Raw genomic sequence first — 57,671 nt, forward strand, 5'->3', positions numbered from 1 at the left:
ATCGGCCCCTGTCGCTGAAGCGCGCCGCGAACGGTTTCTACTACGTCAACGGGACGCCGACCGACTGTGTGCATCTGGCGGTCACCGGCATGTTCGACGAGTTGCCCGACATGGTCGTCTCGGGAATCAATATTGGCGCCAACATGGGCGACGACACGATCTATTCGGGAACCGTCGCCGCAGCCACCGAGGGCTTCCTGCTCGGCATTCCGGCGCTGGCGGTTTCGCTGTGCAGCAAGGCCGGCGAGCATTACGACAGCGCGGCACGGGTGGCCCTCGAGCTGGTCGCCATGCTGCAGAAACAGACGCTGCGCGAGCCGGTGCTGCTCAACGTCAACGTCCCCGACGTGCCCTACGAGCAGTTGCGCGAGCGGGTCGTCACCCGCCTTGGCAAACGGCACAAGGCGGAGCCGGTGGTGCGCACGCTGTCGCCACGCCACGAGACGGTTTATTGGGTGGGCGCCGCGGGCGAGGCGCAGGATGCCGGCGAGGGAACCGATTTTCACGCCGTGCTGAACAATCAGGTGTCGCTGACGCCGCTGCAGGTCGATCTGACCCACAATGCCCAGTTGTCGCTGGTGCGCGGCTGGCTGGTAGAATGAATCGCGTCGTTTCCGGGGTGGGCATGACTTCGCAGCGCACGCGGGCGCGAATGATCGAGCGCCTGCGCGAGCAGGGAATCGACGACGAGGACGTGCTGGCGGCGATTGCCGCCGTGCCGCGGCATGTATTTGTCGAAGAGGCGCTGGCTTCGCGGGCTTACGAGGACACCGCACTGCCGCTGGGTTTTTCGCAGACGATTTCGCAACCCTATGTGGTGGCGCGGATGATCGAGGCGCTGTGTGCCGGCGGCCGCCGGCTCGGCAGGACGCTGGAGATCGGCGCCGGCTGCGGCTATCAGGCGGCGGTGCTGGCGCAGTTGACGGACGAGGTCTTTGCCGTCGAGCGCATCGCCCCGCTGCTCGCCAAGGCCAAGCTCAACCTGCGCGCGATCAAGCAGCTCAAGGTGCGCTTGAAGCACGCGGACGGTCGCCTGGGGCTGCCGGAAGCGGCGCCCTTTGACAGCATCATCGTCGCCGCGGCGGCGGCGCGCGTCCCCGCTGCGCTGGTGCAGCAACTCGCACCCGGCGGGCGCATGATCATGCCGCTGGGCGTGGCGACGCAGCAGCTGACGCTGATCGAGAAGCAGGGTGAGACTTTTGTCGAAACCCGTCTCGAGGCGGTGCGTTTCGTTCCGCTATTGACAGGAGTCGAATGAACGATCAGGGCTTTTTCTGTGGCTACGGGGCAGTGCCGGGACGCGCGGGGTGTCTGGCCGTGCTCGCCGTGCTCTTGCTCGTCGGTTGTGCCAGCAAGCCGCCGGCGGCGGTCAGCACGGGCGCGACCGCCGCCGTCGGCAAGGACCTCTACGTCGTCAAGAAGGGCGATACCCTGCATTCCATCGCCGCTGCGCATGGCCTGGATTTTCGCAGCCTGGTGATCTGGAACGGAATCGAGAATCCGAATCACATTCTTGTCGGCCAGGCGCTGCGCACGCGGCCGCCCGGATCGTCGTCGTCGGCTTCTGCGTCGGTTTCGTCGTCCGCGTCCTCAGCTTCCTCAGCGTCCAGCGAGGGGACGGTGGTGCGCCCGATAGACACTCCCTCGGCGGTCGAGCAGCGCAACCTCGGCGGCGGTGGCGAGACGCTCAAGCGTGAGCCGCAGGTGGGCAAGGAAGCCTATTCCGAACAGACGCTGGCGCGGGCACGCGCGCAGGTCCAGCAGCCTGCGGCAGCCGGCGCGGCGCCGACGCCAGCGGCAGCGGCCAGGGAAGAAAGCAGGCCGGACGCCACGGAGCGGGCGGACAGCAACTGGATCTGGCCGGCCAGCGGCAAGGTGGTCGGCACCTTCAGCGAAGGCGGTGCCAAGGGCATCGACATCTCCGGCAAGGCGGGCGACCCGGTGCTCGCCGTCAGTGGCGGCAAGGTGGTGTATAGCGGGACGGGCTTGCGCGGCTACGGAAAACTGGTCATCGTCAAGCACGACAGCACCTACCTGACGGCCTACGCGCATAACCAGAGCATCCTGGTGAAGGAAGGCCAGAGCGTCGCCAAGGGGCAGAAGATCGCCGAAATGGGCAATACGGACGCCGACCAGGTCAAGCTGCACTTCGAGGTCCGGCAGCAGGGCAAGCCGGTCGATCCACTGAAGCATCTGCCGCAGCGCTGAGCATCGATGTCGGCGCCCTTCGATTCCGATTCGGATCACGCGGACCGCCTGGAGAACTATCTCGACGAGCCCGAGTTCGCGGCTTCCGAAGGTCTGCCCTTCGCCGCCGCGGAGCCCGAAGAGGCCTTTCAGTCGCCTGAAGCCGAACTGCTCAATGACGTCACCCAGCACTACCTGAACGAGATCGGCGCCAAGCCGCTGTTTTCGCCCGCCGAGGAGGCGGACTGGGCGCGCCGCGCCAGGGCCGGCGAGTTCCCGGCGCGGCAGAAGATGATCGAGCACAACCTGCGCCTGGTGGTGAACATCGCCAAGCACTACCTCAACCGCGGCATGCCCCTGCTCGACCTGATCGAGGAAGGAAACCTCGGGCTGATTCACGCGATCGAGAAGTTCGACCCCGACCGCGGCTTCCGCTTCTCGACCTACGCCACCTGGTGGATTCGGCAAGGCATCGGGCGGGCGATCATGAATCAGGCGCGGACGATCCGCCTGCCGGTGCATGTGGTCAAGGAAATCAACGTCGTGCTGCGCGCCATTCGCCACCTCGAAGCGGCGAACGGGCGGGAAATCTGCCTTGAGCAGATTGCCCACCTGATCGACCGGCCGGTCGACGACGTGCGCCGGGTGATGGCCCTCAACGAGCGCATCGCTTCGCTTGACGCGCCGCTGCAGGTGGACCCCAGCCGGACCATCGGCGAGGTGATCGCCGACGACAGCCTGGTCGATCCTGACGAGCTGTTGCAGAGCAGCGAGATCGGCGACCTGCTGCGCACCTGGGTCGGGCAGCTCGGCGAGAAGCAGCAGCAGGTGCTCCTGCGCCGCTATGGACTGGGCGGTGGCGAGACGAGCACGCTCGAGGAAATCGCGCTCGATCTCAACCTGACCCGCGAACGCGTCCGCCAGATCCAGATCGAAGCGCTCGATCAGTTGCGCCGCATCATCCGCCGCGGCGGCGTGACGCGCGACAATCTCCTCTAGCGTTGCACCGTCTTGACGAGACGCGCTGCGCTGCCGAGAGCAGCGTGAACCGCGCGGGTTGGCTGGATTTCACCCGCTCCCCACCGCTGTCCTCGTCGCCAAAGCGCCTCCTCGCAATGACGTGCAGGCGGGTGGGGCGCCGCTTTTCGATGCGACTTTCAGCCAGCCGGACAGCGGCTTGAAACCATGCCGTCGCGGGAATTCCTAGCTTCCATCGTGCGTGCAACGCCACCCTAGCGCGTCGCCGCCAGGCGGTTGTTGCGCACTTCGCGGAGCACTTCGGCGAGCTGGAAGACCGACATGGCGTAGAAGCTCGAGCGGTTGTAGCGGGTGATCACGTAGAAGTTGTCGAAGCCCAGCCAGTATTCGGTCGCCTGACCCGGCGTCTCGAGATCGATCAGCGCTGCCGCGCGCTGCGGGTCATCGTCGGCGGCACTGAAGACGCCGCGCGCGAGCAGTTCCTTGACCGTCAGCACGGGTTTGATTCCGGCCGCGATGAGTGCCGCGGGGTCGCCGTTGACGCGCGCCGGCACGGCCACCGGCGCGCCCTTCTGCCAGCCGTACTGCTGCAGGTAGCGGGCGACGCTGCCGATCGCGTCGGCGGTACTGTTGCGCAGGTCGACGCGATTGTCGCCGTCGAAGTCCACCGCGTAGCGGCGCTGGCTGCTGGGCATGAACTGCGGGATGCCCATGGCGCCGGCGTAGGAGCCCTGGACGGCGAGCGGATCGACACCGTTTTCGCGCGCCAGGAGGAGAAATTGTTCGAGCTCGCCGCGAAAGAATTCGGCGCGCGGCGGGTAGTCGAACGCCAGCGAGGCGAGGGCTTCGAGAACGCCGAAGTTGCCGGTGTTCTGTCCGTACTCGGTTTCGACACCGATGATGGCGACGATTATTTCGGCCGGTACGCCGTAGATCGCTTCGGCGCGCTGCAGGAGCGCGCCGTTCTCGTCCCAGAAGCGCTGCCCGGCCGCTTCGCGGCGCCCGTTGACGAAGCGCGCGCGGTAGCGTTGCCACGAACGCTGCTTGCTGGGGCTGGCCGGCGGGCGGATCAGGCGCAGGACGGTGGCGTTCGAGTGAATGGCCGCGAACTGGCTGGTCAGGTGGCTGATGTCGAAGCCGTGCTGCTCGTGCATGGTGGCGATGAAGGCCTGCACCTCGGCCTGCTCGCTGAACGGGGGGCCCTGCTGGGCGTGGCCGGAGACGGGCAGCAGGGTGGTGAGCAGACCCGTGAGCAGGGCGCAGAGCAGGCCGGTGAGTGTTCTTTTCAAGAGCGTTTTCTCCTTCGCGGTGGCAGGCGGCGTACGCATTGTTGCAGGCAGCGCAGTTTATGGTCCCGACCCTCGCCGCGCGCGTAGCGCAGCTCGGCATAATAGCCCGCCGCTTCGTCGGTGAGGGCGGCAAGATCAGGTCTTTCGCGCGCCACCCGTTGCGCGAAAGCGAGCGGCCCTTCCCAGTCGGCGCGCGCGATTCCGCGGCGTTTGAGCTCGGCGCAGTATTTCAGCCAGGCGCGCTGTACGGGATCCACGGCGAGTCGGCGCGGCAGTGTCCACAGCGTGACGACGAGCAGGGCGATGCCACAGAGGAACGCCAGCGATGCGCTCATGCTGCGCCAGTCGGGGTCGCGCCAGCCGAGGCGCGAGAGCACTTCGCGCTGGCGTTGCGGATTGTAACCGAGGACCCACTGGTTCCAGCTGTTGTTGGCGGCTTCCCAGCGGTTGCGCAACTGGCGCAGCCAGTCGCTGTCGAGACGGACGAGAATCGGCAGGGGCTCGCCCAGCGGCAGGGCGGCGACGATTCCCTGCTCGATGCGCGAGGGCGCGACCGCGGCGGTCGGATCGAAGCGTACCCAGCCTTGTCCGGAGAGCCAGATTTCGGCCCACGCGTGGGCGTCGGACTGGCGCACGACGAGATAGCCGTCGACCGGGTTGACCTCGCCGCCCTGGTAGCCGGCGACCACCCGTGCGGGAACGCCGGCGGCGCGCATGAGGAAGACGAAGGCCGAAGCGTAGTGTTCGCAGAAGCCGCGGCGAGTGCTGAAGAGAAACTCGTCCATGGCGTTGGCGCCGAGCAGGGGCGGCTGCAGTGTGTAGTAGAAATCCTCGTTGCGAAACATCGCCAGCGCCGCTTCGGCGATCTTTTCGGGGGGGCGCGCCGCCCACTCGCGGGCCAGCGCGCGGGTGCGCGGATTGATCTCGTCCGGCAGGGCCAGCGCCTGTTGCAGGATGGCCGGCGCCTCGTTCACGTTGGCCCGATAGTCGATCGCCGAGGCAAAGGAAAAGCGCGCACGCACGCGCAGCGGTTCGCGCGCCAGGGCCTGCAGCGTCGGTGCCAGCGTGCTCTCGGGCGGCAGTAGGGTGGCGACGTCGAGGGCCAGCAGCCAGCGCTGGTTGTGCGCTTCGAGGATGCTGCTGTAGGCAAGCGGCTCGCCGATGCCCTCGACGACCGGCGGCTGCCTGGTCGCGCTGGCCGGCAGCGCGCGCGCGCGCCAGGTCTGGCCGTCGTACTCGTCGAAGACCGGTCCGCGCCAGTAGAGGTCGGCTTTCTCCGGCGCTTCGCCGGCGAAGCGGCTGCGGAAGGCGATCGCCCCGGAGACGATCAGGCCGCTGATCGAACCCGGCGACATTTCGTCGGAGAGGCCGCTGAGTCCGGAGTAGGCGTCCTGCGGCAAGCCCCACAGCGGCCCGGAAACGCGTGGGAAGAGGAGGTAGAGAATGAGCATGAAGGGCAGGGCCTGGGCGAGCAGCAGGCCGGCATGGCGGAGCACGGCGGCGACCGGCTGGGGGCCTCCGTGCAACCGGATCAGGGCGCCGGTGAGCAGGCCGATGGCGGCCAGCAGCCAGGCGCCGGTGGGGATGCTCTGCGAGTACAGATAGTGGGTGAGGAGGAGGAAGTAACCGAGCATGACGACCACCAGCGCGTCGCGCCGGCTGCTCATTTCCATCGGTTTGAGGGCCATGAAGACGACCAGCAGGGCGACCCCCGCGTCCTTGCCGAGCAGGGTGCGGAATTGCCAGGCAATGGCCGCGATGCTGCCGACGACGAGCAGCGCCAGCGCCCAGCGCGGCGGCAGCGCGCGACGTCGTTGCCATAGCCAGGCGCGCCACAGCAGCGTGCCGCCGACCTGCAGCGACAGCCACCAGGGCAGGTGCGCGAAGTGCGGCCCGGCGGTGGCCAGGGCGACGGCGAGCAGCCAGGGCACGGCGCCGTGTTCGAGCGCGGCGCCGGACCACGCGGCAGCGCTACTGCGGCCGATCGTTTTCAGCTTTCTCGCCATACAGCGCCAGGGCTTGCAGGCAGCTCGCCCGGTGCGCGTCGCCCTGCCCGGCGGCGATCCGGACGCCCGGCAGGGCGAGGCCGTAGCGCGCCTGTTGCTCGTCGGCGGCGAGGACCCAGCCGGTGAGTATCGACAGGCGTTCTTCGGCGCCGCACCCGGCCGGGGTGAGCGACCAGGCCAGCCACAGTTCTTCGCTGGCGCCGCCGGCGAACTGCTTGACCAGATGGGGCTGCTCGTCCGTGCGCCGGGCAACCGCCTTCCAGGCAATGTGCCGCGTCGAGTCGCTGATCTGACGTGGCCGCAAGCCGGCAAAGTCTTCCTGGCCGTTGTCGCCGTGCAGACGATCGGCGTGCGCGGTCGGCGAGGGCGCCGGCAGCGGCGTGCGGATGGGCTGCGGATAGACCACGCACGACCAGTGCGGGTGCGGATAGCTCCAGGCACGAAAGAGTCCGAGCGGATAGCGCGTGGCCAGCGTCACCCGGCCCGGGTCGAGGCGACCACGGCGCTGCGTCGCGCAGCTGACGGCGACGGCAGCGCGTCCGTGCGCCGGCAGGTGGACGCTGCTCGCGGGTTGCCCGGCAAAGGAAAACTCGAGCGCGCGGCGCGCCTGCCGGCGCGGGTTCTCGAGCTGCAGCGGGAAGTACGCCGGATCGCCGGCGAAAACCGCTGCCACCCGCCCCGGGGTCAGGCGCAGGCCAAAGAGGTTGTGAAAGGTATGCACCATGGCCACGATGCCCAGGCCGGCGAGGAGAAAGATCAGCGCGTGGCCGAGACTCAGGTTGTAGTTGATGGCCCCGACGAGCATGACCACCAGGACCAGGGCGAAGAGGAGGCCGGCGCGCGTCGGGACGATGAAGATGCGCCGCTGGCCGAGGACGATCGGTAGCTGCTCGTCACGCGCGAGGCGAAAGAGCCAGCGCTGCAGGGAGGCCAGCGCCGGCATCAGGGCAGTGGCACGGCGCGGATCAGCGCGGCGATGTCTTCTGCGCTGGCGTGGTTGCCGCTGAGCAGGCGCAGCCGGTGGCGCGCCACCGAAGGCAGGACGGCCTGCACGTCTTCGGGCAGGACCATCTCGCGGCCTTCGGTAAACGCCCAGGCGCGCGCTGCCGCGAGCAGTGACAGCGCGGCGCGCGGACTCAGGCCGTGCACCAGGCGGGCGTCCTGACGGGTCGCACCGACCAACAGCTGCAGGTAGTCGAGAACGGCGGCCGAGGCGTGCACCGCCCCCGCCTGCCCTTGCAGGGCGGCAAAATCGCCGGCATTCAGGCGCGAAGTCAGCGTCGGCAACTGCTCGCGACGACCGCCGCTTTCGAGCAGCGCGCGTTCGGCACCATGGTCCGGGTAGCCGAGTTCGATGCGCATGAGGAAGCGATCGAGTTGCGATTCGGGCAGGGGGAAGGTGCCAATCTGGTTCGACGGGTTCTGCGTGGCGATGACGAAGAACGGTTGCGGCAGGGGGCGCGTTTCGCCCTCGGTGGTCACCTGTCCCTCTTCCATGGCTTCGAGCAGCGCGCTCTGCGTCTTCGGCGTCGCGCGGTTGATTTCGTCGGCGAGCAGGACCTGCGCGAAGACCGGGCCGGGCAGGAAGCGGAAGTCGCCGCGCTCGCGGTCGAAAACCGAAACGCCGAGGATGTCCGCCGGCAGCATGTCGCTGGTGAACTGGACGCGTGAGAACTGGAAACCGAGCAGGCGAGCCAGGGTATGCGCCAGCGTCGTCTTGCCGACGCCGGGCAGGTCTTCGATAAGCAGGTGCCCCCTGGCGAGCAGGCAGCACAGGGCCAGGCGGGTCTGCCGGCTCTTGCCGAGAACGACCTGGTTGGCGGCGGCAAGGATTTCGTCGAGCGGGGATTGTCGGGTGAGGGGTCGCATGGCTTGTCGTGGCGGCGCAATTGCGACGATAATAAACCATCATCAGATAACTTGATTTCCCGCAGATCCCGGTGCCCGTGGCCAGCCCCGATTGCGGTAGAGAGGCAACAGTGACCAGTACCGCATTCATCAGCCATCGAGATTGCCAGTTGCACGACATGGGTTCGTATCATCCGGAGTGTCCGGAGCGCCTCACCGCGATCAGCGATCACATGATTGCGCAGGGTCTGGATTCGTACTTTGCCTACCACGATGCGCCGCTGGCGAGCTTCGAACAGCTGCGCCGGGTGCACTCGGCTGCGCATCTGGAACGTGTCAAGCGTGCCTCGCCCGAACTCGGCATCGTGCACCTCGACCCGGACACGGCCATGAACCGGCATACCTGGAAAGCGGCGCTGCGTGCGGCCGGGGCGGGAGTGCTGGCGGTCGATCTGGTGATGGCCGGCGAGGTGCAGAACGCTTTCTGTGCGGTCCGTCCGCCCGGCCACCATGCCGAGCGCGCGGCGGCGATGGGCTTCTGCTTCTTCAACAACATCGCCGTTGCCGCGGCGCATGCGCTGGAAGCGCATAAGCTGTCGCGGGTGGCGGTGATCGATTTCGACGTGCACCACGGCAACGGCACCGAGGACTGCTTCAAGGGCGATCAGCGCGTGCTGATGGTGAGCACTTTCCAGCATCCCTTCTACCCCTACAGCGGGACCGAGAAGCCGGCGTCGAACATGCTCAACGTGCCGCTCAGCCGGGACACCGACGGCGAGGAGTTCCGGAACGTGGTCAGCGAGCTGTGGATGCCGCGCCTGCGCGAGTTCCAGCCGGAGATGATCCTCATTTCGGCCGGTTTCGACGCCCACTACGAAGACGAGATGGGCGGCTTGCGGCTGCTCGAAAAGGACTACGCCTGGGTCACCGGACAGCTTACCGAACTCGCCGACGAGTGCGCACAGCGGCGGATCGTGTCGATGCTCGAGGGCGGCTACGCGCTCTCCGCGCTGGCGCGCAGCGTGGTCGCCCACCTGCGGGTGCTGGCTGATTTCTGACGCGGTTTTTCCGCCAAGCGGTGCTTTGCATTCTCCGGTCCGAGGCCATTCCCATGGCCAAGGCGCTTGCCTTCGGGTAAAATTGGAAGCTTGATTTCCCACGGCCGAATGCTTTCGGCTATTGCTCGGGCGCTCACCCATGACCATGATTACTGGATCGATCGTCGCGATCGTCACCCCCATGCACGCCGACGGCAGCCTCGACTTGCCGGCCCTGCGCCGCCTGGTCGACTTCCACGTGCACGAGGGGACGGACGCCATCGTCATCGTCGGGACGACCGGCGAGTCGCCGACGGTCAATGTCGACGAACACTGCGAACTGATAAGGCTGACCGTCGACCAGGCCGCCGGTCGCATCCCGGTGATTGCCGGCACCGGTGCCAATTCCACCGCTGAAGCCGTCGCGCTGACCCGTTTCGCCCACCAGGCAGGTGCCAACGCGGCGCTTTCGGTGGTGCCTTACTACAACAAGCCGACGCAGGAAGGCCTCTATCGCCACTTCCGGGCGGTCGCCGAAGCCGTCGATATCCCGGTCATCCTGTACAACGTGCCGGGTCGCACCGTTGCCGATCTGGGCAACGACACCGCGCTGCGCCTGGCCGAAATTCCGAATATCGTCGGCATCAAGGACGCCACCGGCAACATCGAGCGCGGGACCGACCTCATCGCCCGCGCGCCCGAGGGCTTTGCCGTGTATAGCGGCGACGATGCCAGTGCCTGTGCCCTGATCCTGATGGGCGCCCAGGGCGACATCTCGGTGGTGGCCAACGTCGCGCCGCGTTTGATGCACGAGATGTGCGCCGCGGCGCTGGCCGGCAACGCCGTCGTCGCGCGCGCGCTGCACGCGCGCCTGCTCGGGCTGCACCAGCAGTTGTTCTGCGAGGCGAACCCGATTCCGGTCAAGTGGGCGTGTCAGGAACTGGGCCTGATCGAGGCCGGATTGCGGCTGCCGCTGACGCCGCTATCGGTGAATTGTCACGAGCGGGTTCGTGTTGCCATGCGCCAGGCCGGCGTACTCGTCTAGATGCGGGGTTGCCAAATGCCTTCTATCGTTGTGCGCGTTCGACTGCTCGGCCTGCTCCTGGCGCCGCTGCTGCTGCTGGCCTGCGGCACGACCTTCGAGACCAAGAAGATCGACTACAAGACGGCGTCCAAGAGCCAGGTCCCGACACTCGAAATACCGCCTGACCTGACCTCGCCGACGCGCGATGATCGTTATGCCATCCCCGACACCGGTGGCGGCAAGGGCACGGCGACCTACTCGGCGTACAGCGCCGAACGTTCGCCACAGGCGCAGGCGCAACAGAAGAGCGACGTCCTGCCGGAGGTCGACAACGCGCGCATCGAACGCGCCGGCAACGAGCGTTGGCTGGTGGTCAAGGGTTCTCCCGACAAGCTCTGGGGACCGGTCAAGGACTTCTGGCAGGAATCCGGTTTCGTCATCAAGCTCGACTTGCCCGACGCCGGTGTGATGGAGACCGACTGGGCCGAAAACCGCGCCAAGATATCGCAGGATTTCATCCGCAACATCCTCGGCAAGGTGATCGATTCCGTTTACTCGACGGCCGAGAGGGACAAGTTCCGCACCCGTCTCGAGCCCGGCATCACGCCCGGCACGACCGACATCTTCATCAGTCATCGCGGCATGTACGAGATCTTCATTTCCGAGGGCAAGGACCAGACCAAGTGGCAGCCGCGCCCGGCCGATCCGGAGCTGGAGGCCGAGATGCTGCGTCTGCTGATGATTCGCCTGGGCAGCGACGAGAAGCGCGCCACCGCAGCCATTCAGGCGGCCAAGGAAAAACCGGTCGAGCGTGCGACCCTGTCGCGCGGCACCGACGGCGCGGGCACGCTGGACGTCGATGAATCCTTCGATCGTGCCTGGCGGCGAGTCGGCCTGGCGCTCGATCGGGTCGGCTTTACGGTCATCGATCGGGATCGTTCCCGCGGCCTGTACTTTGTTCGCTATGTCGATCCCGAAACGGACGGCGAGAAGGCGGCGGACGGCTTCTTCTCCAAGCTGAATCCGTTCAAGTCCAGTCCGACGGAGAAGCAGCAGATCCAGTACCGTATTTTCATCAAGGAAGCAGGGAGCCGGTCTGCTGTCCAGGTGCTGAGCCCCGAGGGGGGCGTAGACCAGTCGCCGACGGCAAAGAAAATTCTCAATCTGCTTTACGATCAGTTGAAGTAGGCTCCATGCTTGTCCGGCGTCGTTCGGACTTTCTCAAAAAAACCCGTTTTTACGGGTTTTTTTGTGCTCTTGCGTCCAGGGGCGTACACTTCTATCCGGGCATTCTTGAGTAGCTAAGAGTGTAGCTTAGGCGATAGCTACTCACCGGTTGGTTCTGAGGGTTGGCCTAGCTACTCACTGGAGGCTCTATGGCACGATTGACAGGGGTTCTTACGGACATCCAAGTACGACATTGGATCAAGGCGGGGGCGCCCGTTGCCAAATCCGACGGGGCGGGTCTGACCTTCACGCTATCGAGTACGGGCGCTGCATCTTGGGTTCTGCGCTACCGCATCGGCGGCAAGCAGAAGGAGCTTACCCTTGGCAACTACCCCGACATGACGTTAGGCAAGGCTAGGCAACTGGCTTCAGCAAAACGTGTGGCGGTGCAGCAGGGCGTGGATGTCGCCGTGGTCAAGCAGGAGCAGAAGGTTGCACTATCCGCTGCGGGCTCCGTGAAGGAACTCTGCGAAGAGTACTTCGAGCGGACGGTGAAAGGCCGGATCAAGCGGCCTGACCTAGTCAAGGCCATGCTCGACAAGGATATCGTTTGCATGCTGGGGAAGTTTCGGATCGCTGATGTGAAGCCGGTCGACGTGGATCGTATGGTGGCTGGTATCGTCAGGCGTGGATCGCCAGTTATGGCGAACAGGGTTCTTACGACAACAAAATCGGTTTTCGACTACGCCATTCGTCGCCACTGGATTGAGCACAACCCGGCAGCAGCATTTACCCGACGCGACGCTGGCGGTGAGGAAAGTCCCCGAAGGAGAGCTCTGGAAGATGCAGAGATTACTGTGCTGCTCAAAGCGTTTAGCATCGCCGGGCCCGTGTTTCGTCCGTACGCGCTAGCGGTTCGGCTGTTGCTCCTTACCGCTGTTCGCCGTTCCGAATTGGTGCACGCTCCTTGGTCAGAGTTCGACTTCGAACGCGCTCTGTGGGTCATTTCATCAGTACGTCAAAAGACTGGCGGCAAGTCCGGTGGAGGGGATTTCACTGTGCCACTCACGCCACTAGCACTTGCGTGGCTAAATGAGTTGAAGATGATTGGCTGCGGGAGTGACTATGTCTTCCCGGCAAAGCGGCGTGGGGTGCGGGTGACCTTGGCACCGGAGACGCTAAATTGGGCCTTGGCTCAGATCGACCATGGGCTTGAGCACTTTACGATTCACGATCTGCGTCGTACGGCGCGCACACATTTGGCAATGCTTGGAGTTAAGCCTCATATTGCAGAACGATGCCTAAATCATCGACTGCCGGGTATCAATGACGTCTACGACCGACACGATTACCTTGACGAGCGACGCGACGCTATGCTCCTTTGGGAGAGCAAGTTGCGCGCGTTGGATGCTACCTCCCTGGTTTGTTATCAGGAATCAGTGGCCGCCGTCAGGGCTTGACCATACCCGCGGAGGCAGCTACCGATGAGTTTGCTTCGATTGGGCTGGCGGCCGTTACCGAGGTACGCTGCCGTGATTTTGCACGTTGTCCCCAAGATAACTGCCGGGATGACAGCCACTCTGCGTTTCTGCGTCCTCCTGAGAAACGGCTACATGCATGATCTCAGGACTCTGGGCTTCCGTTCATCATTTCTTGCCATAGTTAGACGACGATGAGCGAATTATCGGCGACACAGGTGGAGTACAGATTCGGGAAGAGGGCCACCGGCCGATCAATGGCGACAGCAGATAGTTTTCAGCAGCACATGCCTGGCTGTAGTCGGATGTTTGCCGACGGAACGCTTGCGAGCGCCTGTTTTGGGGACGGGCTACACCCCGTTTACTCGCTTTCAGGCAGGTCGGTGGCTGTATCGAGTGTCAAGCTCTCAACGTCCGCACTCGGAGGCACACTTCCCTCATCCACCATTTTCCCCGTCTCCTTCCGCCGTGCCGCCAGTACCGCGCGCGTGGCCATCTGCCGGATCTGTCCGGCCAGACGAAGGATCCGCCGCTTCCATTCATAGACCCCGCGCGCGTATTGGCTGTCGGTGATGACGCATGACAGCCAGAGCGCATCCAGGTGGGCCATCATCGCGTCGAACTCGCGGATGATCGCCAGGTACTTGATCGAACGCGGCGAGGTGATCTGCACATCGATGGTCTTGGCACTGGTGTAGCCGATCGCAGTCTCGATGCCATTGCCCTCAGCAACTTCCTTCAGCCGCAGCGATTCCTTGCGAATCTCCTCCAGGGTCTGGTCGATCTGAGTATCGACCAAGGTATCGACTTCCTGCGCCTGCTCTTCGCTCCCGATGAATCGCAAGACCACACTCAACGAGAACAGCGCGTTGGCGCACATCTCGTAGCCACGGTCGAAGATCTGCTGCGCGTGCAGCGAATTGAGCAAGGCCTTCTGCGTCAGGAAGGGCCGGCTGTTGTCCTGCCGGACCGATGGAATGTGCGTCGAATCGTTCCTCTGTCGCTGTGCCATCTGCCGTCTCCCGGAGTGTCGATCGCCCAGCGTACCGTTTGCACCGCGAGCGCGACCTTCGAAAAGCGCCCAGAAGCGACGCATTTCAAACTCCTGCGACGACCGTAGCGGCAGAGAATTCAGCTATCTCTCGTTCCGTCTATGACGATCGAAGTGAAGGTAGCTGGCCTTCTTCATAAACAGCATTCTCTCCAACCCCCGGCGGGGTAGCCCCGTCAGGATACGGCGGCGTCCCTGCCTTCCTTGTCAGGAGGCCATATGCCCTCGTTGAACAGAGTCACCCTCATCGGCCATCTCGGCGCCGACCCCGAGGTTCGCTACACCCAGAACCGAGAAGCGATCGCCACGATCCGGATCGCGACGACGGAGATCAGTAAGGACAAGTCGTCCGGTGAACGCAAGGAAACCACCGAATGGCACCGCGTGATCTTCTTCAACCGTACGGCCGAAGTCGTCGGCGAGTACCTCAGGAAGGGTTTTCCGATCTACGTCGAAGGTCGCATCCAGACCCGCAAGTGGCAGGACAACGCAGGTCAGGATCGCTACGTCGTCGAGATCATCGGCAGCGAAATGCAGATGCTCGGTGCTCGTCCATCAGCGAAGGACGCCAAAGCATCGAGTTCCGTCCCGCGTCGTGCCGACACGGTTTCGTCTGATCAGGCAAGCAGTGCAGCCGTCGACGAAGTGCCGGCCATGGAGCCGTTCTAAGTCGGTCGTCACGTTTTTTCCCCACCGGGCGGTCATTCTCCCGGACCGGGAGCCGACTGCCCTCCACCTCAGGAGGTTCGTTCATGGAACGTGTCATTCTCGTCCTTGCCATGCTGGCAGGGCTTCACTTGCTTCTGTCGTTTCTCCGTTGCTCGGCACAAGCCCTCAAGAGCTTGTTGAACCGTAGACCCGAAGCGATGGCAGCGTCCGAGCCGGTGAAGGTCACGAGCACCCTTTGGCAGCAATACGACCGACCGGCTTACCAGCGCCGGACCGGGATCGACATTGATCCCGCCAAGAGCGGTGAGGCTTCGTTTGAAGTGATCGCCTGAACGCTCATCCCCCTGCGGGGCATCGCCTCCGCATCAGGGGAGGGATGCCCTTTATTTCTTAATGGAGGCACCTCATGGCACTCGTTCTTCTTTCTTGCTGCATCACCGGCTGGATCATCAGCCGTCCGATCATTCGCGCGCTGGGGCTCTGAACATGGCTTTCGACCCCGCACACGATCAAGTCGTGCAATCCAACCCGCTTCTCGTTCGACTTTTTTCGGCGCTCTCGATGGCGCGTGCTTGCGATCTCCACCAGAGACTCCAGGCAGGGCGCACCGACCCGGAAACCCGCCGGCTGCTCCGACGGGCTCTGACCCTCTTGAAGCAAGAACAAGCAGCGAACTGAACCACGCCCCGGCTTGCCGGGGCTTTCCCGAGTGCGTTTCCAAAGCGCCCTCCGGAAAGCAGGCTTTGATCGAGCGATTCTTCGCCCGAGCAAGTCGCGGTAGCTGGCCGCACGAAACAAACAGCATTTTCATCCACCCAGCCGGGGAGGCCCTCTCCGGAAGGGGCTGGTGACTCCGGCTTTTTTCTTCTGGAGGCACCATGGACGTCAGACATCCTGGCCTGCTGCGCATGCCGGCCAAGCAATACCACGCCGATCAATCGATCGGCCATTCGGGAATCATCAAGCTGCTCAAGAGCCCCGCGCATCTGCGCGAAGCCCTCGATCATCCGTCGCCGCCAACGCCGGCGATGGCGTTTGGGTCCGCGGTTCACACCCACGTCCTCGAACCGGATCGTTTTTCCGAAGAGTTTGCGGTGGTCGAGAAGTTTGATCGCCGCACCAAGGAAGGAAAGGAAGCCGCTGCCCGCTTCGAACAGGAGAATCAGGGCAAAACCCTGATCACTTCACTTCCGACGACCTGGCGACATTGACCCGAGTGCGCGCCGCCGTTCACGCGCACGAGGGGGCGGCCCGCCTGTTCTCGCAGGGAGAAGCCGAGTTGTCGGCATTCTGGACAGACTCGCTCACCGGGATCCCCTGTCGCTGTCGTCCGGACTGGTTCAACGGGACGGCTGTGGTGGATCTCAAGAGCTGTGTCGATGCCAGCAGCCGCGGCTTTTCTCGCGCCATCGCCAACCTCGGCTACGACATTCAAGCGGCGTTCTACGTCGATGGAATGAAAGCCGTGACCGGCACGGAGCTGCCCTTTCTCTTCGTCGCTGTCGAGAAGGAGGCACCTCATGCCGTGGCGCTTTACCGGGCTGACCCCGAAATCATCGAGGTCGGTCGCAAGAAGGTCCGGGCAGCACTACAGCTTCTGAAGTGGTGCCAGGATTCCGGCTGCTGGCCGGCTTACCAGCCCGGGGGTGAGATCGAATTGATCTCGCTACCGCGTTGGGCAGCCAACGCCGACGCTTTCGAGTTCGACGCCGCCTGATCGGCAGCCATTTTTAGTTCATCAACCCCGGCGGGGAGACCAGTCCCCGCTCCGGGAGGCATGGTGTCCCCGCCATTTGTATTTGGAGGAAACCATGTCCCAAACCTTGCGTAACATCCACAGCGCCCGCCAGGGGAATACGACCAGCGTGGTGTCTTTTCCAGCGATGCTCGAACAGCTCAAGGGCGAGATTGCCCGCGCGCTGCCCAAGCATCTCAGCGCCGAGCGCATGGCGCGGATCGCACTGACTGCATTTCGCATGAATCCGAAGCTGTCTGAAGTGGATCCACGCAGTGTCGTCGCGGCGGTCATCCAGTCTCCTGATTAGGCATGAACCTCAGCCATCCGAATCGTACCCTCGGGTTGCGGTCCACAGCGAGCTGCGGCGACAAGCAAGCGCTGATGCAACGTCCTGAGATTGAATCGACGGTTGAAGCGGTAGGTGAATGCCGCCAAGTACCGAGCGGCATACTTTCGGAAGTCGAATGCATGGTAGCTGCCACTCAAACTGGTCTTGAGGTTACCGAGGACGGTGTTGATCCAGTGGAACTCGGGCAAGTCTTTCGGCTTTCGCCCCGCGACGACGGTGGGCTGATGCACACAGCCGGCCGCGGTGACCGCGCTGAAACAGGACAGCCCGTCGGAACAGACGGTGCTACCCACGGCCAAGTTCGTGCTGGCCCACGCCGCAATCGCCTTGAGGGTGAAACCGGGCACCGGCGAGAGCTTAACGCGCAAGGGATGGCCCTCATCGCTGAGCGAGACGGCGGCCACGAAAGGAACCTTGTTCTCGGAGCCGCGACCAGCCTTGCCGCCGCTACGCTCGCCGCCGAGGTAGGCATCATCGACCTGGACCTGACCTTCGAGAACGTAGCGTTCTTCGCGCACGGCCATGCTGTGCATCAGCTTGTGGTCAATGAGCCACGCCGTTCGATAACTCACCCCCAGCTGGCGTTTGAGCGCGAGTGCCGACAACCCGGTCTTGGCCTGACTGATCAGGTAGATGGCAAGGAACCAGACCGTCAGCCCAAGCTTGGTGCCCTGAAAGATCGTGCCAGCAATCAGCGAGGTTTGATGGCGGCAGGCGTTGCACTGGAACATCTTGCGGTTCGCACCGCGAAGAACGCAATACGCCGACGTACCACAGCAAGGGCAGCGGAAGCCCTCGGGCCAGCGAGCGGACTCAAGCGCCGCTTCGCACTGGGGCTCGGACCCATATCGTCCAAAAAATTCAGGCATCGACAGGCCTGGCTGGAACTGAATTCGATTCATCGACATGGTGAGCTCCTCGGGGCAATAACTGTACGTGCGTACAGTATATGCTACCTTCGGGCTCCGGGAACACGTACGGCTGAGGTTCGTTGCTAATCAAGTCCAGTCTTGCCAGCTCGGTCTGCAAATCGGCCTGATGGGCGAAGCGCATCTCGTCGTGTTCGGTAGCCAGTGCCAGTTGATCCCCGGCTATCAGGGGCTCGTGAAACTCGCGCGCAACAGCGGCAGCGTGCAGGACATCTATGCGCACGAAGTGCGGATCAATGACAAGTTCGACATCGTCTTGGGCCTCAACCGTTCCTTGATACACGAGCCGTTGAAGAAGAACGGCTTCCCGGCGTCCGACGACGAGCGCGGAGCGATCGCCGGTTTCTACGCCGTGGCGGTGTTCAACGATGGCTCACGCACCTTCTACGCCCTGTCGAAGGTGCAGGTCGAGTGGGTACGTGACCACTCCCGCGGTTACCAGATGGCGAAGAAGAACCGAAAGGAGAGTCCCTGGGACACGCATTTCGTCCCGATGGGCCTCAAGACGGCCATTCGCCGCCTGTGCAATCTGCTGCCGAAATCGCCAGAGCTGGCCATGGCACTGGCCATGGACGAACTCAACGAACGCGGTAAAACCCTGAACATCGGGATGGCCGAGGCGATCGATGGCTCCTGGGCTCCGATCATCGACGACGAATCAAGTGAATCGACGAGTAACGAGGCGGGGGCGGACGACCAGAAGTCCGGTCGTGAAGGCGGCAAACCGCCGCTCGATACGCTCCTCGCCAGCATCAGCCAAGCTGCATCCGTTGATGACCTCGACGAACGCTATGCCAAGGCCGAAGACACCGCCGACGACGGCGATCTTGAGCAGTTGCTTCGCGCCTATCGCAGTCGTAAGGCAGCGTTGACCGACACGGCTTCACCGGTCAGCGCGATTGTCGGCGTAGCGAAATGAGCGCCCCGCGAGGAAGTGATCGCGGTGTCTCTATCCTTGGCCGATGGCCCGAGGCCACGACAAACGGCTGCGGTCCGCACCGAGCGAGCAGAAGCACCTGGCGAAGGCTACCCGTGGTCTGAGGATGACCTCGTCAGGCTCCACAGGCGCCTGTTGCACAAGTCGCTGCGCGCTTTGTTCGATTCGAGGGTCTGCACCGCTACACGGGTGGAGATCCTCGACTGGCTGCAGTCCCCGAAGGATTGTTCGAATGCCTTCTCGTATCACGCGTGCTGCGCGCTTTTTGGCCTCGATCCCGAAGTGATTCGGGATCGGGTGCTGGAACGCTACCGGCGACGCGATCCCCGATAAACCCCCGGCGGCAACGCCGGGCTTTCCGCAGAGGGTTGATGCAGCCCTTTGCGGAAAGCAGATCCTGGCGTCGGCGTCGGGCCGGTGGAATTCTCCGTGTTGCTGCGAGGTGGTGCGCCCCAGGATTGCATTTCGGGACGGACATGGCTCAGGCGAGAGTTCTTGCCTGACACGATCTGACGACAGACCGAGCTGCGGGCACGCGGTGGACACAAGTAGCCAGGACTCTGCAGCCGATGGTTGCCGCGGGTCGGCAAGAGCTGTTCGAAGTGCTGCGACGCAAATCGTGACGCGAACGTCCGCTGTGCCGCGTAAAGAAGACGGGTTTGCGGTCGGCTCCAATGACTCCTCTTCGGCCAGAGCGGCCGTTCGCAAGGACCGGGTTCTCCGCGCCGAATACCCATTTTGAATGTCCGCTTTCGCTATTTCTTGCGTTCGCTGATCCCGGCCCGAAGCACCGCATTGGCGACGAAGTAACCTCAATGTTTGGCGGCCCACAGAAATCGGGTCCAAGTTGTTGTTGCGACTTCGCTAGTCAGCGGCCTCTCTCACGAACACTGGGTGTTGGTCCCGAAGCGTCTGCCGAAGTCCCCTGCCTACTGACTATCGAGCCCCAGCAAGTCAACCAGCAACTCCATCCGGCTGCTTGCGCCGATCTTGCGGTAGGCCTCCCGTAAGTGGCTCTTGACCGTATCTTCGCTGATAGAACAGCGCTGGGCCAACTGCGCGTTGGTCAGGCCACTGAGCAGGCTTTGTGCGGTGATCTCCAATTCACGCGGCGACAAACCGTAGTGGCTGAGGCGGCGGCGAATATCCTCGCGTCGGCGAAACGGTTCCAGGCTAATGATCGTCAATCGAGCACCCTGGCGCTGTGCCACGGCCCAATGATCGCTGGCGGCGCCGTTTTGGCCATTGCCGTCACCCAAGCCATCGCCGGTTTCCTGCAGGGAAAAGCGTGTCAGCAAGCTCGCCGCACGCCAGGGCAGGCGGTTTACGCGGTAGCGCTGGCACCCCAAGCGCAAGCTTGCCGAACCTGCGGGGGGCAGAACACCCAACACCGCCGCCGCACTTCCCTGCGGAATCAGGCGCTGCGCCACCGCGTTCATGAACAGCAGTTGGCCGCTCGCCCCGAAAACCAGGATCCCGATCTTGGCAAAGGTCGCCTGATTCGCCTCCCTGCGCCGCCAGGCAATCGCGCGCCCCAGGTGTGGCGCAATACGATCGAGCATGGCCACCTCGTCCCGGTCGAAATCCTTCTCACCTTTGCGCCGGTGCACGCTGACTGCAGCCAGCGGCTCCCCATCGAAGCCCACAACCGCAGCCAGCGCGTGGTGATAGGGCACTTTTGGCATGAAATCGGCAAACTCCGAACGGTCGAGTTCCTCTGGGCTTGCCACATCGGAGAGACGCACCGTCTGGTTGAGGACCAGGGTTCCGGGATCCCTGCGCGCGTAAGGGTCGAACGCGGCGTAGTGCTGAAGATAGGGGACATTGTTCTCGGGCGGGCAATCGAAGCAGAACGCCTCCTGCAGTTCGAACGTTTTCGGCTCAATGGGCAATAGCACACCGCTGGAGAACGCGAACAACTCCCGCAATCCCGTAAACAGCGAAGTCAGCATCTGACCACAATCATCGCGGTCGTAGATCAGCTCGATGATGTCCAGTAGCTGCTGCTGGCGGCGAAGCATGCCCTTCATCCCATCCCCCCGACGAGACGATCGTCTATCACGAGAAATCATAGATGCGGGCGAGCGGAATCGACAGAAAAAATCACACTTTCGAGTGATTCCCTATGTTAAAGCATGGTGATAGATTCACAGGTCACGATGGTCGGTGCCGCAGCTTGTGCTGATAGTCCCTGGTTCCTTCGTCAGCGCAGCAACCGTTGGCCGAAAGTCGTGAGGAGCGACTGCGAGTCGGCAACCGCTGAATCATCAAGGCTTTTCAAAAGGGGAAACACGGGGGAGGCACGAGAATGTTCAGGATCGGGTGGATGTTCCGCGCGCTTGTCGCGTCAGTGGTGCTGCTCTGCGGGGCAGCGCAGGCCGTTACCATCAATTACCAAGCAAACGGTCTCTCCGTCTTCCCCGGACCGAATCGCTGGTCCTACGCGTACCAGCTAAGCGGCAACTTCGGTTCTTCCGAGGGGATCAATCTCCTCTATCCCGCGGTCGATTACGCCGACCTCGATCTGACCGAGCCTCCTGACCTTGGGGAATGGTCCCGCCTGCTCACGCAACCTGATCCTGCCTTCCCTGCTGACGGCCTGCTTGGCATCAACGCAATGGCCGTGCTTAGCCCCATCGATCTCCGCTTCACCGTCGAGTTTACCTGGCTGGGCAGCGGCCGCCCGGGTGACCAGCCATTCGAAGTCGTCGATGACTTCTTCAATGTCGTGGCTATCGGTCGCACGACCTTACCCGACCAGCACGGTGTTCCCGAACCCGGCAGCCTGCTGCTGGCCGGCGTTGCCCTGGGCCTGCTCAACTTGAAGAAACGTCTCTGCTGAAAGAGCTACCGCTGTACCGGCCGGCACCGTCACCACACCTGCCGCGAGTGTTGCCCATCCGGCCATTTGTCTCTCGTCATTGCGCGGAGAAATCCGCCAGATCGCCACACGCGGTCGCTGCCGGCCGCAGCCCAGGGGATTCGAGTCATGAGCCAGCCTCAAAAGTACGTCCGCGGTCGGCGCCGCATCAGCGCGCTGCTTTTCTCGCTTCTGCGCCGCGTCAGCGGCTGGCTCGATAGCTGGATCAAGCGCCACCGCGCGCAATGGGCCACAAAACGGGAGCAGCCGACCAACTCGTCGACCCTGCACTTCGAAGCCCTCGAACCCCGGCTCCTGCTCTCGGCGGACCTGGCTGCCGGCAGCCTGGCCTACGCGGCCCCACCCCGCTGCTCCCCGGTGACAACGTCAGTGCCCTGTTCGAGGTCCATCGCCCGGATAACGAAGCACTGTCCAACCCGGTACGCATCGCCTTCTACGCCTCGACCGACGCCAACCTCGACACCGCCGACACCCTTGTCGGCCAGGTCGACGTGGCCGCCGACCAGCTGCCACAGGGCAGCCATGCGATCAATGTCGCCCTTGACCTGGCCAACCTTACGAAGCCGGGCCAATACCGCCTGATCGCCATCATCGACCCCGACAACAGCCTCGTGGAAAGCGACGAGACCAACAACCAGAGCCTGGCCACCGCGCCCCTGGACGTCCAGTTCGCGGTCGGCCAACTCCCCGGCCGCAGCCCGGTTTCGTCTCTTGACCTGACCGATGCCGACGGCACGCGCTTCACCCTGAGCATCGTCGGCCCCGGCGTTGCCCGCCTCGACGCGAGCGCCAATGGCTACCACCTGACCCTCAGCGACACCGACGCCAGCAGCCGCGTCGAGTTCGCCGGCAGCGGGGGCGACGGCCGCGTCATGCTCTCCGGAATCACCGCCGCGAATCCTCTCGGCAGCCTCGTCGCGCCGATCGCCAGCCTCAGGGGCGCCGCCACCTTCACCACCATCGGCAGCCTGAGCCTCGCCGAGATGTCCGCCGGCGCCAGCCTCGAAGGCAACAGCCTGGGCAGCCTCAGCGTCAATGAGGACGCCCTCGGCGACCTGCGCCTGGCGGGCATCGGCGCCAGCGGCTTTGTCCTCGGCCCGGTGCAGGTCGGCGGCGCCATTGCCGGCCTGTGGTCGATCAGCGGCCGCGCGCACAGCATCAACGCCGAAAGCACACGTGCCGACTGGCGCGCCAACATCAGCGCGCCGCTGACCCAGCTCGCCACTCGCGGCGACGCTTCCGGCCAGTTCGCGGCCGCCGCTCTGCAGATCCTGCAGGTTGGCGGCAACTTGCAGGGGATGATTCTGCGCATCGGCGCCAACCTTGGCAGTGACGCGGTCCTCGGGGGGACGGGCAGCGCTGCCGACGCCTTCGGCCCCGGCACGCTGGCCCGCATGCGCGTCAGCGGCGACATCGACGACAGCTTGATCGTCATCGGCCTCGACCCGCGCAACGGCACCTACTTCGACGGCGACGACCAGCAGGTCGGCAGCCCGACCAACCGCGTTCAGGAACTGCTCGTCGGCGGGCAGCTGACCGGCAATACCCGTGTCGTTGCCCCAGCCTTCCCGGCCAGTGTGCGCATCAACGGTGCCCTCGTTAGCCCGGGCAGCCTCGGCCAGCTCGCCAGCACGCCGCCCGACCTGACGGGGCCGACGCTCGTCGCCGGTCTGCTCGACGACAGCGGCGCATCGGCCAGCGACGGCATCACGCGCGACCCCAGCGTCGTCGGCCAAGCCAGCGATGCCGGCGCGGTCAGCCGGCTGCTGGCGGCGCTCGACGCCACGGCCACACCGGCCCTGATCGACCTGAGCAGCGCGCTGCAGGCCGACGGCAGCTTCGTGCTGACGCCCGTTCTGCTGGACGGACTCGCCGGCGGCAGCCTGAACGACGGCAGCCACACCCTCCGCCTGTTCGCCGAGGATGCGGCCGGCAACCGCTCGGCGCCGGCCGAGCTTTCCTTCACGCTCGACCGCAGCGCGCCGGCGGTCGGCCTCGAACTCGATCCGGCCTTCGATACCGGCCAGCCCGGCGACCAGCAGACGACCGCCTCGCCGGTCGATCTGCTGGTCAGCAGTGAGCCCGGCAGCCGCGTCGAACTGCTCGACGCGCGCGGGCAGACGCTCGACGACGCCATTGCCGACGCCAGCGGCAGCGTCCGTTTCTCGGCCATCGCGCTGCTCGTTGGCGAGAACCGCTTCAGCGCCCGCGCCACCGATACCGCCGGCAACCACGCGCTCGCCGATCTGACGCTCACCCGCCTCGCTCCCGACACCACCGGCCCGGTCGTGACGCTGCAACTCGCCAACGATAGTGGCGCCAGCGCAAACGATGGTGTGACCCGTGACGCCACGATCTCCGGCACGGTCAGCGACGAAAGCGCGATTGCCTCGCTGCGCGCCGGCTTCGGCAGTGACCCGGCGGGCTTCACCAGCATCCTTGACACTCTGCAGGGTGACGGCAGCTTCACTCTGGACGCGGCGCGTCTGGTGCTACTCAACGGCGGCACGCTGGACGACGGCGAGCACACGCTGCGCGTGCTGGCCGCCGACAGCGCCGGCAATACCGGGGAGATCGGCGAACTGGCCTTCAGCCTCGACAGCGCTGCGCCGGCGGCGCCGACGATCGATCTGCTGGCCAGCAGCGACAGCGGCCGCAGCGACTCGGACGATCTGACCAACGACGCGACGCCGACGCTGGCGATCACAGCGGACGCTGACAGCGAGATCACGCTCTTTCTCGGCGGCTTGCCGATCGCCACGCTCGCCGGGCCGGGTGGCGAGGTGACGGTCGAGCCGCTCGCCGACGGCAACCACGTCTTCAGCGCGCGGGCCGTGGATCTCGCCGGCAACCCGAGCGCGCTCGGCAGCCTGCAGATCCGGGTCGATACGCAGGCGCCGCAAGGCACCGTCGTCAGCCTGCATCCGGACAGTGACAGCGGCGTCTTGGGAGACAACGTCACCGAGAACGCCAGCGTCCGGCTGAACGTCACGACCGAAGCAAACGCGCTGACCGAGTTGCGCAATGGCCTCGGCAACCTGCTCGGCACGCTCGCCGCCGACGACACGGGCAACGTCAGCTTTGCCCAGGTTCCCCTGGCGCTGGGCAACAACATGTTCGACGTTACGGCAAGCGACGCCGCCGGCAACCGCAGCACAGCCAGCCTCAACGTGACGCGTATCGAGGGGCAGGCGGGCGACACGCTGGCGCCGACGCTGGTCGCCGCGCTGGCGGTCGATAGCGGCCGTTCGGCGAGCGACGGCATCACCAACGACCCCACGGTCAGCGGCCGTGCCGACGACAACTACGGCGTCATCCGCCTGTGGGCGGCGCTCGACCCGGCGGCCGGCGCTGATGCCGATGGGGATCTCAGTGCAGCGCTGGCCAGCAATGGCGATTTCCTGATCACCCGGTCGCAGCTCGACGGCCTCGCTGGCGGCAGCCTGGGCGATGGTGCGCATGTCCTGCGCCTGCAGGCCGGGGATACCGCCGGCAACCGCTCGGTGGCCTTCGATCTGGCCTTCGTGCTGGATACCGTGGCGCCACCGCTGACGAGCTTCGGTCTCGACCCCGGCTCCGACACCGGCGAACCCGGCGATCTGCAGACCAGCGCGAGCGTCGCGACGCTGATCGGGCTGGCCGAGGCCGACACCGACGTCCGCCTGATCGCGCCCGATCGGCAGACCCGTGCCGACGCCAGCGGCGCGTTCGGGTTCTCCGACCTTCCGCTGCTTCCCGGTGACAATGCCCTCGCCATCGAACTGACCGACCTCGCCGGCAATACCGGCCAGGCAAACCTGACCGTCACCCGCGTCGACCCCACGGTCGAAGACCCCGTCGCACCGGTACTTGCCGCTGCGCTGCGCACCGACACCGGCCGCAGCAACAGCGACGGCATCACGCGCGATGCGACGATCGCCGGCGTGGCCACCGACGACACGGCCCTGAGCGTCCTGCGCGCCGGCTTCGGCAGCGACCCAGCGACCTTCGTCGACGTGCTCGACACGGTACAGGCGGATGGCAGCTTCGTCCTCGACCTGCCACGACTGGCGCTGATCAACGGCGGCGCGCTGCCCGACGGCAACTACACCTTGAGCCTGCGCGCCGAGGACGCGGCCGGCAACGCCGCGGCCACCCGCGTCGTTTTCGCGCTCGATACGCAGGCGCCGGCGGCGCCAAGCGTTGGCCTCTCGCCGGCCTCTGACACCGGCGCCGTCGGCGACGGCGAGACCGAAGCCGCCCGCGTCACGCTCGTCGGCGGCACCGAAGCCAACGCCGACCTGCTGCTGCTCGAAACTAGCACCAACGGCGTCGCCAGCAACAGCGGCCGTTTCTTCCTGCCCGACGTGCCACTTGCGCTGGGCGACAACAGCATCACCGTGCGCGCGATCGATGCTGCCGGCAACGCCGCGCAGACCAGCCTGCTGCTCCAGCGCAGCGCCACTCAGACCAGCGGCGATGCCGTGCTGCAGTGGAACGACATCGCGCTGGCGGCGATCCAGCTCGACGCCAGCACGCCGCCGGTCGCCACCCGCGGCCTGGCGATGCTCAGCATCGCCGTGCTCGATACGGTCAGCGCCTTCGAAGGCACGCCCGGCTATTACGTCAGCCGCAGCGCGCCGGCCGGCGCGTCGCTCGAAGCGGCGATCGCCGCCGCCGCCGAGCGCTTGCTTTCCTACCTCTACCCGGCGCAGCAGGCGAACTTCGCGGCCGCCTTCGCTGCAGCACTCGGCGGCATAGCCGATGGCGCGACGAAGACCGACGCCATCGCGCTCGGCCGATCGATCGCCGACGACGTCATCGCCCTGCGCCGGGGCGACGGCTTCGACGATTTCGTCGACTTCAACGGCGGCACGCTTCCCGGCCAGTGGCAGGCCACCGCGCCGATGTACGCGGTCGCGCTGCTACCGCAGTGGGCGACGCTGCAGCCCTTTGCGATGAGCAGCCCGAGCGACTTCCGCCCGGCGCCGCCACCGACGCTTGATTCGGCGACCTACACCGCCGATTTCAACGAAGTCAAGGCGCTGGGCAGCGCCACCAACAGCACGCGCAGCGCCGAACAGACCGAGAGCGCACTCTTCTGGGCCGACGGCGCCGGCACCGCGACGCCACCCGGCCACTGGAACCGCATCGCCGCGACGCTGGCCGCTGCCAGTGGCAACAGCCTGGCCGCCAACGCGCGCCTGTTCGCCCAGCTCAACGTCGCGCTCGCCGATGCGACGATCACCGCCTGGGACGCCAAGTACCACTACAGCGCCTGGCGGCCGATCACCGCCATCCGCGCCGCCGACGCCGACGGCAACGACGCCACCACGGCCGACGCACAATGGACGCCGCTGCTGATCAACCCGCCGTTCCCCGAGTACGTTTCCGGGCATTCGACCTACAGCGGCGCAGCCGACGCCATCCTCACCAGCGCCTTCGGCCAGAACGCCGCGTTCACCATCGGTTCGGACGGACTCCCCGGCGTTCAGCGCAGCTATGCCAGCACCCATGACGCTGCCGAGGAAGCCGGGCGCAGCCGCATCTACGGCGGCATCCACTTCGAGTACGGCAACCAGGCCGGCCTGGCAGCTGGCCGCGCGCTGGGCCAACAGGTCCTCGATGTCTTTGCTGCCGGCGCCGATACGCAGGCGCCGCGCTTGCTGCTCGACCAGGCCGAAGGGCTGGTTACCGCCAGCAACATCGAAATCAGTGGTCGCGTGCTCGATGCGCTGTCCGGCGTCGTGACGCTGGAAGGCGCGCTGGACGCCGACAGCCCGGTTTCGATCGCCTTCGACGGCGAAGGACGCTTCACGCTGGCAACCGCCTTCGCCCTCGACGGCTCGGCGGACGGCTTGCACACCCTGACGCTGACCGCGACCGACGCGCGCGGCAACCACAGCGCGCCGCTCACGCTCGACTTCACACTCGATACCCGAGCGCCGGCGATCGGCGTGACGAGCCTCGCCGATGGCGACGCTCTGAGCGCTGCCTCCAGGCTCGCCGGCAGCGCCGATCCGACCGGCTCGCCGCTGATCCGGCTCACCTACGCCTTCGACGGCGGCCAGCCGATGCCGGTGCCGTTCGACGCCACGACCGGCCAGTTCGATACGGCCTTCGATCTCGCGAAACTCGCTACGGGCACGCATGCGCTGACCCTCGAGGCGACCGACGCCGCGGGCAACCGGGCGGTGAGCACGCTGAACCTGACGCTGCCCGAACTGATCCCGCTGACGATCACCCGCGCGACGCCGAGCAGCGGCGCCGATGACGTCGGCGCGACCTTCCGGCCGAAGGTCTTCTTCTCGCGGCCGGTGGACGTGACGACTCTAAACAGCAGCAACTTCTACGCCACCGACACGACTGGCGCCAGGCTCGCCGCGACGATCGTTCCCGCCGTCGACGGGAGCTTCGCCTGGCTGTTCCTGCAGAACCCGATGCCCGGCGCGTCGACGATCAGCGTCCACGTCGTCGGCGATACCATCCGCGCAGCCGACGGCGGCCAAGTGCTCGACGCCGACGGTGATGGCATGGCCGGCGGCAGCTTCGTGTACCGCTTCACGACGGTCAGCGTCACGCCGATCGCCGGGACGACGATCACCGGCCGGCTGCTCGACCCGGGCGACGACCTGAAGCCGATGACCTTCGACGACATCCGCTCCGGTGCCGACGGCGTGCTGCACACGGCGGATGACGTCTTCCTCAATCCGATTGCCGGTGCCAAGGTCTACATTCTCGGACTGGAAGGCAACGTCGTCTACACCGACGCCGATGGTTTCTTCCACCTCGACCAGGTGCCGGCCGGCAACGTCAAGCTGGTCATCGACGGCCTCACGGCGAGCAACGCGCCCAGCGGCGCGTTCTACCCCGAGATGGTGCTCGATTTGACGATCGAGGTCGGTTACGACAACACCGTCATGGGCAGTATGGGCACGCGCGAAGCGATGGCGGCCAACGAGGAGCGGCAGGAGGTCTATTTGCCGCGCTTGCAGACGTCGATCCTGCAGACGGTGAGCGGCAGCACGACCACCGACATCGGCGTCGATGCGGCCTCGGCACCGAATCTAACCGACGAGCAGCGCGCGCACCTCAAGCTCGAAGTGCAGCCGGGAACGCTGATCGATGCCGACGGGAATGTGATGAGCGGCGGGCAGGTCGGGATCAGCACCGTGCCACCCGAGTTGGTGCGGGACATGCTGCCGCCAGGGGTGCTGCAGCATACCTTCGACATCACGATCCAGGCGCCGGGCGTGGCGGCGTTCGCGACGCCGCTGCAGATCACCTTCCCGAATGTGTTCAATGCGGCGCCGGGGACGAAGTTGAACTTTCTGAGCTTCGATCATACGACTGGGCGACTGGTGATCGAGGGGACGGCGACCGTTTCGGCAGACGGGAAGTCGGTGACGACCGATTCGGGGATGGGGATAACTAAGCCGGGATGGCATGGGGTGGCGCCACCAAGCGCCACGGGACGAAGCGACTACCCGAAGAGATCGTCAAGCCCATCTCTCCCGGGAGGGGCACTTGGACCTGGCTCTGGAGCAAGCTCTAGCAGCGCAGGTTCTGGGCCGAATACAGTATTTGGGTACGCAGCGCTCGGAAACAGCAAGCCTGGATTTCAGATTCAACTGAACTGGCCATTTCCTACCGCTTACATCTTTCTCCCCGAGCAAGAGCAAGCGATCAATCGCGCCGCTACACGATGGGCTCGTGCCATTACCGGAGACCTTCCCGATGTCCCGTCAAATGACCGCGGGTTCGTTGATGACATTTCCATCGACGTAAACGTCGTGGACAGTCTGCCGAATGCGAGCGACTGGACTGTTGCGGTTGGGGGCCCAATCGAACTCCGTGACGGCTCGGCGCTACCGTTTCGCTCCGCCATCTACTTCAAGCGGGACTTCATCAGCCAATTCGTGTCCCCGTTGAGCACCGACTTTCTGGAAGAGGTAGCACTCCACGAGATTGGCCACGCACTGGGCTTCGGTATGAACAAGGTGTGGCGCTTCCGAGACGATGGGCTCATGTTAGTCAACGGTTCGTTCATCGGGTCCAATGCCATGGAAACATATGGTGGCCCCATACCCTTGGCGCCCGACCTAAAACACTGGAGCGAGACTAACTTTCGAAGTCCCAATGAAATCATGACTCCAGAGGGAACACCAGGGGGGCGGGGTCTGATTAGTAACGTGACAATAGCGAGCATGGCTGACATAGGCTATGAGGTTGACCTAACTGCGGCAGACATCGTAGTCGGCGCGAGACCCCTCCCGTTTACGTTGATGACAGATCACGCCGTGGTCGGAGGTGCAATCAGTCCTGCCGAAGCCGCAGTCGACCCTGTCGCCGCCAGTTATGCGTTTGCAGGCGACTTTGGGACCGTGCCCTCTCCAGTCGCGAATGGATTCGTTGGGATTACGCCAGAAGCCCTCTACTCCAGCATTCGGGGTTTCGGTTGGGATCCCGCAACCACCGCCACTGTCCACGGGGTCGATAGGGGTTCACTCTCTCACTACGGAGACACAACTCGCGACTTCATTGAATCAACCGAGGCAACGTTTCTGGTCGACGTGCCAAACGGGATCTATGACGTGATGATTACCCTCGGTGATTCGGCCTCCGCACGAAACCTGGTCCAGGTTACTCTGGAAGGAGAACTGCGGGGCAACGTTAGCACGCGAGCGAACGAGGTTAGAGGCTTGGTCTATCGTGCAGTCGTAGGTGATGGCCAATTCACGCTTATGCTTCGCGCGCCATCCCCGTTCGCCCTAGGCTCGCTAGTGCTAGATCGTGTCAATCTGGGCAGTGTAGATTCGAACATTGTACCGGCGGGGGGGCGATTCGCCTTTGCAATCGAAAACCTTGCCTCCGGGCTCATCATCCGCAATGCAGTCGACATCAACGCAGGTGACCCTCTGTGTTGGGATGGTGTAACGCTTTCTCCCAATACACCGTACCGCCAATGGGTTGTTAACGTCGACAGCCTGGAAGTGGGCGTCAGCGATTTCGTTACGCCGCCTTCTGGTCAGCAGTTCGATATGCCGGCTATCATCTTGGGTCCCAGCACGGCATACGACTCGGATGGGGATGGCTTGGACGACAGTGCCGAATGGATCCTAGGCACCGGTGTCAATGCAAGCGATACCGACGCCGATGGCATAAGTGACCTTGCCGAGATTCGACAAGGAACGGATCCTCTTGGCGGGCGAGCCCTACCCACCGGCATCGTCGCCGCCCTCCCGCTGCAAGGCCAGGCCAAAGCAGTCACCCTCGAAGGCTCAACCGCCAGCGCCGGAATCCAGACCGCCTACGTCGCCACCGGCAGCTACGGCCTGGCGATCGTCGATGCCTCGCGCTTCCAGCGGCCGCTCGTCCTGGGTCAGCTTGATCTCGCCGGCGACGCCGTCGACGTCGCGCTCGATGCACGTCTCAACATCGCCGCCGTGGCGGCTAGCTCAGCGCTGCACCTCGTCGATGTCTCCGATGCAACCACACCGGTACGCACGCAAACGATCAACATCCCCGCCGTCCAGGTCGAGGCGGCGAATGGTATCGTCTATGCTGCCGCGAACTGGGGCATCGAAGCCTACAGCCTGCTCACCGGCGAGTTGCTCCAGGTGTTGGCGCTCGGATCGGCGAACATCACCTCACTCGCGCGCGACGGCGCTACGCTCTTCGCGCTTGATGCGAACCGCGCGCTGCACGCCGTTGACATCTCGGGCTTGTCGATGTCCGTGCTGAGCAGCCTCGACCTGCCCACCGCGAGCGGAAAACTCTTCGTCGGCGACGGCATCGCCTACGTTGGCGCGGGCGACGGCAACTTCGGCGGCTTCGTCACCGCCGACGTCGCGGACCCCACGGCGATGACCCTGCTCAGCGACGTGGACAACAACAACCTGGAAGGCGAGGCGATCATCGCCAACGGCTCCGGCTTGGGCATCGCCGTTGGCCAGCTCAACTTCTTCCCTGCCTGGCGCTCCGGGCTCGACGTCGTCGATCTCCGCGACCCAACCAACACCGGCGCCTTCCTGACCCGCATCGACCTGCCGGCGCGTCCCTTCGACATTGCAATCGGCGCCGGCATCGCCTTCGTAGCCGGCGGGACGGGTGGCCTGCACGTGGTCAACTACCTGCCGTTCGACAACCAGGGACAGGCGCCGACGATTACCCTCAGTGCGCCGAAGGCCGACCGCGACCCGGCAACGCCAGGAATTCAGGCACTCGAAGGCTCGCTGATCAACGTCAAGCTCGCAGTCGGCGACGACCAGCAGGTACGCAACGTCGAGTTGCTGCTCGACGGTCAGGTGGTCGCCAACGACGTCTCCTTCCCCTGGAGCGCGACCGTCGCGCTGCCCACCCTGGCGGCCACGACCACCGCCACGATTCAAGCGCGGGCAACCGATACGGGCGGTAACACGACGCTTTCAAACGCCCTCGTCGTCGACCTTGTCCCCGATACCTTTGCGCCAACGATCGTTGCCAGCAACGTCGCCGACGGGTCGCGCCACGCCCAGTCCTTCCGCACCGTGCGCCTGCGCTTCAGCGAGGCGCTCGACGCTGCCGGAATCACCGCCGACCACTTCCGCTTGCTTGACGCGGGCAGCAACGCCATTCGCCCCGTCGACATAGCCCTCGGTGCCGGTGGCCAAGTCGTGACGATGACCCTGCCGACGCTGGCGCAAGGCAGTTACCGTCTCGTTATCGATGGCGACGTGGTCACCGACCGTGCAGGCAACACATTCGGTAACGCAGGACAGATCATCAGCGCTTTTGAGATCTCCGAAGCGACGGTCGAATGGGTGGCCCCGGCGGGCGGCGACTGGAATAACCCTGACAACTGGGATCTGGGCCGGGTGCCGGATGCCATCGACGTGGTACTGATCAACGGTGCCCCCGGTGCGCCAATCAACTTGAGCGGCGCGCCCGTTCGCTTGCAGGGGCTCGAGACCTTCAATCCGCTCAATATCTCGACGACGGTCGTGGTGGATCACGTTATAGCCGCGCATCAGTCAATCACCCTTAGTGGCGGGACTCTTTCGCGAGCGACGTTGGACATTGACGTGGGCAAAAACATCCTCGTTACCAACGATCTGAACAACCGGCTGGTGGGTGTGACGGTCAACGGCGATCTCGACATCAGCGGCAGTGGCGCTTTTCTGCAGGTCAAGGATCTGGTCTTGAACGGCACAGCAAGTCTGGGCCGCAACAGTTCGATGGCTTTCGAAGGCACGCAACGCCTTGACGGCAATGCCACGATCGCATTCGGGAGTTTTGACAGGTATCAGTATGGTTACCTGGAAATGCAAGCCGCAGGCACGCTTACGCTCGCACCTAATGTACTGGTGCGCGGCGGCTACGGGATCATCGGTGGCTCGTATCGCTTCGGCGAGGCGATGGCACTGGTCAACGAGGGCACCATCCGGGCCGACACCGGGTACACCCTCCAGATCGGCGGCACCAGCTTCAGCAACGCGGGATTGGTCGAGACCACCGATGGCGGCCATCTCTCCGCGAATGCCGCGACCTTTGTCAATACCGGCGTGGTGCGGTCGGGTGCAACCGGCTATCTCCTGGATATCGGCACCAGCAACTGGATCAGCAGCACCGGGACGATGGCCATCGAAGGCGGCACGTTGCGGCTCCTGGGCAGCTGGGCAACGGCCGGCTTTGGCGGTTTCACGCACAGCGGCGGCGCCGTGCAGTTCTACGGCGCGGTGGATAACACCGGTTCGACGCTGACCCTGGGGGCGACGCCGGGCAGCTGGCAGCTGCAGGGGGCGACGATCGAGGGCGGCACGCTGAACGTGAGCGGATCGCTGGTCGTTACCAATAATCTGAACAACCGGCTGGTCGGTGTGACGGTCAATGGCGATCTCGACATCAGTGGTGGCAGCGGCGCTTTTCTGCAGGTCAAGGATCTGGTCTTGAACGGCACAGCAAGTCTGGGCCGCAACAGTTCGATGGCTTTCGAAGGCACGCAACGCCTTGACGGCAATGCCACGATCGCATTCGGGAGTTTTGACAGGTATCAGTATGGTTACCTGGAAATGCAAGCCGCAGGCACGCTTACGCTCGCACCTAATGTACTGGTGCGCGGCGGCTACGGGATCATCGGTGGCTCGTATCGCTTCGGCGAGGCGATGGCACTGGTCAACGAGGGCACCATCCGGGCCGACACCGGGTACACCCTCCAGATCGGCGGCACCAGCTTCAGCAACGCGGGATTGGTCGAGACCACCGATGGCGGCCATCTCTCCGCGAATGCCGCGACCTTTGTCAATACCGGCGTGGTGCGGTCGGGTGCAACCGGCTATCTCCTGGATATCGGCACCAGCAACTGGATCAGCAGCACCGGGACGATGGCCATCGAAGGCGGCACGTTGCGGCTCCTGGGCAGCTGGGCAACGGCCGGCTTTGGCGGTTTCACGCACAGCGGCGGCGCCGTGCAGTTCTACGGCGCGGTGGATAACACCGGTTCGACGCTGACCCTGGGGGCGACGCCGGGCAGCTGGCAGCTGCAGGGGGCGACGATCGAGGGCGGCACGCTGAACGTGAGCGGATCGCTGGTCGTTACCAATAATCTGAACAACCGGCTGGTCGGTGTGACGGTCAATGGCGATCTCGACATCAGTGGTGGCAGCGGCGCTTTTCTGCAGGTCAAGGATCTGGTCTTGAACGGCACAGCAAGTCTGGGCCGCAACAGTTCGATGGCTTTCGAAGGCACGCAACGTCTCGACGGCAATGCCACGATCGCGTTCGTCAGCGGCGACAGCCGGTTCTATGGCTACCTGGAGATGCAGGCCGCGGGTACGCTCACGCTGGGTCCCAGCGTGTTGGTGCGCGGCGGCTTCGGAACCATCGGCGGCGCGCACCGCTTCGGCGAAGCCATGGAACTGGTCAACGAGGGCACCATCCGGGCCGACATCAGCGGACGCAACCTGCAGCTCGGCGACGGCACCAGCCTGACACGGGTGACCAACGCCGGAACGATCAGCGTCGATGGTGGCGCACTTGGCGTGGTGGCGGAAGTGGTCTCTGCCGTCGGCAGCAACGGCAGCGGCCAGTTTGCCATCAGCGACGGCACGTTCGATCTGTACAGCAACTTCGATACCACCGGCTTTGGTGGTTTCATCTCGACGGGTGGCGTGGTCAATTTCCGTGGCCTGGTGGAGAACACGGGCTCGACGTTGACCCTGGGTGCGACACCGGGCAGTTGGGTACTCAACGGCGGCGTCATTGAGGGCGGCACGCTGAATCTCGACAGCGCACTGGTGATCAGCAACAACACCAACAACCGCCTCCTTGGTATCACGGTCAATGGCGACCTGAACCTCTCTGAAAGCGACGCAGTGCTGCGGGTCAAGGACCTGGTTCTCAACGGCACGGCGACCCTGGGTTGGAACGGTTCGATCGCCTTCGAGGGTACGCAACGTCTCGACGGCAATGCCACCGTCGCCTTCCTGAGCAGTGACAGCCGGTTTTATGGCTATCTGGAAATGCAAACCGCCGGTACGCTCACGCTCGGCGCCAACGTGTTGGTGCGTGGAGGCTTCGGAACCATCGGCGGCGCGCGGCGCTTCGGCGAAGCCATGGAACTGGTCAACGAGGGAACCATCCGGGCCGACATCAGCGGACGCAACCTGCAGCTCGGCGACGGCACCAGCCTGACACGGGTGACCAACGCCGGAACGATCAGCGTCGATGGTGGCGCACTTGGCGTGGTGGCGGAAGTGGTCTCTGCCGTCGGCAGCAACGGCAGCGGCCAGTTTGCCATCAGCGACGGCACGTTCGATCTGTACAGCAACTTCGATACCACCGGCTTTGGTGGTTTCATCTCGACGGGTGGCGTGGTCAATTTCCGTGGCCTGGTGGAGAACACGGGCTCGACGTTGACCCTGGGTGCGACACCGGGCAGTTGGGTACTCAACGGCGGCGTCATTGAGGGCGGCACGCTGAATCTCGACAGCGCACTGGTGATCAGCAACAACACCAACAACCGCCTCCTTGGTATCACGGTCAATGGCGACCTGAACCTCTCTGAAAGCGACGCAGTGCTGCGGGTCAAGGACCTGGTTCTCAACGGCACGGCGACCCTGGGTTGGAACGGTTCGATCGCCTTCGAGGGTACGCAACGTCTCGACGGCAATGCCACCGTCGCCTTCCTGAGCAGTGACAGCCGGTTTTATGGCTATCTGGAAATGCAAACCGCCGGTACGCTCACGCTCGGCGCCAACGTGTTGGTGCGTGGAGGCTTCGGAACCATCGGCGGCGCGCGGCGCTTCGGCGAGGCGATGGATCTGGTCAACGAGGGCACCATCCGGGCTGACATCAGTGGACGCGACCTGCAGCTCGGCGACGGCACCAGCCTGACGCGGGTGACCAACGCCGGAACGATCGGCGTCGATGATGGCTCCCTTAGCGTGGTGGCGGAAGTGCTCTCTGCCATCGGCAGCAACGGCAGCGGCCAGTTCGCCATCAGCGGTGGCACGTTCAATCTGTACAGCAACTTCGATACCACCGGCTTTGGTGGTTTTGTCTCGACGGGTGGCGTGGTCAATTTCCGTGGCCTGGTGGAGAACACGGGCTCGACGCTGACCCTGGGTGCGACACCGGGCAGTTGGGTACTCAACGGCGGCGTCATTGAGGGCGGCACGCTGAATCTCGACAGCGCCCTGGTGATCAGCAACAACACCAACAACCGCCTCCTTGGTATCACGGTCAATGGCGACCTGAACCTCTCTGAAAGCGACGCAGTGCTGCGGGTCAAGGACCTGGTTCTCAACGGCACGGCGACCCTGGGTTGGAACGGTTCGATCGCCTTCGAGGGTACGCAACGTCTCGACGGCAATGCCACCGTCGCCTTCCTGAGCAGTGACAGCCGGTTTTATGGCTATCTGGAAATGCAAACCGCCGGTACGCTCACGCTCGGCGCCAACGTGTTGGTGCGTGGAGGCTTCGGAACCATCGGCGGCGCGCGGCGCTTCGGCGAGGCGATGGATCTGGTCAACGAGGGCACCATCCGGGCTGACATCAGTGGACGCGACCTGCAGCTCGGCGACGGCACCAGCCTGACGCGGGTGACCAACGCCGGAACGATCGGCGTCGATGATGGCTCCCTTAGCGTGGTGGCGGAAGTGCTCTCTGCCATCGGCAGCAACGGCAGCGGCCAGTTCGCCATCAGCGGTGGCACGTTCAATCTGTACAGCAACTTCGATACCACCGGCTTTGGTGGTTTTGTCTCGACGGGTGGCGTGGTCAATTTCCGTGGCCTGGTGGAGAACACGGGCTCGACGCTGACCCTGGGTGCGACACCGGGCAGTTGGGTACTCAACGGCGGCGTCATTGAGGGCGGCACGCTGAATCTCGACAGCGCCCTGGTGATCAGCAACAACACCAACAACCGCCTCCTTGGTATCACGGTCAATGGCGACCTGAACCTCTCTGAAAGCGACGCAGTGCTGCGGGTCAAGGACCTGGTTCTCAACGGCACGGCGACCCTGGGGCTCCAAAGCTCGATGGCTTTTGAGGGTACGCAACGTCTCGACGGCAATGCCACCATCGCTTTCCTGAGCAGTGACAGCCGGTTTTATGGCTATCTGGAAATGCAAACCGCCGGTACGCTCACGCTCGGCTCCAACGTGCTGCTGCGCGGAGGCTTCGGAACCATCGGCGGCGCGCACCGCTTCGGCGAAGCCATGGAACTGGTCAACGAGGGCACCATCCGGGCCGACATCAGCGGACGCAACCTGCAGCTCGGCGACGGCACCAGCCTGACACGGGTGACCAACGCCGGAACGATAGAGTCGGCCAACGGAGCAACGCTCGATGTGCTTGCGGAGAACATCAGCAACCAGGCCGGGGCGGAGATAATCACCGCTGGAGGCAATCTGAGCGCCGGCGGCACCAGTTTTACCAATTCCGGGTCCATCGAAGCTGCGGACGGGACGGTCACAATATCGACCACCACCTTCAACAATGCGGCAACAATTCGTGTAGCCGCAGGCGCCCGGATACAAGTCTCGGGTACGGTCACGATGGCTCCGGCGTCGATCCTTGAGGTGGTGTTTGGTGGATCATTGGCGAGCGAGATCGGACGGTTTTCCTCGAGCGGATCGCTTGCGCTAGACGGCATGGTCAGGGTGTTTTTGAGCGGCGGCTTCGTGCCGTCACTCGGAGCTGAGTTCGCCTTCCTAAGCTACGACGCCCGTGCTGGCCAGTTTGTCGGGGTGGATGACGCCGACGGGACTCCGGGCATCGGATACAACCTGACTTATGGTTCGATCGACGCGACCATAAGGGCAGTACTGGGGTAGGCGAGCGGACGGTGAAAACCAGCGCTTGGCGCTTCCGCCGTTAACGCTGTCCGTAGCCCCCGGGCGCCGGGGGCGGCCTTCGCTTACGCTCTGCAGGCCATCGACTGCGGAGGCGTTCTCGGGTGCCGGATCATCACCTTCAAGACACCAAGTGGCGCGCTTGCGTCGTTCTACGATCCGGTTTCCACTGGGGGGAAAAGCTTTGTTCCGAAACTTCGCCAGGTCGGGACTGGCCAACGAAGACTCTCAGAAGCAGACATTCGGAGCCGTCTTGCTCGTCATAGGATTATCGTTCTACGAATGGCGGCTCTGGCCGACGACCAGACGTAGAGCGCCTCGTGCCGAATGCCCGCTTCAAAGCAAACACCGGACGCTGATTGTTGTCGCTCACGCTGGTGCTCATCGCCGCAAGATTCCGCCACCAAATTTGTGCGGTTTTACGCCGCCGCTAACGCCATTCCCTGCTGCTGGCAAAGCGAGGTCGTTGGAAAGCGCATTCAACCGCGCCGTTCGTCCTTACGTACCGAGACGCTCTGTCGAATTCGATCCTATCAGGACGCATTTCGCCCGCCGTAGACCGAAGTGTCTGCGTAACATCGTAGCTGTTTCCTCCCCTGCAGCACTTTCCCCGGCCGCCGTGCCGGGGCTTTTCGGAGGGGGTTCGGTGAGCCTCCTGCGAACAGCCCATTGAGTTTCGATCCCGCACCGTAAGGCGCAGGATGGATGTGTGGTAGCTGGCCACGAAAAAACAAACAGCATCATGACCCCGCCGGGGAAGCGTATCCCGGCAGGGCTACCTTCATGCCGAGCGGAACGTTCCAACCGGCCTTGCCGTGGCCTTCCCCAGGATCCCGGCATGGGGTGCTTCGGAAGGTCCCGACCGGGACATTCCATGGAGGCACCTGCAATGAAACAGGCTTATCAAACACAGAGCGTCAAGGAGGACGCACGCGGGCGCTGGGAGCGGGTCCTGCCCGATCTGGCGCCGGCGTTGAAAGAGGCTGTGGAGCGGCGAGGGAAGCATGTCCCTTGTCCGGTCCATGGTGGTCGGGATGGCTTTCGGGTTTTTCCTGACGTCGATCAAACCGGCGGTGGCGTCTGCAACACCTGCGGCTTTTTTGCCGACGGCTTGTCTTTGCTGATGTGGGTCAACGACTGGGATTTCAGTCGCACGATCCGCGAAGTGGCCGAGCATGTCGGCGGCCAGCCCGTCAGCAGCACGCACAGGCAATGGCCGTCGGTCGCAAGTGGTACGTCCGACGACGCCACCCGCCGCGAACACCTCAATCGCACTTGGCGGGAATCCCTCCCGCTGACGCACCCGCAAGCCGAGCCGGCGCGACTTTACCTGGCGCGGCGCGGTCTGTCGGCAACGTCGCCACAAACCCTGCGTTTTCATCCCGAGCTGGGTTACTACGCCGATCGGTGTCTCGTGGGGCGCCATCCAGCCATCCTCGCCCAGGTCACCGGGCAGGGGGGCGATGCAGTGACTCTCCATCGCACCTACCTGACGGTCGATGGCCACAAGGCGCCGGTTGACGCGCCCAAGAAGCTGATGCGCCATCCCTCGGCGCGACAGCTAACCGGCGGCGCCATTCGGTTGATTGCTCCCGGGAGTCGCCTGGCGGTGACCGAGGGCATCGAAACCGCGCTTGCCGTCATCGAAGCCACCGGTCTGCCCGCCTGGGCGACCGGAAATGCCCATCTTCTGGAAACCTTTGTTCCTCCTCCAGGAGTGCGCCAGGTTCTGGTCTTCGCCGACAAGGACCGGCCGTCGCGACAGCACCCGTCCGGACACGGACAGGAAGCGGCGAGGGCATTGGTGACTCGGCTCTGGGCCATGGGGATTCAAGCCGGTGCGATTGCGCCAGCGCTCACGATTCCCGACGGCCAAAAAGGGGTCGATTGGCTCGATGTGTTCAATCTCGCAGGGAAAGCAGGTTTTCCCACGCTCGGCAGCGTCGACAAGGCGCTCACCCGGGCCGCCTGACGAGGAGGTGACCATGTACGGCTTCATCGACTTCAGCCGGATCACTACCCAGCCAGGCGGTTTCGGGCCTTTCGCACCGCCAGTCGGATGGCAGGGCGACTACCGGCAATACCTGCAAACCCGTTTCGATGGGGACATCGGTGTGCGACAACAGATCCTCGTCGTCGGCCGAATCCTCGTTCGTCAACCGGACGGTACACGCGCCAGGTTTCTCGGCCCGCATGCCGTCGAGGCACGGAAATTTGCCCTTTCCGCAGGCTCATCAATCAGCCGCTGCTAACGCAGCAGACTTACCCGGCCTTGGCCGATTTTTCCATCCCACGGGGAGTGTATCGCTCCCCGACGGGGACGGTGCCTTCCCGTTTTTTACTGGAGGCACCATGTACGACAAATTCACACCCCTTCTCGAACAGGCCCTCACCGAGCCCGGGATCGTCAGTCAGGCTTTCCGCCGGTTTCACCGCTTCAGCGTCGGCAACCAGATCCTGGCGGCCGTCCAGCTCCGTCAAAAGTGCCTGCCCCTGTCGCCCATCGCGAGCTTCAGTCGCTGGAAAGCCCTGGGTCGGTCCGTCTGCAAGGGACAGAAAGCACTCTCGCTGTGGATGCCGATCACCGTCAAACGTCGCGGCACGAACGCGGTTTCTGACGACTCCGGCGATGCCGGCGGCAGCGAAGAGGTATTTACGCGCTTCAAACTCGCGCCGCGCTGGTTCAGCCTGGAGCAGACCGAAGGTGAGGCCTACGCCGAGCCTGTCGAATCGCCCCATTGGGATGCCGAAGCGGCTTTGGCCGCGCTGGACATCACGCAGGAGCACTTCGATTACCTGGACGGCAACGTCGAGGGCTATGCGGTTCAGCGCCGCATCGCGGTCAGTCAGTTGGCCGAGCATCCCCACTCAACGCGTTTTCACGAGATGGCTCACGTCGTTCTCGGGCACACCCTGGAAGGCGACTGCCATGACGCCCCGTCGACGCCAAGAAGTGTTCGCGAAGCCGAGGCCGAAGGCGTGGCCTTTCTCCTGTGTTCGATCCTCGAGTTGCCAGGCCGTGATGAGTCGCGAGGTTATATCCAGTCGTGGCTCAAAAACGGTCAGCTCCCGGAAAGATCGGCACAGCGGATCTTCAGCGCCAGCCAGAAGATTCTCGAAGCCGGCCGACCCGTTAGCCAGCCAACCTTAACGGATTAAGCCGCAATCTTTGAACCCCGCGGGGCGCGCATCGTCCCGCAAGGGGAGGGTGCCGCCCCGTTTTTCTATTGGAGGTACCCCAGATGATCCATTCAAGCAATCGCGAACTCCTTTCGATCGTACTCGGCGACGAGGCAGCGTTGCTCGCCACCCGCTCGCTGGCCGAGCTTTTCGGGCTGCGCGCGCCTCGGCAGACCGCTACCCTTGGCACGGCACAGGAGCTTCTTCCCTATGCCGTGCCTGACCGACTGATGGCGGCCCGGGAACTCCTTCGGCGCGCCCTGGCGGAAGAGCTTACGGAATCGCCTGTCAGCTTGTCTTCACCGACGGCGGTTGGCGATTACCTGCGTCTGTTTCTTGGCGGGCAGGAGTACGAGAGTTTCGTCGCGCTGTGGCTCGATGGGCAGAACCGGCTGATCGCCGGGATCGAGCTCTTTCGCGGGACGGTGACCCAGACGTCGGTCTACCCCAGGGAAGTGGTCAAAGCCGGCCTGAGGCTGAATGCCAGTGCCGTCATCCTGGCGCATAACCATCCCTCGGGGCATCCCGAGCCGTCACGCGCCGACGAGCTGCTGACCAGCGAGCTCAAGAACGCCTTGGCGCTCGTCGACATCCGGGTGCTCGACCACTTTATCGTGGCCGATACCGCAGTCATGTCCTTCGCAGAGCGGGGGCTGATCTGACCAAAAAAATACCCGCCACCTCGGCGGGTATTTTTTTGTCTGGAGCAGATCGGCGATGAACGGTCGAATGTAATTGCTAATTACACAACTGCTCGGCGAACGTAATGATCAGCGAAGCCGACCGGAGAAGACCACCGTGCCGCGAACAACGGCGTCGTCTGGCAGACGCATGATCGGTGTCGGCCAGTTGGGATTGAGCGTCTTGAGAAAACGGCCTTCCGGCGTGAGCACCAGCCGTCGGAAGAGAGCGGTTTCGCCATGGAGCACCACGACATCCTTACCGTGCGCCGCGGGAACGCGCGGGTCGACGAAAAGGATCTCGCCTTCGCGGTAGCCGTCATTTCCGTTCATCGCCTCGCCGAGCACAGGGAGGGCGAAGGTCTCGTCGCTGTGTTCGACGGGGCAAGCCAGCCATGCACCCTGGTCCTGATCGTTTGGTGAGTCGGTGGGCAAGAGCTGTTCCCAGCTCAACACTGGCACCACGCCCCTGGCGAGCATGTGGGCGGAGATCGGCTTCCGGCCCGCCAACTGATCCGGCGTGACCCCGAGTTCGGCGGCGAGCTTTTCGAGCGTGTCCTGCCGCGGATTCTTGGCCTTCGAGCGCTCCCTGAGAATCCGGTTGATGGCCGGCTGCGAGACACCCGAACGATGGGCCAACTCGGTCTGAGTCAGGCGATGTTTGCTCATCAGCGCTTCAAGGATTTCTGCCACCGGGTTTCCGCTGGCGGCTGCTGTGGAGTCGATCTTCATCATAGATCATCCGCTTTTTGGTTGTGCTATGCTCTAAGTGTAATATATAATGCGTTCATGTGGCAACTTCTTGATTGTCTATCATGGAAAAGCGCGACGTACTCAAAATCAATAGGCAGTTCCTGCTGCTCACGCGCCAGCTGGCGCGGGAGGGAAGGGCGGCAGAGATCATGACCGGCTTACCCCGTGCCGTGATCGAGAAGGTGGCCTCGCTCGACATGGACGAAATCGACGAGCTGGCGGAGACAGTCCCCGTGTCGCTCTACACTTTCCGATTGACGGACTCGGCGCTTGAGCGGCTGCTGCAGATGCCCAGGGATGCGAAGAGCACCTACGCCGAAGCGACCCTGCTCTAACGGTCATGTCGGCGCTGCTTGCCCTTGATGAGTTGGAAAACAGCCGGGTGGCCCACGAGCTGATCCGTTTGCGCCTGCGCGTGCCGATCGTTCATTACCTGACGAACATCCATCCGAAGCCGCTGCGCATGCGCTGGCGGCAGGTCCACGGTGAAAGTCCGCACAACGGGAAGCTGCCGGACTCTGTCAGACCCTTCATCACCAACCCAATGATGCTGGCCAAGCTCTCCAGTTTCGTCGCTCTCTACAACCGTCTTGACGAGGGGGATGGCCGGTCGGTCACCGCAGCGATGCTGTTGTCGGCGTGGGAAGTGCATGGTCGTGTCGGTAGCGCTGGCCTGGACATCAATGCCGCGTGGTACGCGATCAGGGATGTGCGATCGAGGATCGTCGGCTGGCAGCGTTGCGCACGGTGTCAGGCCATGTACATCTACGAGCCGAATGTGTCGCATGCGCGATCGTGCCCGTTTTGTCGGCTGGCGAGAGCGCGATGCTGAGGCTGTCTCTTTAAGGTAAAGCGTCGGGTGGGTGAGGGTGAGGTCGCGCCAGGTTTCCGCATCCGGGGCTGCTCTCGGCAAGACATAGCGCAGTCACTAGCCTCGCGGCGGCAGGCAGCGATCAGGTCGGGAAGCAGAGGACTCGTTTTCGGGCGTCACCACGAAATGGGCCGATAGCGGAGGAGGGCCGGTCCTCAGACGGTGTCGGCACTGCTTGGGGTCAGCAAATGAACCGAAGGCGAAGCGTGCATCGGGGCATCTCGTCGGAAAACGGTACCAAGAGTTCGAATCCCCGGCGTCCCGCCAGGAACGTCGCAGCAAAGCTCTGCGACAAAAAACGAACACCCCGCTGAACGCCTTGTTCCGCGGGGTTTTTCGTGTATACCTGTTGACCTCGCCATTTCTCAAATGTCATTCTCTGGTTTTTACGGGCCAATTCTCTCTAAACCTCGTGACTTCGAGATTTTAGTGCGTAACTTTTAAGTTGCTGTTATTACGTGAGAAAAAATATGCGCTGACGGGGGGGCGGGCATGTGCTCTGGGTCAGCCAGGTACGCCAACGCGAAATCTCTGCTTGGTGTCGGCCAGAAGGCTGCCGATTGTTAGCGTTCAGAGTTGTCGGGTCCGCAGCCGGTAAGACCCGAACTCTAGCAGCCTGTCGGACTTTCCGAAAAGACACTTCCTTTAGAGAAACATAGACTTAGAATAATCGCATGATCCGCAGGAGTCGCCAAATAATGCGCCGTGCATTTTTCGGGGCGATTTCCGCCAAAAAGTCTGGCTCACGGCAGTTGTAGTAGCCGAGACTTCTAAAAATACACACATTCAATCAACGAGTTGCATATAGCATATCCGAGATTCCTAAGTCCGACAGGCTGCTAGCGGAAATACTCCGAATTCGGTGCCGAAAATGCTGGCATCGCCGTCCGTTGCCCGCGAGGTACGGTCTTTGGCTCGGGCAGTCTGCTCTACAGCACAGTGAGATTTTTCTCCGCCTGCGCCAGCCGCCGCGCCATTTCTTCAAGCTTTGGCTGCAGAGCAGCGGCGCGCGACGTAGCTTGCTGTCGGAACCGTTGAAGTTCGCGCGACCCCGCTCTAAGGCTAGCCTCGAGGGCCACCTTCCGGACACCAAACTTGGTGCGCACGGCATTCTTGTCGGCCTCGGATATTGCGTTAGCGGGATTAAAGGAGAACCTGCGCTCGCAACTAGCCCTCCAGTCGACGACAGCTCGGGTCAGCCCGTCGCCAAAGCCGCGTACCTGGAGCACTCGAGAGCTGCTTACATCGGCGGCGGTTTCGATGCCGAACGAACGTAGCGCCGCCTTGCGGGCTGTACCGACACCCGGGATGTTCGCAGTATCAATGAAGCAGCCATCCAGGAACTTCCGCCTCTGTCGTTCTTGCGCGGTCGAGTGAAGCTTATCCAGCTCATGCTTTTCAGTTTGGGGCAATAATTGGTACTCATCCCGCAGCTTGAGCAGATCGCTCCGCTTTGCCAAAAAGCCTTCGGCGCCAGCCTCTTCCTTGGCTTGTACAACCAGCTGGTCGTAGTCTTGCTTCGCCGATTGCTGGATGGCCTTTCGGCGATTGCGCTCGGCTGTACGCTCGCTTGAGCCTACCGACCCCGCCATAGTCCATCCAAAAAATCCAGCGATGAGCCACAGAAACCAACCATTTGGTGCTGCGACCAATACCGCGATTACTATGCCGACGACCAAGAGCCTATAGAAGGTGATGGTCCCCTCGCCTGGGATGTTGGAAGGACAGGGCTGAGCAGACAGCCTGCTGGCGTCGAAGCTTGGTACGCTAACTGGTGGTGGCGCCTGTACTGACTCAATGACTGCCCAAGCTTGCGCCAAGACAAAACCCGAGGTCGTCCCCGTGTACGTTACGCCGAGGTCGATGAAGTATATAGCGCCCTGTTGCTCAAGCGCACACCATGGGCACCTTGCAAGGTGGTCCGGGTACAGGTGCATCGAAGAAACACCACAAGGCTTTAGCCGGCCGCGCACTGCATCCAGAGCGGCGACCCACTGCTGGGACGTTGGCCGGCCACTCGCCGCGCCCTTCTCCGTAAACGCAAGGTGAAACATCGCCTCCATCGCGTCTGGGACGATGGACAGAGGAATAGAGCGAGGTGGCGGCCCGACGCCTCGGGGGTGAGAGTCCCGCGCATATGCGTATCTATATGCCTTGATGTCGGATTCCAGCGTATCTCCGACCCCACTTCTGAGTGGCACGCCAGAGTACGGGTGCCGTCCACCGAAGAGCAAGTGGAATATCAGCAGAGCCAAGCCAAAATTATCGTGGTGTGCTGTTCGCGTGAACCCTGCGAACGACGAGAGCCCTTGAAGCTCCGGCGGCGTAAAATGAGACACCCCCACTTCGCACAGGTGTAGGGTGCCGCGAGCATTCACCTGGAACGAGTCGCAGTCGATGAGCACAACTTTGCTGTCACTGCCGACTAACACGTTGCCTTGGTTCACGTCGCCGAGCACGTGCCCGTGCGAGTGCAAGGTCTCGAACGCTGCCGCGGTGTTTCGCGCTACGACGAGTAGGAATTCCCACGTCGCCTTCGGCCGCTCTTGTCGTCGATGTGCTGGGCTGTAGACCATGTGGACGGGGTCTCGCCCCACCACTTTCGGCATCAGGAAACCTACAACGGGTCCGCCGCGCGCCGAATGAAGCGTGTCTTGGGGCCAACCGGCGTAGCTTAGAAGCTGTTTGTCTACCGTCGATGCCATGAAACTGAGCTTGGCTTGTTTCTTCGCGTCGGGCAGCCGGTGGTAGAGCTTGGCCACCTGTTCCGCGCGTCCAGGTACCTCGAAGACCGAGCCCTCGCCGCCTTTGCCAAGCTCACGGCCGATTTGAATCGGTGTCCCATTGGCGGTTACGAGCGTCTTCGGCATGGCTCAGCGTCATGAAAGCAGAACGGCGATCGCCAGTGACTTGTCGTCATCCGTTCGCTCGTTGACCGACGGACTTCCCAGAAACCGCACCAAGGCGCAGTGCAACTCATCCTCTTTGTCAACGGTCGCACTGGCAAGTACCTGGAAAAACTTCGCGAAGAAGGGCTCATGCGGCTTGTTCGTCACCATGTCCAGCACGAGACGCTGTAGCCCATCACTGAAAACTGCAACGCGAGTTGCGGGAGCCGGGTAAGCCTTGGTCGCGAGTATAGTCACGGCCTCTTCGTCCGTCACGAAGTGGGTCATGTTGGCGTACTCGCCAGACATCGGCACAATAGCGGTCTCCAACCCACTTCCGGCATCCAGTACGATACCGCCGTCCCCTACCTGCATCACCAACGTTCCGAGGGCCGAGGAGAGTACTCCCAAAAAAGTGCAGGCGAAGTCCCGCGCCTTGAGCCCTTCTGTCTCGGCGCGGCTGTAAATGCGCTCGCGGATGGCGACAACGCATTCGACGGCGAGGTCGTCGCTGAGCCCGAACTCCTTATGGGTGAGCTTGTTCGCGATGAAGTCAGCTGCCGCCTGAATTGCCAGTTCAGCCCCTTCGCCGCCGCGAGAGGCACTTCCGGCTCCGTCCGACACGAACATTGAGAGAAACGGCTGGCCCTCAGCCGTCACCTCTACCGCTGCCCAGCAACTATCGTCGCAGGTAGTGCCAGCGGCAATGTGCGAGGTGCCAATCTCAGACGCAGATACGACTCGCCAAGTCACACAGACGCCCATCCAGTCGGTGCCGCGAGCGGAACCTCGGTACCCGGAGTGGACTTGGACACGGAGCGCAACGAACTGGAGAGCCAGCTGAACAGCTCGCGAAATTTCAGACCGTCAAGGGACAGTGGCTCTCGAACACTGATTTGCTTCAGGATATCCATCCGGGCCCCCCTCACGCCGATGGCGAAGAAGGCAAACTGTTTTGAAGCCTCTCCTTCTCGAATAGTCTCTGCTGCCGCTTGCCAAGAGTCGGTCGGAGCACCGTCTGTGATTAGGAAGATCCACGGGCGGTAGTAAGAGATGCCACTCGACCTGTAGTCGCTCTTGCGATCTCGAACAAGGTCCAGCGCTTGCATGATGGCGCCGCCCATTGGTGTGTCGCCCTGCGAACGCAGCATCGGTGGAAAGAATGTCGAGGCGCCGGTGAACGGCATTTCGACCTTGGTCGGACCGAACGTCACGATGGCAACTTCGACCCGCTTCATCGCCAGAGCGTCGGTAGCGAGTTCGTCCCTAAAGGTCGTCAAGCCGGCGTTCAGTTCGTCCAGCGGCTTGCCGTTCATCGAACCCGATACGTCTAACAGCAGCACGCAAGGGCAGCGCGGCTCCGGATTGCTAATGAAGTCGTTGGTTTCAAATGAAATTTGTTCGCTCACGGGGTCTCCCTAGGAGTTGTGGCGCCTAGTGAATGAAAGTGTATCGAGAAGGATAGGGGGGGATATCTGACGGTGTCGCCGAGAGTATATATACTAGCCCGCATCAAGTGTCATCAGTTCAGGGTTCTCTTCCAGGACCTCCAATCGCCGCATTGACGAGTTGTTGCCAATCAAACTGCCTGCCTGATCTCCACGCGGAGAGGTGGGCGCGCCACACGCTTGCGTATGCCCATCGACATAGGGGCGATTCAGTTTCACTGCTGTAAGTTCTGCATAGACGAAACGAGGACGCTAGCTAAGCGCTTTTTTACACGCTTCATGCGCTTACGGATAATCTCGGAAGGTTTCCCAACTTAATGTCGGATCGATTGCCAGTCGATGCTGGCCTCAATGGCCGCAAACCCTGGTTAGGACTGAGTTTGCATCAGTTTTCGAGGATTCAAGTGAGGAAAATAGGTTCAGCCGCCTGCGACGTACCGTCAAACGGCAACGCACCATCCTCGGCATCGTCTTGCGCGAAGTCCGCCGCAAGCTGAGCACAATCAGCGGGGGCTGTGCCACGGCCATCGCTCGTCTGAACACGCTGCTCGAGCGCGCCGAACGCATCCGCACGCAGCAAATCAACGACAAGAACAAGCTTTACGCCCTGCATGCCCCCGAAGTTGAGTGCATCAGCAAAGGCAAGGCGCGCAAGCGCTACGAATTCGGCGTCAAGTCCAGCATCCTCGTCACCCACAAGAGTGGTCTGGTCGTCGGCGCCCGGACCTTCCCCGGCAACCCTTACGACGGTCACGTTCTCTCGGCGCAGCTGGAGCAGACCCGTATCCTGCTTGAAGATACCGGCAAACCACCCAAGCAGGTCTTCGTCGATCTGGGCTACCGCGGCGTCGATCGTGAAAATCCGAACGTCGAGATCATTCACCGCGGTAAGTACTGCTCACTGACCCAACAGCAGCGTCGCTGCCTCAGGCGCCGACCGGCGGTCGAGCCGACGATCGGGCATCTGAAGGCGGATCACCGGATGAATCGCTGCTGGCTACCCGGGAAACTCGGCGATGCGCTGCACACGGTGTTGTGCGCTACCGGCTTCAACCTGCGTTGGTTGTTGCGGGCGATGGTTCGCCTGGGCCTGAGGGCGGTTTTTTTTGCGCTCGCTGTGGCGGGCTCTGCTGGCAGCGATTTCAGAAAACGAGGCTCGGCGGGATGCGCGTCGCGCACCGGGCGTCGTGTTTCAGGGCTGGTAAACGGATTGTGCAGGGCCGACCAGGTCGGTCGTCGTCCGTTCCACACGAAACGACATATTGCGGAGGAAAGGCCGCCATTGTCCTCCATGCCGAGGGCGGCAGACTGCCTTCCTCGGCCCGGAGCAAGCGTAAGCGAGCGGGCAGCGATGTAAAGGGTTCGGCTGCGCCCGGACTACGTCCGCCCTTGACATCACCGCCCCCTCAAACTGCAAAAACCAGCGCCCGTTCCACAGGAAACGACATAGAGCCCTCGCTACGCCTGGGGTGACGGCAGCTATTGCAAACCTCGACGTGACAGTTTCTGGATGTACCTACAACGGTTTCAATCGCCGTATGTCGGGGAGGTTGGCAGTTTATTCTGCCAAGAAGTATGCCCAGCTCAGCCTCTCTGGTTTTTCAATGGGTGTAGGCAAAATCGCGGCATCGTTTGACATCCGCGCGACGATGCGAAGATAGCCGATAGGCTGCATCGACTGGGTAGAAATCCTGACAGGAATCAGTGATGGCAAGAAGACGGAATAGCAGCGCCTTTGAAGACATCTTCGGAATTGCGGCGATGCTTCCGTGGTGGGTCGGGAGCATCTTGGCTCTTCTTGCCTACGTGATCCTGCACAGGTATGCGTCTGCGGATGTGCCGACCAATGTGCCCCCTGGGCAGATTGGTGAGATGGTCGTTGGACAGATGACCAAGACGCTGGCGTTCTACGGCCAGTTTATCGTTCCGCTGTTGTTGTTGGCCGGAGCTGTCGCATCCTTTCTGGGACGGCGTAAACGTGAAGGCCTCGTTCGCGATGTCGCTGGCGATAAGTCCGGCGAGAACCTGCGCACCCTGAATTGGAGCGATTTCGAGTTGCTCGTAGGTGAGGCATTCCGGATGCGCGGTTTTTCAGTGGCCGAAGCCGGCGGCGGTGGTCCCGATGGCGGCATCGATCTGGAATTGAGGAAAGGCAGCGAGGTCTTTCTCGTGCAGTGCAAGCAGTGGCGGGCCTACAAGGTTTCGGTCAGTGTCGTACGTGAATTGTTTGGTGTGATGGCATCGCAGGGCGCGACCGGAGGATTTGTTGTCACTTCGGGCACCTTCAGTGCCGATGCACGCTCGTTTGTGGCAGGGAAGAACATCGAGCTCATCGACGGGCCGGCGCTCAAAGCCATGATCGAACGAGTCCGAGCTGCCCGACCTGAGATGGCGGTGTCGGCCGGACGAGTACCGGCCAGCGTGCAGACATCCGCACAGACCGCCACGCCAGCAGCAGAGCCAACCTGTCCCCGGTGTGGCGGCAGGATGCTGAAGCGCATTGCGAAACAGGGAGCGAACGCAGGAGGGGCCTTCTGGGGATGCACGGCTTTTCCGAAGTGCCGTGGGATCAAGACAATCGAGTAGCGCGTTTCTGGAGTGAGCGGATGCACCCTTCTGAGGGCATGCAGCACGAGACCGGGCTCCGACTGAGGCCAACGAAGCCAGGCAGCGGACATCTGCTGCAGTTTTTTGCGCAAAATCGGGACTCTTGGCTTCTGTCCCCAGAACCTGTGGGTAGCGCTGTGCGGAAGCGGTGGACAAGCTGTGGAAATCTGCCCTGGACCGGCCTCTGCCAAGCGAAACTCTCCGCCGACCAAGAATTAGGCGTTGCCAGCAACCAATGAGATGGTGCGTCGGGTCGGTTGGGAAGCGTGGACGACGTCCTTTCCCAACGCTCGAAGGCTTACCGGACCACAGGACCGGCGGGGCGCAGGCGGCAAACCGAGCTTTTCTCGGGGCCGCTCATCGCGCCGCAACGCCTCGTGCTCGTAGGCGTTACAGCCCCAGTGCGAGCTTCCGAATGATCGTAGTCGCCGACTTCTTCACGTCGGCTTCGTTATCCTCCATCGGGTGCTGCAAATTCGCCGAAGCCTGACCCCGCGACGAACCCTGACGCAAGTCCCTCAAGCCGACCATCGCCAGAACTCTGAGCCGTTCCGCCCGCGCTCGTGTCGCCACGGTACCAAGATCGGCAAGCAACTCCGGGTAGGTGCCCGTCGGGATCTTCACCACAATGCGCAGCGACGACATCTCAAGCGCCCATCCGCCAGAACCCGCGCACGTTCGCAAAAACCGGCGCCTCCGGCGTCGACACCTTGAGCTGCGGGAACGCGTCCTTGATCGCCTCCTCAAAGAACCCCGCGCCGCCGCCCACCAGCAGCACCAGGTCAGCACTCGCGTTCTCCTTACGCAGCGATTCCCGCAAGCGGGTGGTGACGATCGGCCCGACCTTGTCGGCAGCCTTCTTCAGGTAGGGTGCGACTTCGACCCGCTCGCCGAGAAGACGGACCTGTGGGTGTCCCTTGCGGAGCGTGTGCTCAAGACGTTCTCTGCCGACATTGCCCCCGAAATCCTGCGCGATCAGGCGAACGGCTTCATCCAGGATCACCGAAGACGCCTCCAGGCTCGTTCCGCACGACTGGCGTCGCAGTTCGCCGTTGCCGATCAGAACCCAGCCGACCGAGAAAAAGCCGGGGTCGACCACCAGCACCCGGCTGTCTTCGATTTCCGTGGCATCCGGTAATCCCCAGACGTAGTCGACGAAGCCTCCCACGGGCTGCGGGACGACCTTGACCTCGCTCACCGTGATCTTCCGCCGCGGCGTGATCTGGTGCTCTCCCCGCATCTGCCCGGCCAAGCGCTCGCGCAACTCGGGGTTGAGATATTGAGTGACCGGTAGCCCGGTCACAAGCCGGTCGATCTGGTCCAATTCGGCAAGCAGAAGCCCGGCATGGAAGAGGGCGCGATAAGAGGCGGTCGACGGGTAGTCCTCGTGCAACTCGCGACTCCAGAGCTCGGCACGATCCGGCGATAGACCGGCGACAAACGGTGCCCCGTTCACGAGCACGCGCAGAAAATCTTCCTCGCCGTTGCTGGCAATCTTTTCTCCGAGCCGATCGGCCGGCGCTGCGCCGGCGGGTCGCAGCAGAACTCGGGGTTCGCCACCGGGGTCACCGCAGGCCAACTTGAGGTTGGAATAGCCGATATCGATTCCGAGAACTGTCATGTCAGGTTTTCTCCTGGGTCACGTCATTACCCAGCGTGCCCGGAAGTGGGCAGCGAAGCCTGGCAGACGCACTGCAGGAAACCTGCAGGCACACAAGAGGAGCGTTCAAGGTTCCTTCGCGCGCTCAGTGCGCCGCCAGTGCACCGGATGCTATGGAAACGGTCGGCCCAGCGGGATTCGAAAAGCGACCACGAAGGACGAATTTCGCCGAGGCAGGGAAGGGCTCTTCAGCCGCCTGCACACGTCGCAGATCCCCCCGCTTGACGGGCGCGTTCACGGCCAGGTTGTGAAGATTTGTTCACACCCCTGAAGAAATAGGAACGTCCCGGTAGAAAAGCCGCCGGCCCGTGACGAAACTGCCCCCGCGTCGCCTTTGAATCCTCCACGGCACTTGGACGACCATGGATTCCATGCCGAACCGGGGTGCGGACCGATCTTCCCGACCCCACGGCGGGGCACTCGTCCCATTCATCGAAGATCAGCCCGTGGGGAGAAACATCATGTCGGAACAGCTCACAAAGATCGCTCAAAACGTTCGCAACGCGCTGGGTTGCGCGGCGACTGGTGCCGGTTCGCTGGCTGTCAGCTGCGGCAGCGCCATCCGTCGTCACGCCCTTGGTCTCACCACGCTCGGTGTGCTCACCGCCGGCGGTTACGCCCTCTACACGAATCCCCCGGTGCAGAGCATCGGTCGTGGGGAAGTCGGCATCCGCCTCAATCAGCTCACCGGCGATTCGGTCGAAGTGCACGAAGGCGCCGCGGTCGTCATTCCCCATCTGCACGAGCTGCGTCGCTTCTCGCTGCGTGACCAGGTCTATCGCCCGATCGATGGACTCGAAGCCAACGGGCCGGCGCCTTTCCAGTCGGTGGAGGGGCTTTCGCTGGGCATCGACATTTCGGTGCGCTATGCGCTTGACCCGAAACAGATTGCGGCCGTGGCCCGGAACCTGCCCGAGGACATCAGTGGCGAGATCGTCGAGCCGGTGGTCCAGGGGGTGCTCTACAAGACCCTGTCCCGCTACACGGTACGCGAGATTTTCTCGAGCAAACGCCAGGACATCCAGGAGTCGATCGAACGCGAACTGCAACCCCGCCTGGCGGCCGACGGGATCGTTCTGGAATCGGTGACCCTGGGAAAGGTGGACCTGCCGCGCGACTACCGGGCGGGCATGGAAACCCTGCTCGCCGAAGAAATCGCCAGCGAAAAAATGCGCTACACGCTGGAGCTCAAAGACAAGCAGGTCAAGCAAAGCGAACTGGAAGCCCTGGCCCAGAAGGTGCGCCGGGAAACCGCTGCCGAGGCCGCCGCCCAGGAGCGAATCATCGCCGCCAGGGCGCAGGCCGAAGCGATGAAACACGTCCTGCCCTTCAAGCAGAAAGAGATCGAGCAACGCGGGCTCGAAGCCGAGGCCGAGAAGCTGACCCGCATCAAGCGCGCCGAAGCCAGCGCCCAGGCGCGTCGCATCGAGGCGGCGGGCGAGGCCGATTCACGCCGGAAGCTGGCCGACGCCGAAGCGTATCGGCAGGAGCGCATGGGAAAGGTCGCCAGCGAACAGCTGGCGCGTGACGGCGCGCTGATCGACAAGCATCCGCTGCTGATCCAGAAAACTATGGCCGACAAACTCTCCGACAAGATTTCGGTGATCATCGCGCCACCACCCCGCGACGGCGGCTTTATCGGTGCCGCCCTGCTCGGTAGCGGCCGAGTGACGCCTGCGCCATCAGGACGCTATGGGGCGCCGGACGGTCGCGCAGCGGAGGATAGTTCCGAGGGAGGGCAATGACCATGCTGGCTACCGCACTCACCATCATCGCTATCGTCACCCAGGATCAGGCCGGCCTGCGTGCCGCCCCGAGGGAAAGCGCCGCCCAGCATGCCGTGCTGTGGCAGGGTGACAGCCTGGAAATCCGTGGCGCCAAGGGCGATTACCTGCAGGTCTACGACCATCGCCGGGAACGTGCCGGCTACGTCCGCGCGAGCCAGGTTCGGCCGCAGTCGCTGAAACCGGAAAACGCGCCCGAACTGCTTGCCGTGGTCCGTTTCCTGCGCGATACCCCCGGGGCGGAAGCCCTGGGCATCAGCTATGCCGCCGCCTATCTCAAGACAGCGCCGGCGGCAGCCATCGATGGCGAAGTGTTCGACGCGCTCGGCACCTTCGCCGAACGTCTCGCCCGAAGCGCCAGCTCGCGCCGGGCAAAGAGACCCGACAGCGCCGTTGGCGAACATCTCGAAGTCGCCGCCGCTTACGGCGTGACCATGGTCAGCGTCGAGCGCGACGATCAAGTCCAGCTCTGCTACGACGGCGACGCCTTCCGCCGTGTCCTCGCGCTGCCGGCGAGCGATCTGCAGAAAGCCCTGGCGGCGCTGGCGCTCACTCGTCACGATTGCGTTTCACCGAGGCTGACGCCGGTCGAGCGGTTCGCCCTCGACAACTGGCGGGCCGAAGTACTGGACCGGGTCGAAACGTCCCAGCTCCCGGACGTCCTCAAGAACCGCCTGCACTTGCGCAAGGCCGGGGTGTGGGCAAGTCTCGCCTGGCAACGGGCGAGACGGCTCGAACTCGGCACAGCGGCCGTGGCCGAGGCAGGCAACCGCGCGGTGAACGAACTGGCAGCGATCAACCAACACGAGTTGGCGGAAAGCGATGCCGCGACCTACAGCGACGCCGCGATTCGTGTGGGCGCTTCGCGCTGGGCTACCGAGCCCGGGCTCCCGCTCGACCCGATCAAGGCGTCGGTCGGTCTCGGGATCGTCACCACTCCCGGTGAGCCAGGCGAGACCTGCGTTCATCTGGTCGATGCGCGACACGACGTGAAGAACCCGCTTCTCAAGCGCTGTACCTACGGCATCGTCTGGTCGGCATCGGCCGTCGCCCACCCCGAGGGTGCCGCCCTGACCGTGGCCGTGCAGCCGCTGGACACCTGGCGCGAGATGTGGGTCTTTCGCCAGGAACCGACGGGCTGGATCCTCGATGTCGTACCGCCGGCGACCGATACACCCGAACTTGGCTACGTTGAGTTCGCCGGATGGGTGCCGGGCCGCACGAAGATGCTCGCCGCTCGTGAGGCGAAGGTGGACGGCCGCTACAAGATCAGCTTCGAGTTGCTGAACCTGTCCAGCCTGGAGGTCGAACGCTGGGCCGACAAGCCTTCGTCGCTGTCTGTCTTCTACCGGGGGCAGTCTCCGGCGTGGAAGGCGGGGACAGTGAGCATTCGCTGACGTTTCCTGGAGGCGACTCGCATCGAAGCTGCGGGGAGTCTTCCTCGACATACTCCTCCAGGCGATGGATCGCGAACGAACGGGTCGCGGTCCATCGCCTGCTGCCCGTCGGCAGGCTTGAGTCGTGTTCGTCACGCCAAACGGCGTTCGTTCTGTTGAGGGGCGATGACCCTTCCCTTGCCGGAAGCGGGAGGAGACTCTCCGCTCATCGGCGAAAGGGCGCGGGTTGCGGATAACCTCGGGCCGAAAGGCCCGGGGCGTCTATTCCGGCTGGTCAAGAATCATGGCGCGTTGATACAGATCGACGGTCAAGGCGGCAAGGTGTTCCGGTGTCGCGCGATCGCCCTGGGCTTCGAGGACGGCCTTCAGGATGCCTTCGAGTACGACGGGGTCGAGTGTAGGGGTTTGTAGTCCTTCAGCATCGCCGGGGCTGCCAGAGGCCGTGATGCTGGCCGCGAGGACTTGGGTAGTGGCGCGCCGGCTGCGTCCTGTCGCGAGCCACTCAAGGGTGACGCCCCCAGCGGTGGCAATGGCCAGAGCCTTGTCCAGCGAGGGCATTCGCCCATCGCTGATGTACGCCCGGAGGACGGATTCCGCGAGGCCACATCGCTTGGCAAAAGAGGCTACCGACCCCGGTCTGATGAGCACCTTCAAACGGGCTGCAAGCGCGCCCGATTCGACTGCAGGGATTGACGGTCGGTCGTTGCCCTGTTCAGACGCCGTTCCATCCGGCGGTGGCTCCCCATTGGTCTTGCTCATGTCGCTCCTTTCAAAACCGGCGCTTTTGAGGCCGGGAAGCCAGAGGACCGGGCCGGGTGCAGTCGAGGCGAGGGCCGCCGGTTGTTCGTGTCCTGCATTTCTTTTCACGAATTATGCACTCGCAAGCGCCTTGATCATCGCCGTCCGGGATGATCGGTCAAGGCCGGTGCTGGATTCTCGGCTCTATATTAGCGCTGCGGTGGTATGTGGCAGACGAACGCGATCGCCTGCCTGGAACCCGTTGGCGGACCTTACTGAGTCCCTCCAACCCGCATTCGCTGCAGCGTCAGCAAGAAACTCACGCCATCGTCCACGTTGCGAACGGTGATCGTCCCGCCCATCTTGGCCATGTACGTCTTGGCGACGAAGAGACCCTGGCCGCGGTTACCGTTGGCGCCGGCTTCCGCGTGCTCGGAGACGCCGTACTCGAAGATCTTGTCCAGGAAATCCTCAGCAATCGGCTGGCCGACATTGTGAATGATCACCGTCGCCGTGGTCTCCGTGCTCTCCAGGGTGAGGGTGATCGGCGTGCCAGGCTGACGGTAGCGATCCGCGTTCTTGAGGATGTGCGAGAAGACGTCTTCGAGGGGGAACTCGTCGGCGCGTACCCACACCGGTTGGTACGCAGCGGCGCAACGCACGTCGACAAAACCGGCGTTGTCAGCGACATTTCGCAGAAGCTTGGCAATGTCGATCGCCTGCACCTGCAAGGCCGAGGACTGAAACGCTTCGCTCGGACTGGCGTTGCCGTAGAGCACACGCACCGCCTGCTGCATGCGATTGATGTAGCGGCAGCTGGGGTCGTCGGCGTGGCCATGCAGCACCATGAGCGATTGAAGCGGCGACATGATTTCGTGACCAACGGCGTGCCACATGTCCCGTTCCTGCTCGGCGCGTATCCTTTCTCGCTCGGCGTCTTCCTTCACCCGGCGCAGCAGGTCGTTGAGGCAGTTGGCGAGGATGCCCAGCTCGTCGCTGCCGCGGAGATCCGCCAGATCGAAGCGCTGGAGGCCGCCGATGGCCTTCACGCTCCTGGAGAGTTCGCTGGAACGTCGAGTGAGACGGGATATGCGCCGGACGACGCCGGTCTCGATAACCAGCCACGCCAGCGCGATGGCCAGCAGCATGGCACCGACAAACCAGGAAACGCGCGAGGCGACGGCGCTCAGGATCTTGTTCACACTGCGGGCATCCCCGTGGAACAGAATTTGATAGCTGCCCATGGGCGTCACCACCTCGTCGGTGAGTTCGACCGGGGCGTCGTAACGTTCCACCGGCAATTTGCGAATCAGGCGGGTGAGTAGTGGCGAAGGCTCCTCCAGGACTTCGTCCTTGCCATGCAGTTGGACCAGATTGGTAGGCTCACCGCGGTCGGCCTTCTGAATCGTCAGGGTTTCGCCGGGCAGAAGAAGGCCTGTCAGGTCGTTGAGGGAAAAGGGCGGGATGGCACCATCCTCGTTGCTGTCGAAAACGGCCGGGCCGTCGCCGGGGGGGAGCACTTCGACTTGAACCTCGAACTGGTCGAGGTCCGGCGGCGGCCACTGGGGCTTTTCCGGCTGGAAGAGCGCGTCGCGCAGCGCCTCGATCGGCAAGCGTAGCGAGAAGAACGATTTCTTCTCGCAGTCCTCGTCGCTCTCCTTGGTGGCGTCGAGGCACCGGCCGCTCTGCCATACCCAGCCGCGAAATTCCTTCACCGGCATCTCGCCGGTGTAGTCTGGGTCGTCCAGTTCCACGTAGCCCGTGAAACGCCCCCGCATCCCCGA

41 protein-coding genes and 1 pseudogene (2 of these 42 running past the window's edge) are annotated in these 57,671 nt (G+C 63.5%); 27 read left to right on the plus strand and 15 right to left on the minus strand.

The features are described 5' to 3' along the window. The 4 genes in view from surE to rpoS are tightly spaced (at most 6 nt apart) and all read left to right on the plus strand, a layout consistent with a single transcriptional unit that may run on beyond the window. Positions 1-602, plus strand: partial view of a 5'/3'-nucleotidase SurE gene (gene surE, locus QZ613_RS11250; RefSeq protein WP_291863359.1) — the 3' portion only. The gene continues 142 nt to the left of window position 1, outside the view; only the last 602 of its 744 coding nucleotides appear in the window; its start codon lies beyond the left edge, outside the window; its stop codon occupies positions 600-602. Then, positions 599-1,258: a protein-L-isoaspartate(D-aspartate) O-methyltransferase gene (locus QZ613_RS11255; RefSeq protein WP_291863353.1), complete on the plus strand. Its 660-nt coding sequence runs from the start codon at positions 599-601 to the stop codon at positions 1,256-1,258. Before surE ends, QZ613_RS11255 begins: the two co-directional genes overlap by 4 nt. Then, positions 1,255-2,208: a peptidoglycan DD-metalloendopeptidase family protein gene (locus QZ613_RS11260; RefSeq protein ID WP_291863351.1), complete on the plus strand. Its 954-nt coding sequence runs from the start codon at positions 1,255-1,257 to the stop codon at positions 2,206-2,208. Before QZ613_RS11255 ends, QZ613_RS11260 begins: the two co-directional genes overlap by 4 nt. Positions 2,209-2,214: 6 nt before the next feature. Beyond that, a complete protein-coding gene (rpoS, locus tag QZ613_RS11265) occupies positions 2,215-3,186 on the plus strand; it encodes an RNA polymerase sigma factor RpoS (protein ID WP_291863349.1) in 972 nt (323 codons plus the stop codon). Between the two features lie 233 nt (positions 3,187-3,419). On the opposite strand, the gene mltB is transcribed toward rpoS, so the two are convergent. From mltB to QZ613_RS11285, 4 genes are read right to left on the minus strand one after another with little or no spacing between them, the layout of a single operon-like run. Continuing rightward, positions 3,420-4,454 carry a lytic murein transglycosylase B gene (mltB, locus tag QZ613_RS11270; protein ID WP_291863347.1) on the minus strand — a complete coding sequence of 345 codons (1,035 nt, stop codon included), beginning with the start codon at positions 4,452-4,454 and terminating at the stop codon, positions 3,420-3,422. After that, a complete protein-coding gene (locus QZ613_RS11275) occupies positions 4,451-6,460 on the minus strand; it encodes a DUF3488 and transglutaminase-like domain-containing protein (protein WP_291863345.1) in 2,010 nt (669 codons plus the stop codon). Before QZ613_RS11275 ends, mltB begins: the two co-directional genes overlap by 4 nt. Further along, positions 6,426-7,403, minus strand: a complete 978-nt coding sequence (locus QZ613_RS11280; protein ID WP_291982460.1) for a DUF58 domain-containing protein — start codon at positions 7,401-7,403, stop codon at positions 6,426-6,428. Before QZ613_RS11280 ends, QZ613_RS11275 begins: the two co-directional genes overlap by 35 nt. Further along, a complete protein-coding gene (locus QZ613_RS11285; protein ID WP_291863341.1) occupies positions 7,403-8,329 on the minus strand; it encodes an AAA family ATPase in 927 nt (308 codons plus the stop codon). The genes QZ613_RS11280 and QZ613_RS11285 overlap by 1 nt, the downstream gene beginning before the upstream one ends. A 110-nt stretch (positions 8,330-8,439) precedes the next feature. Here QZ613_RS11285 and QZ613_RS11290 point away from each other — a divergent pair, with 110 nt between their 5' ends. From QZ613_RS11290 to QZ613_RS11305, 4 genes are all read left to right on the plus strand, one after another. Next, entirely contained in the window at positions 8,440-9,366 is a 927-nt protein-coding gene (locus QZ613_RS11290; RefSeq protein WP_043570539.1) for a histone deacetylase family protein, read from the plus strand. Positions 9,367-9,511: 145 nt separating this feature from the next. After that, complete coding sequence (gene dapA / locus QZ613_RS11295; protein WP_043570575.1) at positions 9,512-10,390, plus strand: 4-hydroxy-tetrahydrodipicolinate synthase; 879 nt, start codon at positions 9,512-9,514, stop codon at positions 10,388-10,390. A 15-nt stretch (positions 10,391-10,405) separates the two neighbouring features. Then, on the plus strand, positions 10,406-11,557 hold the full coding sequence (gene bamC, locus QZ613_RS11300; RefSeq protein WP_291863339.1) for an outer membrane protein assembly factor BamC: 1,152 nt from the start codon (positions 10,406-10,408) through the stop codon (positions 11,555-11,557). Positions 11,558-11,745: 188 nt separating this feature from the next. Next, positions 11,746-12,996 carry a site-specific integrase gene (locus tag QZ613_RS11305; RefSeq protein ID WP_291982462.1) on the plus strand — a complete coding sequence of 417 codons (1,251 nt, stop codon included), beginning with the start codon at positions 11,746-11,748 and terminating at the stop codon, positions 12,994-12,996. A 379-nt stretch (positions 12,997-13,375) separates the two neighbouring features. Here QZ613_RS11305 and QZ613_RS11310 read toward each other — a convergent pair whose 3' ends face one another. Beyond that, positions 13,376-13,942 (minus strand): hypothetical protein, encoded by a 567-nt coding sequence (locus QZ613_RS11310; RefSeq protein ID WP_291982464.1) that lies wholly within the window; start codon positions 13,940-13,942, stop codon positions 13,376-13,378. Between the two features lie 342 nt (positions 13,943-14,284). On the opposite strand from QZ613_RS11310, the gene ssb reads away from it, so the two are divergent. From ssb to QZ613_RS11335, 5 genes are all read left to right on the plus strand, one after another. Next, a complete protein-coding gene (ssb, locus tag QZ613_RS11315; RefSeq protein ID WP_291982465.1) occupies positions 14,285-14,734 on the plus strand; it encodes a single-stranded DNA-binding protein in 450 nt (149 codons plus the stop codon). 83 nt (positions 14,735-14,817) lie between these two features. Next, positions 14,818-15,066, plus strand: coding sequence for a hypothetical protein (locus QZ613_RS11320; RefSeq protein WP_291982467.1), 249 nt, complete (start codon positions 14,818-14,820; stop codon positions 15,064-15,066). A gap of 546 nt (positions 15,067-15,612) precedes the next feature. Then, the gene (locus tag QZ613_RS11325) at positions 15,613-15,945 is read left to right on the plus strand and encodes a PD-(D/E)XK nuclease-like domain-containing protein (RefSeq protein WP_291982469.1); all 333 of its coding nucleotides are present in this window, start codon (positions 15,613-15,615) and stop codon (positions 15,943-15,945) included. A gap of 5 nt (positions 15,946-15,950) precedes the next feature. Continuing rightward, positions 15,951-16,451, plus strand: coding sequence for a PD-(D/E)XK nuclease-like domain-containing protein (locus QZ613_RS11330; RefSeq protein WP_291982471.1), 501 nt, complete (start codon positions 15,951-15,953; stop codon positions 16,449-16,451). A 94-nt stretch (positions 16,452-16,545) separates the two neighbouring features. Continuing rightward, on the plus strand, positions 16,546-16,779 hold the full coding sequence (locus tag QZ613_RS11335) for a hypothetical protein (RefSeq protein WP_291982473.1): 234 nt from the start codon (positions 16,546-16,548) through the stop codon (positions 16,777-16,779). Here the strand turns inward: QZ613_RS11335 and QZ613_RS11340 are convergent. Then, the gene (locus QZ613_RS11340) at positions 16,776-17,729 is read right to left on the minus strand and encodes an IS1595 family transposase (RefSeq protein WP_291982475.1); all 954 of its coding nucleotides are present in this window, start codon (positions 17,727-17,729) and stop codon (positions 16,776-16,778) included. The two genes, QZ613_RS11335 and QZ613_RS11340, sit on opposite strands and share 4 nt — an antisense overlap. 28 nt (positions 17,730-17,757) lie before the next feature. On the opposite strand from QZ613_RS11340, the gene QZ613_RS11345 reads away from it, so the two are divergent. Further along, positions 17,758-18,669, plus strand: a complete 912-nt coding sequence (locus QZ613_RS11345) for a recombinase RecT (protein ID WP_291982477.1) — start codon at positions 17,758-17,760, stop codon at positions 18,667-18,669. 947 nt (positions 18,670-19,616) lie between these two features. Here the strand turns inward: QZ613_RS11345 and QZ613_RS11350 are convergent. Next, entirely contained in the window at positions 19,617-20,717 is a 1,101-nt protein-coding gene (locus QZ613_RS11350) for a LuxR C-terminal-related transcriptional regulator (RefSeq protein WP_291982479.1), read from the minus strand. Positions 20,718-21,013: 296 nt separating this feature from the next. Here QZ613_RS11350 and QZ613_RS11355 point away from each other — a divergent pair, with 296 nt between their 5' ends. The 7 genes from QZ613_RS11355 (at position 21,014) to radC (ending at position 41,723) form a co-directional block, all read left to right on the plus strand. After that, positions 21,014-21,529, plus strand: coding sequence for a PEP-CTERM sorting domain-containing protein (locus QZ613_RS11355; RefSeq protein WP_291982481.1), 516 nt, complete (start codon positions 21,014-21,016; stop codon positions 21,527-21,529). 147 nt (positions 21,530-21,676) lie between these two features. Beyond that, positions 21,677-22,150, plus strand: a complete 474-nt coding sequence (locus QZ613_RS21150) for an LEPR-XLL domain-containing protein (RefSeq protein ID WP_366144457.1) — start codon at positions 21,677-21,679, stop codon at positions 22,148-22,150. Positions 22,151-22,962: 812 nt separating this feature from the next. Then, positions 22,963-37,863, plus strand: a complete 14,901-nt coding sequence (locus tag QZ613_RS11360) for an Ig-like domain-containing protein (protein ID WP_366144461.1) — start codon at positions 22,963-22,965, stop codon at positions 37,861-37,863. A 907-nt stretch (positions 37,864-38,770) separates the two neighbouring features. Continuing rightward, a complete protein-coding gene (locus tag QZ613_RS11365) occupies positions 38,771-39,853 on the plus strand; it encodes a primase-helicase zinc-binding domain-containing protein (RefSeq protein ID WP_291982485.1) in 1,083 nt (360 codons plus the stop codon). Positions 39,854-39,866: 13 nt separating this feature from the next. Next, the gene (locus QZ613_RS11370; RefSeq protein WP_291982487.1) at positions 39,867-40,133 is read left to right on the plus strand and encodes a hypothetical protein; all 267 of its coding nucleotides are present in this window, start codon (positions 39,867-39,869) and stop codon (positions 40,131-40,133) included. Continuing rightward, complete coding sequence (locus QZ613_RS11375; protein WP_291982489.1) at positions 40,096-41,040, plus strand: DUF1738 domain-containing protein; 945 nt, start codon at positions 40,096-40,098, stop codon at positions 41,038-41,040. The genes QZ613_RS11370 and QZ613_RS11375 overlap by 38 nt, the downstream gene beginning before the upstream one ends. Before the next feature lie 83 nt (positions 41,041-41,123). After that, positions 41,124-41,723, plus strand: a complete 600-nt coding sequence (gene radC, locus QZ613_RS11380; RefSeq protein WP_291982491.1) for a DNA repair protein RadC — start codon at positions 41,124-41,126, stop codon at positions 41,721-41,723. A gap of 108 nt (positions 41,724-41,831) precedes the next feature. On the opposite strand, the gene QZ613_RS11385 is transcribed toward radC, so the two are convergent. Further along, positions 41,832-42,476: a LexA family transcriptional regulator gene (locus QZ613_RS11385; protein ID WP_291982493.1), complete on the minus strand. Its 645-nt coding sequence runs from the start codon at positions 42,474-42,476 to the stop codon at positions 41,832-41,834. A gap of 80 nt (positions 42,477-42,556) precedes the next feature. Here QZ613_RS11385 and QZ613_RS11390 point away from each other — a divergent pair, with 80 nt between their 5' ends. Together QZ613_RS11390 and QZ613_RS11395 are read left to right on the plus strand one after the other, a co-directional pair. Continuing rightward, positions 42,557-42,829, plus strand: a complete 273-nt coding sequence (locus QZ613_RS11390) for a hypothetical protein (RefSeq protein ID WP_043569162.1) — start codon at positions 42,557-42,559, stop codon at positions 42,827-42,829. Between the two features lie 5 nt (positions 42,830-42,834). Continuing rightward, positions 42,835-43,326, plus strand: coding sequence for a FlhC family transcriptional regulator (locus QZ613_RS11395; protein ID WP_291982495.1), 492 nt, complete (start codon positions 42,835-42,837; stop codon positions 43,324-43,326). A 968-nt stretch (positions 43,327-44,294) separates the two neighbouring features. On the opposite strand, the gene QZ613_RS11400 is transcribed toward QZ613_RS11395, so the two are convergent. From QZ613_RS11400 to QZ613_RS11410, 3 genes are read right to left on the minus strand one after another with little or no spacing between them, the layout of a single operon-like run. Then, positions 44,295-46,235, minus strand: coding sequence for a helix-hairpin-helix domain-containing protein (locus tag QZ613_RS11400; RefSeq protein ID WP_291982497.1), 1,941 nt, complete (start codon positions 46,233-46,235; stop codon positions 44,295-44,297). A gap of 9 nt (positions 46,236-46,244) precedes the next feature. Beyond that, positions 46,245-47,006 carry a PP2C family serine/threonine-protein phosphatase gene (locus tag QZ613_RS11405; protein WP_291982499.1) on the minus strand — a complete coding sequence of 254 codons (762 nt, stop codon included), beginning with the start codon at positions 47,004-47,006 and terminating at the stop codon, positions 46,245-46,247. Continuing rightward, positions 47,003-47,662, minus strand: a complete 660-nt coding sequence (locus QZ613_RS11410) for a VWA domain-containing protein (protein ID WP_291982500.1) — start codon at positions 47,660-47,662, stop codon at positions 47,003-47,005. Before QZ613_RS11410 ends, QZ613_RS11405 begins: the two co-directional genes overlap by 4 nt. Positions 47,663-48,116: 454 nt before the next feature. Between QZ613_RS11410 and QZ613_RS11415 the strand changes: the two are divergent. Together QZ613_RS11415 and QZ613_RS11420 are read left to right on the plus strand one after the other, a co-directional pair. Beyond that, positions 48,117-48,806: pseudogene (locus QZ613_RS11415) on the plus strand (transposase); the annotation flags it as partial. Positions 48,807-49,408: 602 nt separating this feature from the next. Beyond that, positions 49,409-50,287, plus strand: coding sequence for a restriction endonuclease (locus tag QZ613_RS11420; protein WP_291982502.1), 879 nt, complete (start codon positions 49,409-49,411; stop codon positions 50,285-50,287). Between the two features lie 411 nt (positions 50,288-50,698). Here QZ613_RS11420 and QZ613_RS11425 read toward each other — a convergent pair whose 3' ends face one another. Further along, complete coding sequence (locus tag QZ613_RS11425; protein ID WP_291982504.1) at positions 50,699-50,953, minus strand: hypothetical protein; 255 nt, start codon at positions 50,951-50,953, stop codon at positions 50,699-50,701. 1 nt (position 50,954) lies between these two features. Then, a complete protein-coding gene (locus QZ613_RS11430; protein ID WP_291982506.1) occupies positions 50,955-51,929 on the minus strand; it encodes a ParM/StbA family protein in 975 nt (324 codons plus the stop codon). Positions 51,930-52,429: 500 nt separating this feature from the next. Here QZ613_RS11430 and QZ613_RS11435 point away from each other — a divergent pair, with 500 nt between their 5' ends. Both QZ613_RS11435 and QZ613_RS11440 read left to right on the plus strand, forming a co-directional pair. Then, complete coding sequence (locus QZ613_RS11435) at positions 52,430-53,713, plus strand: SPFH domain-containing protein (protein WP_291982508.1); 1,284 nt, start codon at positions 52,430-52,432, stop codon at positions 53,711-53,713. Further along, entirely contained in the window at positions 53,710-55,149 is a 1,440-nt protein-coding gene (locus QZ613_RS11440) for a hypothetical protein (protein WP_291982510.1), read from the plus strand. Before QZ613_RS11435 ends, QZ613_RS11440 begins: the two co-directional genes overlap by 4 nt. A 261-nt stretch (positions 55,150-55,410) precedes the next feature. Here the strand turns inward: QZ613_RS11440 and QZ613_RS11445 are convergent, their stop codons facing one another. After that, complete coding sequence (locus tag QZ613_RS11445) at positions 55,411-55,908, minus strand: helix-turn-helix domain-containing protein (protein WP_291982512.1); 498 nt, start codon at positions 55,906-55,908, stop codon at positions 55,411-55,413. A gap of 251 nt (positions 55,909-56,159) precedes the next feature. Beyond that, on the minus strand, positions 56,160-57,671 hold the 3' portion of the coding sequence (locus tag QZ613_RS11450) for a HAMP domain-containing sensor histidine kinase (RefSeq protein WP_291982514.1). It continues 564 nt past the right edge of the window; only the last 1,512 of its 2,076 coding nucleotides appear in the window; its start codon lies beyond the right edge, outside the window; its stop codon occupies positions 56,160-56,162.

Origin of the sequence: Candidatus Accumulibacter sp. ACC005, assembly GCF_907163215.1 — a bacterium.
GTDB classification, from domain to species: domain Bacteria; phylum Pseudomonadota; class Gammaproteobacteria; order Burkholderiales; family Rhodocyclaceae; genus Accumulibacter; species Accumulibacter regalis.

Bases quoted from the DNA above. Each gene is read 5' to 3' on its own strand.
- QZ613_RS11255 (WP_291863353.1), top strand. From the start codon at position 599: ATGAATCGCGTCGTTTCCGGGGTGGGCATGACTTCGCAGCGCACGCGG.
- QZ613_RS11260 (WP_291863351.1), top strand. From the start codon at position 1,255: ATGAACGATCAGGGCTTTTTCTGTGGCTACGGGGCAGTGCCGGGACGC.
- rpoS (WP_291863349.1), top strand. From the start codon at position 2,215: ATGTCGGCGCCCTTCGATTCCGATTCGGATCACGCGGACCGCCTGGAG.
- QZ613_RS11275 (WP_291863345.1), bottom strand. From the start codon at position 6,460: ATGGCGAGAAAGCTGAAAACGATCGGCCGCAGTAGCGCTGCCGCGTGG.
- QZ613_RS11280 (WP_291982460.1), bottom strand. From the start codon at position 7,403: ATGCCGGCGCTGGCCTCCCTGCAGCGCTGGCTCTTTCGCCTCGCGCGT.
- QZ613_RS11285 (WP_291863341.1), bottom strand. From the start codon at position 8,329: ATGCGACCCCTCACCCGACAATCCCCGCTCGACGAAATCCTTGCCGCC.
- dapA (WP_043570575.1), top strand. From the start codon at position 9,512: ATGATTACTGGATCGATCGTCGCGATCGTCACCCCCATGCACGCCGAC.
- bamC (WP_291863339.1), top strand. From the start codon at position 10,406: ATGCCTTCTATCGTTGTGCGCGTTCGACTGCTCGGCCTGCTCCTGGCG.
- QZ613_RS11305 (WP_291982462.1), top strand. From the start codon at position 11,746: ATGGCACGATTGACAGGGGTTCTTACGGACATCCAAGTACGACATTGG.
- ssb (WP_291982465.1), top strand. From the start codon at position 14,285: ATGCCCTCGTTGAACAGAGTCACCCTCATCGGCCATCTCGGCGCCGAC.
- QZ613_RS11320 (WP_291982467.1), top strand. From the start codon at position 14,818: ATGGAACGTGTCATTCTCGTCCTTGCCATGCTGGCAGGGCTTCACTTG.
- QZ613_RS11325 (WP_291982469.1), top strand. From the start codon at position 15,613: ATGGACGTCAGACATCCTGGCCTGCTGCGCATGCCGGCCAAGCAATAC.
- QZ613_RS11335 (WP_291982473.1), top strand. From the start codon at position 16,546: ATGTCCCAAACCTTGCGTAACATCCACAGCGCCCGCCAGGGGAATACG.
- QZ613_RS11340 (WP_291982475.1), bottom strand. From the start codon at position 17,729: ATGTCGATGAATCGAATTCAGTTCCAGCCAGGCCTGTCGATGCCTGAA.
- QZ613_RS11350 (WP_291982479.1), bottom strand. From the start codon at position 20,717: ATGAAGGGCATGCTTCGCCGCCAGCAGCAGCTACTGGACATCATCGAG.
- QZ613_RS11355 (WP_291982481.1), top strand. From the start codon at position 21,014: ATGTTCCGCGCGCTTGTCGCGTCAGTGGTGCTGCTCTGCGGGGCAGCG.
- QZ613_RS21150 (WP_366144457.1), top strand. From the start codon at position 21,677: ATGAGCCAGCCTCAAAAGTACGTCCGCGGTCGGCGCCGCATCAGCGCG.
- QZ613_RS11360 (WP_366144461.1), top strand. From the start codon at position 22,963: ATGCGCGTCAGCGGCGACATCGACGACAGCTTGATCGTCATCGGCCTC.
- QZ613_RS11365 (WP_291982485.1), top strand. From the start codon at position 38,771: ATGAAACAGGCTTATCAAACACAGAGCGTCAAGGAGGACGCACGCGGG.
- QZ613_RS11370 (WP_291982487.1), top strand. From the start codon at position 39,867: ATGTACGGCTTCATCGACTTCAGCCGGATCACTACCCAGCCAGGCGGT.
- radC (WP_291982491.1), top strand. From the start codon at position 41,124: ATGATCCATTCAAGCAATCGCGAACTCCTTTCGATCGTACTCGGCGAC.
- QZ613_RS11385 (WP_291982493.1), bottom strand. From the start codon at position 42,476: ATGATGAAGATCGACTCCACAGCAGCCGCCAGCGGAAACCCGGTGGCA.
- QZ613_RS11390 (WP_043569162.1), top strand. From the start codon at position 42,557: ATGGAAAAGCGCGACGTACTCAAAATCAATAGGCAGTTCCTGCTGCTC.
- QZ613_RS11395 (WP_291982495.1), top strand. From the start codon at position 42,835: ATGTCGGCGCTGCTTGCCCTTGATGAGTTGGAAAACAGCCGGGTGGCC.
- QZ613_RS11400 (WP_291982497.1), bottom strand. From the start codon at position 46,235: ATGCCGAAGACGCTCGTAACCGCCAATGGGACACCGATTCAAATCGGC.
- QZ613_RS11420 (WP_291982502.1), top strand. From the start codon at position 49,409: ATGGCAAGAAGACGGAATAGCAGCGCCTTTGAAGACATCTTCGGAATT.
- QZ613_RS11425 (WP_291982504.1), bottom strand. From the start codon at position 50,953: ATGTCGTCGCTGCGCATTGTGGTGAAGATCCCGACGGGCACCTACCCG.
- QZ613_RS11430 (WP_291982506.1), bottom strand. From the start codon at position 51,929: ATGACAGTTCTCGGAATCGATATCGGCTATTCCAACCTCAAGTTGGCC.
- QZ613_RS11435 (WP_291982508.1), top strand. From the start codon at position 52,430: ATGTCGGAACAGCTCACAAAGATCGCTCAAAACGTTCGCAACGCGCTG.
- QZ613_RS11440 (WP_291982510.1), top strand. From the start codon at position 53,710: ATGACCATGCTGGCTACCGCACTCACCATCATCGCTATCGTCACCCAG.
- QZ613_RS11445 (WP_291982512.1), bottom strand. From the start codon at position 55,908: ATGAGCAAGACCAATGGGGAGCCACCGCCGGATGGAACGGCGTCTGAA.